The sequence below is a fragment of the Nonomuraea sp. NPDC049655 genome (genome assembly GCF_044465465.1).
GTDB lineage: Bacteria > Actinomycetota > Actinomycetes > Streptosporangiales > Streptosporangiaceae > Nonomuraea.
The window spans coordinates 57,672-99,497 of record NZ_JBITLS010000023.1 but is presented as its reverse complement, the minus strand read 5'-3'; the positions used below and the strand labels follow the sequence as shown (position 1 = coordinate 99,497).

Genomic DNA, 41,826 nt, shown 5'->3' with positions numbered 1-41,826 from the left:
GGTAACAAGCAGGGGACATCCAGCCATCCTGGCAGCCCCAGCACCCGTCGACTCGCCGCCAAACCGAGCATGAATGATCTTCTCAAACACGCTCTGAGGACCAGCGCGGCGAACGAGTCCGAACGATTCTGGAGATCGTTTGGGGACCTTGTGAACAGAAGGCGAGTGAGGGCGCGCCCTGGCTGTACAGCCACGAGTACAGCCAAGGGGGCGAACGCCAGCGGACCACGGCGGACGTTCACGGACACCACATCCCCAGGCCAGCGCCCCGCACCTTGATCAAAGCCACTTCTTTTAATCCGTAGGTTCCGGGTTCGAGCCCCGGGCGCCCTACCTCGACGACCTGGGCGGACTCCCCGATCATCATGATCTGGAAGCCCGCCCGGTTGCATTTCGAGTTGCGGATATCCCCAAAGTGCCCGGCCCATGCGGGCTGCGGCTTCGGTCGAGAGCGTCGCCGTGATGTGGGTGTAGCGCTTCGTCGTGGTCAGTTGTGAGTGGCCGAGAATTCCTGAACGGTGCTGATGTCCGCGCCTTGCTCTTTCCATTCGTCCTAGTCCTGGCTGGCGTCGATGGGGCGTCCTCGTTCGAGGTCCACGTACTTCCAGCGGTGGCCCAGGGCTGCGCATTGCCGAAGACCCAGAGCGAACGCCACGGACCAGCGGGTGTCGTTCCTCTGGCTGCCGGCCGCGTCCAGGACGTCGCGGGCCTCGTCGGCGTCAAGCGGCGGCGCGCCGCGCGATCGTGACGATCGAACGGCTGGCATCGGAGACGGCCTCATGCTCCCAGCCGCCGTACTGCGCCTCGATCTCGAAGCCCGCCTCGTGCAGAAACGCGCCAAGCTTCGATACATCCAGGAATCGCAGGCTCGCCCGATCGACGCGCAGGACGGTACCGTCCCGCGCACTGGTGGTTTCGGTGAGCGTCACCACATCGTCGACCACCGACTCGACGTGGTGTGACACGCGAAGCGTACGACCGTTTCCATCCACGACCTCGCTGGCGCTCGACGGCTTCCACTCCTCCCACTCGCGCACCTGGGGGTTACGCGTGTCGAACGCGAACCGGCCCTCTCCTGAAAGGCGAGAACGGCCGAGTTCGTGCTCGTCACGTGCCCTTCGGCAATCGATCGCCGGACAGCGGGGCGGAATGCCGAACCTGCCCGCCTGGCGGGTCAAGCCACACGCGCGAGAAGCCAAAGAGAAGACCAAGCCGAAGACCCGACAGGCACCTCGGTTCGGTCTTCACCTTCTCCTGGCCTCATGGATTGATCAAGCCGCTCAATCACGCCTCGACTCACAGATCCGAAGGAGCCGCAGGCCGCCTTATTGGGGCCCTTGGGCCGGATTGTGTGGCAATCAGCTGCGGCTCATTCGACCGGTGTCCTCGGATGCATCACCGAACTCATGTATCGCATGTCGCTGGAGACGTACCGGGATTCGAGGGCAATCCCATCGCCGCGGCGCTGGCCCTTGCGGAACAGGCCATTGGCGCCCATTCTCGTTTGTGGCAGAGGCGGGATATGTCGCTATCTCGAAATGGGGGGCCATGGTGATTTGGGCCTGTGCCGACGGGCTGCTTCTGCGGGTGTTGGGTCGTCCGTAGAAGCAGCCCGGGGTGGTCGGTGGCGGGGAGGGCGTTGAGGCGCTGGCGCTCCTTGTGGACTTCGAGCGTCTCGGCGGAGGCCTTTTCGTGGCTCCGGCCCTTCTTGATCAGACGCTGGTCGTCGGCCTTCCTGTCACTTGGTTCCCCAGCCGGGCGAGTGGCATGCCGGGCCGTTCGGGCCGGTGTTGCACGACTGTCCTTCGGTGGCCTGGGCCGGCAGGGACGCTGCCCCCATGAAGACCGTGGCCAGCAGCGCGGCGGTGAGTGCGGGACGAAGACGGGTCACATGGACTCCTGCGGTGAGGTCGCGGCGTACGCGAGGTGCGGGTCCTGCATCTGCGGCGGCCACCGGACGCTCCGATGATCTCCGGTGCCGTACTGCCGATTGTGGGACGGGGCGAGCGATCCGCACTCCTCCCGGAGAGTGATCCTCCGCGGCCACCGGGAGGACCCGTCTCCGGCCGGAGGGAGGAGGGCGGCCGCCGCGCTGCAGGCCCAGGCCCGGCGCCGGGCCATTGTCCGGGCGTCGGGCCCATTGTCCGGACGCCAGGCCATTGTCCGGACGCCGGCAAAGGAGGCGGGCCCGGGGGTGAATGCCTGCCTTTGTACGGCACGGCGGACGTTACTCAGACACCCCGTGACACTTTTGTTAACAGAAGGTAAACGATCCGGACACCCCTAATCGTGTAAAAAGGGGTGTCGTATGATGCCTTGCGGTATTAGGCGGGCGAAAGGTGCTTCTGTGGCGGACGCGTTCGAGGCGGAGGTCAGTGCGCTCGCGGGCGAGATCAACCAGCAGGTGGCCCGCGTACGCGAAGCGTTCGGCGAGCTCTCCGCCCTGGAGCACACGGCACGGTCGGCGGACGGGATGGTGACCGTGACCGTCGGCCGCCACGGTCAGTTGCGCGGCGTCGAGCTGAACCCTCGGGCCTATCGCACCCTGTCCCCCACCCAACTGGCCGACGCCATCATGCAGCAGGCCAACGCGGCCACCGCCGCGGTCTCCGAGCAGAGCAGGCAGCTGCTGGACCCCCTCATGCCGGACGGCCTGCCCTACGAGGACGTCTTCGGGGAGCGGGCCACGCTCGACGCGTTCTTCCCCGGCCCCGTGGAGCCGGCCCCGTGAGCGACTCCAGCGGCTACAGCGGCTACTACGTGCAGCGGGAGGCGCTGTACCGGGAGGCCAGGACGTACGAGCTGTTCGCGGGGAACGTCGAGCAGGTGCGCGCCGACCTCCGCGCGGCCTTCAACCGGGACCGGAACACGCTCGGCGACGACGAGTACGGCGCGGAGCTGGCCAAGAAGCTGCCCGAGATGGAACGCGGCATCTTCGACGCCCTGACGGCGTTCATCGACGAGCTTGAGAACGTCGCCTTGGGGCTCAACGCCAGCGCCCGTAACTACAAGACGGCGGAGCCCCCTCCCGCCGTCACGCGGAACTGATCGTCCATGGGGTTCGACGGGTTCCTGGTGCCCGACTTCGCCAAGCCGTACGTCGGCTGGGTGGTCGGCATGGACTGGCCGGAGGGTGACGAGACCGGCTGCTTCCGGCTGGCCGACGCGTGCGTGATCGCCGCGCACCGGATCGTCGAGGGCACCCGCGCCGACCTGCCGGGCAGCGCGCGCAGGATCGGCAAGGACTGGGACGGGGAGGCTCACCTCGCCTTCGCCGCCCACGTCGACAAGGTGGCGGGCGGTCAGGTCGCCCTCGCGGTCAAGCGGCTCGTGGACGCCGCGGTGGCGCTCAACGGCGTGGGCGTGCAGATCCAGTACGCCAAGTACATGATCGAGGTCACCGTCTGGCTGCTGATCATGCAGCTGGGGTATCTGCTGGCCGCGGCCCTGGCCACCGGCGGGGCGAGTCTGGCGCTCATTCCACCGCGGTTGCAGCTCGCCCGGCTGACGGTCGGGCAGATCGCCCGGCAGTGCCGGCGCAACATCCTGCTGTTCGCCGGGATCGTGGCCGGCATGGACCTGGGCATCCAGGGCACCCAGATGTTGCAGGGCCGCAGGGACGACATCGATGTCCGGCAACTCGTGATCTCGGCGGTGAGCGGCGGCGTCATGGGCGGGCTCATGGGGGTGGCCTCGGGCGGGCTGAGCCGTCTGGCCACGCCCACGCTGCGGGCCGGGCTGACCAGGGCCGAGATGTCCGCGGCCGAGAAGCTGCTGGCGGCGGCGCACTCGTCGTTGTACGGCCAGGCCGCGCAGTTCGCCGTGACCGGCGGCATCACGACGGCCGGCTCCATGCTGGCCCAGGGCAACTTCAGCTGGGACCTGCTGGCCAAGGGCATCACGTCCAGCGCGCTCGGCGCGGACGGCCAGCACCTGGCCTCGCCGCTGCCGCACGGCGCCGACGGCCCGTCCGCGTCCCACTCGTCCTCTTCGTCCGGGCATCCGCTGTCCGGCCCGGACGGCGGGAACGGGCACGGGCCCAAGACCGGCGCCGACACGCTTCTGGCGGCGGTGAACCACAACCAGCGGACCATCGAGTCCCCCGCCTGGCACAGCCCCGACCTGCCGTCGGAGGTGCTCCAGGGGCTGACGTCCCATCTGGCGTCCGCCGACCCGGGGCTGCCGAAGCCGGAGATCCATCCGCCTCGCGTCGTCGAGATGGGAGCCCTGGGCGAGACGGCCGTGCACGACGTCAGGGTGCCGGTGGACCCGAGGGCGGCGGCGCACGCCATGACCGCCGGGATCACGGGGATCGTCCCGCGGGAACGAGCCGTGATCCGCCTCTGGCTGGCGGAGGCGCTCGCCAGCAGCGACCGCGAGGTCTGGACCAACCACCTCCAAAGGGGCGTGGCGCTCGGCGTCGGCGACAAGGTGATCTACCTCAAGCTCCGGCCGAACGAGTTCACGCACGTGGAACAGCCGAGTCTGCCTCCGGAGAAGCCGGTCGCCTTCGGCGGGGACGGCGTGGAGGGCAAGTCCTCGCGGGGCTCCTCGCTGGATCGGACCGCGGGGCTGATGAAGGGGCTCTACCACTCGCCGGACGAGGCCGAGGCGAACGCCCTGCCCCGTTCGGGCGTCACCAGCACGGCCCGGACGACCCACACGAACGGCGTGGAGGTCATCAGCGGGCACAAGGCCATCTCCCCCGCCCATGACTACTTCGCCGCGGACATCGTCCTCGACGTCTACCGCGACGGCGAGCGGGTCACGCAGACCGCGGCGGTGCCGGACCTCTCGCTGACCATCCCCTTCCCCAAGCAGTTCACCCGGGAAGGGCCGCTGCTGAGCACCGACCACCCGTCGCCGCTCCCCCGCCACGAGGTGCCGGAGGGGGCGGGGCACAAGTTCCGTGACCACGGGATCGCGATCACCGGGCTGGACGTCACGCCTCTCGTGCTGGAGGTGCAGCGCCGGGGGCTGGCGGCGGGGCTGCCCGCGGGCGAGGTGGTCAAGATCACTGACCATCTCACCTCCACCCTGCTCAGCGAGCAGGGGATGAAGAACCGCAGCCAGTCGATGTTGTCGAGCGGGGTCTCCTCCGAGGCGATCCGGTACAAGACGTCGCTGCTGCGGTCGGAGGAGGACTCCGTCCGGATCAGCGGCGAGATCACGCGGGTCGAGCCGATCGACGGAAGCGGGCGCGCGCCGGTCGAGACGATGTTCCGGGACGACCTGGGGCGGCGCGAGAGCGAGGGCACCTCGCACCGGCAGGGCGCGAGCGTCGGCGTCCACGCGGGCGGCAAGATCGGGTTGCCGCTGGGCGAGCACGCTGAGGTCGTCGCGCGGGCCGTCGGCGGGGTGGGCTACGGGACGGACCACGTCACCTCCACCAACCGGGCGCACGGCAACCACACCGTCCTGACCAGGCTCGGCGACGTCACCATGTACGACGCCCGGATGCGGCTGCAGGTCGAGACCGAAACGCTCGGCGCCTTCGAGGTGGAGGTGAACGCCGAGCTGATCGTCCCGACGCGCGACGCGTCCCGGATGGAGCAGGACGTCTTCGGGCACGATCTCCGCCCGCTGGGCGAGTTCAACGACATCCAGCGCAAGCTCGCCGACCTCCACCGGGAGATCGACGACGTGGGGACGGAGTTCGCGCTGACCGAACCGGTCGGCGAGTACCCGGCCAGGGGCGAGCACCCCAACCGCGGCTACGACCCGCACGTCCTGGAGCCGGAGACGCTCGCCGCCGGTCGGGGCACCGGGCTCGGCAGCGGCGTCCGGGTCCACGGGGAGACGCTGCTCAGCGCGGAGCTCCGCCAGGCCGTCGACCGGGCGCTGCCCGACCTCCCGCCGGAGATCAGACGGCAGGTCGTGCGGGACCTGGAGAGCCGCTTCGGCGCCGTGGCGCTGGAAGCCGACCTGACGCACGCCCTCCACGGCATCAGGTACGACAGGACGATCGGCGGCTACACCATCGAGATCCTGGCCGAGGGCACGCTGGGCCGGCGGCACGAGGTCGGCGCGTCCGACCTGACGGTCAACGAACGCCGGATCACCTCGCGCACCGACACCAGCCAGCGGGAGAGCTCCCGCACGGGCCGTGCGGAGGTGCGTGGGGTCGCGCGCCTCGACGTGACGGAACGGCTCAAGATCGACCCGGTCAACCTGTCGCTCACCGGGAGCGGCACGAAGTCGGAGAGCACCGGCTTCTCCTCGGGTCACACCCGGTACGACCGCACGGAGACCAGCGGCGGCTTCACGATCACGCGGGATCTGTCCTTCGACGTCAGGATGAGGATCTCGCGGGACGGCACGGAGACGCTGAACACCTCGTGGGAGGTGCACGGCAGCAGGGCGGAGATCCTGGTGCCGGACGTCCACCTGCCGCAGCGGCCGGTGCTCGCGCAGGACGTCGCGCATCTGGGACGGGTCGAGTCGACCACCGAGCGGCCCGCCGACCTGTGGCGGCCCGGCGCCGACGAGTTGTCGGCCATCGTCCGGATGGGGGCCATGCCCGACCTTCCCTCGACGCTGGCCGGGGCCTACAACCGGTGGGCGGGACTGCCGGCGGCCTCGGAGCGGCTGGACGTGCCGCCGGTGTTCGAGACCGCCACCGACGTGATCAACCTGGAGACCATGATCACATCTCACCCCGACGGCCTGCACTACACCGTGTCGGACCGGGCGGGAACGCGGCACGACCTGCACGTCAAGGCCCATGTGGCCGAGGTGCGGCACGTCAAGTCGGAGACCGGGGTGGAGCACGAGAGCTACTCCAGCAGCAACTCCAGGGCGCTGGACGGCGAACGCGGCAGGCGTGCGGTCGGCGGCCACGCCAGGACCGGCCTGCGCGTCACCCTGAGCGACGGCGAGGCCGCGGGGGCCGCGCCCGGAGCCGGGGAAGCCGGCGGGACCGAGCGCAAGGTCGTGGCGCGAGCGGGGGTCCACGGCGCCGCCAAGCGCAGCGCCGTGGAGAGCTCCTACCTGGGCAGCAGCGACGTCTCGCGGGTCACCTACTCCGACGGCAGCACCTCCCACTGGTACCGCGCGGACCTGGTCCTGGAGGTCACCCCCAGCAGGACCAGCGGAGGAACGGTCGAGCAGGGCCCGACCACGTACGTCCGGGTGGCGGACATCGTGGACCTCGTGCTGCCCGACGAGGTGGCCCGCCGGCACGGGCTCGACGGCCCGCAGGCCGTGGAGCCCGTGCGGCCGGCCGGGGACACGACGCGGGCCTACGCGGCGCCCGAGGCGGCGTTGAACACCGCCTACGTCCAGCACCTCGACGCGGAGGGCGTGCTGCCGCAGATCGTGGAGCTGCTGCGCCGCGACGGCCTGCTCCTCCCCGGGCAGGAGCTCACGAACCACCCGGTGGCCGAGCACCTGCGCGGCAACTACGGCCAGGACGCGCTCGGCACCAAACTGGGCGAGCTGCGCGGGAACGGCGTGTCCTCCTGGTTGTTCGTCACGGACGAGAACGGCCGGGTCACCGAACGCGTGGGCATCCGGGTCACGGCCGAGGTCGGCGACGGCGTACATGTCGGTGAGCGTCCTGACACCGGCCTCATGCTGCGCAACGAGCGCCTGAGCGGCGACCTGAGCGTGCGCGAGGCGGGGACGGACCGTGGCGCCGAGGCGATCGCCCGTTACATGGAGTCCTCGGGCGGCGAGCTCAGAGGAGGCGAGGCGGGGTTCGCGAACTCCCGCGACTCCCACACCGTGGACGGGGAGGGGACGATCGCGAAGGCGATCAACCGCTACCAGACGCGCGAGGCCCCGCAGGAGTTCAGGCATCCGGTCCGGTACGAGATCACGCTCGAACACGTCCCGGTCCGCCCGCTCCTGGAGCCCGTGCAGAACGTGGCCCGCAACGTGCTGCTCAAGGTGGGCGAGATGACCGGGCACGACGGCGCCGGAAGGCTGCTGGACCGGCACGCCGGGGTCACCGAGACGTCTCGGGCGGTCGTGGACGGCGAGGTCGGCGTCCTGGTGCCGGGCCACCTCACCACGGAGGTGCCGCAGGGCACGCCGGTCGCGGGGCGGACGCCGGTCGCCGCGGCGGATCCGCGCTGGGCGGACGCGACGGGGCCGAACCGCATGTCCGCCACCCTGGGCGACGGCGTGCCCAGGGGGGACGTCAGCCAGGTCGCGTTCCCGGCCGCGTCGCTGGTCGAGGAATGGGCGCCGCTGAGCGCGGTGCCGCCGAGGCTGCGGGGCGAGGTCCCGTCCCTGGCCGACCGGCCCGACGGGTTCGAGCTCTCCCGCCCGGCCGGCATGTCACTCGCCGAGGCCACCAAGGAACGGACCATGCGCGCCCACCTGGATCAGTTGCTCGCGCACGAGTACGAGATCCCGGGGATCGGCAGGGTGGGCATCGACGTCACCGGAGCCCGCGAGATCACCACCGCGCTGGTCAAGCAGCGTGTCTACGCCCAGACCATGAGCACGGTGGGGCACGGTCAGGAGCAGGGCCGGGGCGTGGCGGCCCGAGCGGGCGGCTCCGCCGGGGCGCAGGACGGGGGCCTCGGCTTCGGTGGCGTCGGCGGCAGCGTGAAGACGGCGGACGAGGCCGCGTCGCGGAACGCCAACATCGTCGAACGCAACTTCCTGGAGGAGACGCACGACAACACCTACCTTGAGCTGGATGTCTCCCTGGTGTTCTACGGCAAGGACAAGCCCCTGGCGGTGGACGTCCCCGGCGGCCTTCATCTCCGGCTCACCGCCGACGGACTCGCCGCCTTCGAGGCCGCGCACCCCGGCGTGATCGTCCGCTGACCGAGTCGTCACAGGGGTGGGTGGGCCACGGATTCCAGGGTTTGGATGATTTCTTCGGCGAACAGCAGGGCGGCGGGGCCGGGGCCGTGTTTCTCGCGGCGGACGAGCGACAGGATGTTGTTGCTGAAGGCGCGGTCGCGCACCGGGCGGAAGGCGAGGGTTCCGTTGTGGTGCTCCTCGGCCATGTCGAACCTGCTGAGAAAGGCGATGGCCTCCCCCGCGGCGGCCAGGCGTTTCATCGTCTCGATCGAATTGGTGTGGAAGGCGGGCTCGACCTTCAGGCCGGCCTCGGCGAAGGTGTCGGCGATGATGCCGTGGATCACCATCGAGCGGTCGGCGAAGATGAGCGGGTAGGCCGCGCACTGGGCCAGGGGGATGGATTCCAGGCGGGCCAGCGGGTGGGCCGGGGCGATGACCGCGCCGAGCCGGGTGTCCATCTGCCAGCACAGCTGGAGCTGCGGCGAGGACGGGACGTTGAACCCGAGGCCCAGGTCGGCCTCGCTGTCGGCCACCGCGCGGAGGATCTCGTGGGTGGACAGGGCGCGGATGGAGATGCGCACCTCGGGGTGGCGGGCGTGGAAGTTCACGGTGGCGGTGGAGACGATGCTGCTGGCCAGGCCGGTCATCGTGGCGATCACCACCTCGCCGCTCGGCAGTGACTGCAGGTCGCGGATCTCGGTCACGGCCTCGCGGTACTCCTGGAGCGTCCGGCGCACGTGGGCGAGGAGGACCTCGCCCGCCGGGGTGGGCCGCATGCCGCGCGGCAGGCGTTCGAACAGGGGCTCGCCGAGCTCTTCCTCAAGGAGCAGGATCTGCCGGTTGATGGCCGACGGGGCGACGTGGAGCCTGGCGCCGGCGGCCCGGATGGAGCCGTACCGCGCCACCTCGTCGATGTAGTGCAGCACGCGTGAGTGGAGCATGGGGGCCTCCCTGGGCTGGACCGTGCGCAAAAAGAGTACAGTCCGTGCGAAAACGGCTGCTTGTCAGCAACGGTGCCGTGCCATTTCATAGCCACAGCGCGTACGAGCGACACGGCCACGGCGGCCCTGTGCTGAAACTCCGCGACCGGCTGCCGGCATCCCGGAGCCGCGTCCTCGGGTCTCGTTCCGCGAGCGGAATCCAACAGCCCAGCAATGAAGCGAGGAAATCATGCTCCAGCAGGAGAAGACGAGCCAGGCCGGTGGGGCGGACCGGGTCTCGGTCCACTACGACCACGTGCGGGCGGTCTTCGACATCCTGAGCGGGGAGAGGGAGGCAGATCTGCTGCTGCGCAACCTCAGCGTGCTGGATGTGCACAGCGAGAGCGTCTTCCAGGGTTCGATCCTCGTCTACAACGAGCGGATCATCGCGTTGAACCCGGACGAGTCGATCGTGCGGGTCCGCGAGGTGTTCGACGGCCAGGGCCTTTACGCGATCCCGGGGCTGATCGACGCGCACCTGCACTTCGACGCCCAGCTGGCCCACCCGGCGGCGTTCGGGGAGGCGATCGTCCCGAGCGGCACGACCACCATCTTCGCCGAGACCCTGGACTTCGCCAGCGCGGCCGGCGACGAGGCCGTCGAGGCCGCCGCGGCGTTGTTCAAGGACTACGAGAAGCTGCCCTACCGGATCTACGCCTTCGCGCCGGGCAAGAAGACGTCGGTCGAGGTCACCGACGCCATGCTGAAGATGGACCCGGTGATCGGGCTGGGCGAGCTCGCCCACCTGTCCTACATGACGGGCAACGAGGACGACTTCCGCAAGTCCGCCCTGGGCCGCGCCAACGGCGGCTTCGTGAACAGCCACTGGGGCGTGACGGCGCTGCCCGACATGCTGCTGAACTACATGCCGGCGATCGGCGCGCACAACAACCACGATGTCTGGAACGAGGACGACATCGAGAAGAGCATCCGGTACGGCTTCCAGACCCAGATCAAGTTCGGCGTCGGCAGCCCCGAGGTGATCAGGACCATGCTGCGCGCCATCGTCAAGCGCCGCTGGCCGGCCGAGAACTTCCAGATGTGCGCCGACAACATCTCGGTCGACCGGGTGCTGACCAAGGGGCACATCGACTGGGTGATCTCCCTGGCCGTCGAGATGGGCCTGAACCCGATCCAGGCGATCAAGATGGGCACGCTGTACTCCGCGCGCTCCTTCGGCATGGACCACGACTTCGGCTCCCTCGCTCCGGGCCGCTTCGCCGACATCGTGCTGACCGACAGCCTGTCGAAGATCAACCCGTTGTACGTGTTCAAGGGCGGCGAGCTGGTCGCCAAGGACCGCAAGCTCCTCAAGCCGGTCGATCTGGACTATTCGGTCATGGTGCAGGAGCCCCGGCCCGGCCTCGCCGGCCTGGCTCCCGAACAGCTCGACCTCACGCCCATCGAGATCTCCGACGACGGGAGCCGGGCGAAGGTCCTGCTCTTCGACGTCTACGGACGCGGCCACCTGAAGTTCTCCCAGGAGGTCTGGGTGCCGTTCGCGGACGGCGCCGTCGTACCCGAGGTGGACGGTGTCAGGCTGAACCGCATCTCCGTCGTCCAGCGGTACGCGGACGGCACCCGGCACGTCGTCAACGGGCTGTTCAAGGGGGTCTCGATCGACCGGGGCGCCGTGTCGACGTTCTGGCCCGCGCCCTTCGCCTACTTCGTGGTGGTCGGCAGCGACAGCGCCGAGATGTGCGACAACCTCAGGCAGCTCGACGCCTTCGTCGGCGGCTGCCTCGTCACCGAGGACGGGCAGGCGCGGGCCGCGCTGCCGCTCGACATCTACGGCGTGATGGCGGACATGAGCCTGGCCGAGCTGGTGGAGGCGACCCGGTCGATCGACGCCGCCCTGGAGAAGCTGGGCAACCACAACGAGGGCGAGCCGGTCGTCAACAAGCTCCTGACCCTGTTCATCTCACTCGACCGCTTCGGGTTCATGGTCTGAGCCGTGCTCTGAGAAGCGGGCACCACGTCGTCCGGCAGGCTCCGGCCGGAACAGCTAACAGCCAAGGAGGCAACTGTGCTACAGCATGAAAAAGAGGCCGGAGTCGTCGACACCGGAAGTCTGGTGCGGCGTTGGATCACCTACGGCGCCGGCATCTACCTGCTGACCCTGGGGGTCAGCCTGGCCATCAGGGCGGGGATCGGCATCTCGCCGCAGAGCAGCCTCACCCGGACGATGACCCTGGTCTTCCCCTCGATCAGCCAGGGGACCTTCAACTTCGCCCTTGAGCTGCTGATGTTGCTGCTGACCTATCTCGTCCTGCCGAAGGACTTCAAGCTCAGGAACTTCCTGTCGTTGATCCCGGCCCTGGTGCTGGCCACGTTCCTCGATCTGAACCTGATGCTGACGAGCTGGATCGCGCTGGACGCCTACGCCGCAAAGTTCGTCCTCCTGGTGGTCGCGGACGCGACGCTGGCGTTCGGCCTGTTCCTGATGATCCGGGCCAACCTGGTGCTCATGCCGGTCGACATGTTCGTCAACACGGTCTTCAAGCGCACCGGCTTCAAATGGGGCAACCTCAAGACCGGCTTCGACTGCACGCTGCTGGTGGTCTCCGCGGCGATCGGGCTGATCTTCCTGGGCGGCCCGCAGTTCATCCGCGAGGGAACCATCATCAACGGCATCCTCGTCGGGCAGTACATCAAGCTCTATTTCTTCCTGTTCAAGAAGTTCTCGCGGTCCTGAGCCCGGAGGCCCTCCAGGATCGGACGCCGCCGCGCGGCCGGGACGCCGGCGGCGTCCATCGCGCGGCGCAGCAGGCCGGGGTCGAAGCCGTGGGCGCGCAGGTGGCCGACGAGCGGGCCGTACCGGTCGGCGCGGTCGCGCAGGAGCTCGGTGGCCAGCCGGATCTCCAGCCGGACCGCCGGCACCTGGTGCGGACCGCACGCGACCAGGACGTGATGCCGCCACGGCCCTTCGCCGACGCATTCCAGGGCGTCCGAACCGGCCTGCCGCTCGACGGTGCTGAGCTCGACCTCCACCCCGTTCACCGCGAATCTGGCGAAGTACTGGTCGCTCCCCGGGATCCAGGCGGGGGCGTGGAGGCAGGGGAACGGCGCCAGGGCCGCGGCGAACGCGTGCAGCTCCGGCCGGCCGGGCATCAGGAGGTCGATGTCCCCGGCCGGCAGCGGGACGCCTTGGAGCAGCGCCGCGCCCGTGCCGCACAGGCGGTAGGGGACGGCGGCGCCCGCCGCGTCCAGGGTCATGGCCAACGCCGTGGTGACGTCCGCCCGGCTCAGTGATCTCTTTCCGTGGCCCATGCCGGGCAACGTAGCAAGACCGCGCCCCGCGTCGTCAGAGACGGCGCGGGGCGTCTGTTCTGTCGGCTCTCATAACGTTTTCTCGGCTACTGACCAAGAAGGGGTGTAATCGACGAAGGGAGCACGGCCGGTGCGTCGCAAACAGCCGGATATCGCCACAGATCCGGACGCTTTCGAAGCCTTCTACCGGCGCCACGTCGATGCGGTCACCTCGTTCCTCGCCCGCCGGGTCGATGATCCCCACACGGCCGCCGACCTGGTGGCGGAGGTGTTCATGGCGGTGCTCGACTCCGCCCACACCTACCGGCCCGGACGCGGCAGTGAGATCGCCTGGCTGTACGGCGTCGCGCGCAACACGCTTTCGGCCGAGCGGCGGCGGGCGTACAAGGAGTCGCGGCTGGTCGATCGCGTCGGCGGGCGACGGCATCTCGACTCCGACGACGTGGCCGAGCTCGTGGCGCGGATAGACGCCGAGAACCCGGCCAGGCGGGCCTTCCAGGCCATGGCCGGACTGCCCGACGGTGACCGCGCGATGCTCGAACTGGTCGTCATCGACCAGCTCACGATCAGCGAGGCCGCCACCGCCCTGGGCATCCGGCAGGGAGCCGCCCGAGCCAGGTTGCACCGCGCCCGCCACGCGCTCATGGACGTGCCGGAGATGGCTCCCTTCGTCATGGAAGGAATCCGATGAACTTCAAGGAGCACGTACTGATGGAACTGAAAGCCGAGATCGAGGCCCGCAACGGGGAACGGCGCCGGCGCACCAGGCGGCGCCTGCTCACCGGCGCGGCGGTGGCCGCCGTCGCGGCCGCCGCGGCGGTCGTGACGCCGTTCCTCAACGGCTCGGACGCCCCCGCCTACGCGCTCACCAAGAACACCGACGGCACGATCACGCTGCAGATCAACGAGTTCCGCGACCCCGGCCAGGTGGAGAAGGACCTGGCGGCGCTCGGCGTGCCCTCCGACGTCTCCTACCTCAAGCCCGGCACCCGCTGCGCCCCCGACCGCGCCCCGGCCGACGCCGGCCCGTCCTTCACCAAGGAAGAGCTCCAGAGCAAGGACCCCGCGGTCCGGAAGAGGATCAAGGAGGCGATCGAGAACAGCCCCAACGCGAAGACGTTCCGGATGGGCGGCGGCCAGGTACGGATCGACCCCAAGCGCATCAAGACGGGGCAGACCGCCGTCCTGGAGTTCACCGAGAACGGCGACCAGACCTCCGGCCCCGAGAAGCCCAGGGTGCTGTGGCAGTTCAGCGGCTTCCTGGTCGACGGGCCGGCCAAGCCCTGCAAGGTGATCGACGACCCGTCCTGGGACCAGATGCCCGACCCGAAGGAGCACCCGGAGGCGTACCCGCCGTCCGGCATGTGATCCCCCCGCAGGCGGCCCGCGCCCGGATCGGGGGCCGGGCCGCCTCAGCGGCCGGGAAGGCTGATCGTCACGGACAGGCCGCCGCCCTCGCGCGGGGTCGCGGTCACCTCGCCGCCGTGGGCCTGGACGACCGCGCGGACGATCGACAGTCCGAGCCCCGAGCCGTTCGCCGAGTCCACCCGGTCGGCGTTGAGCCGACGTCCACCAGGTTCCCCACGGCGTGTTCCAGGAGGACGGGGTCGCCCGCCATGGTCGTGCCGCCGAGGCGGGAGACGACGGTCACACCGCGCTGGTCGGCGACGGGCGTCAGCTGCTCCACCGCCGTCAGCGCCACGTCGTCGATGTCCACCGGCTTGCGGCGCGCGAGCTCCCGTTCGCTCCTGGCCAGGAGAGCTGGTGGGAGGCGTTGGCGACGAAGCGGCGCTGGGAGTTGAAGGCGCTGTTGAGCCGGGTCAGCATCGAGTCGAAGGTGTCGGCCAGTTCCTTCAGCTCGTCGTCCGGGCCCTGGAGGTCGAGGCGCTGGTGGGCCAGCGTGCTCTCGGACAGCTTGCGGGCCGTCGCGGTCATCTTGGCGACGGGCCGCAACGCCCGGTCGGCGACCAGGTAGCCGAAGACGCGCAGCAGGTAGCCGACGGTGAGCAGGAGCGTGCCGCCGACGAACAGCATGGATCCGTACGTGAGCGTCAGCCGGGCGCGGATGCCCAGCTTTCCGAACAGCGCCGCGGCCCTGCCGGGCGGAGCGTGGCCACCAGGGGTCCGGCCGGCATGGGACGGTAATCGCACGCTGTCTCCTTCCGCTGGAGACCTCATTCTGGGCGCCGCCCCGGTAAGCGCACGGTAAGGGCGTCGCGCGCCTTCGGCGGCGGTCAGGTCTCCCAGTCGAGGGTGCGGCTCACCGCGCGTTTCCAGCCCTCGTACCCCTTCTCGCGCTGCTCGTCGGTCCACTCCGGGTTCCAGCGCCGGTCCTCGGCCCAGTTGGCGCGCAGTTCGTCGGTGTCCTTCCAGTAGCCGACGGCCAGCCCGGCGGCGTACGCGGCGCCCAGCGCGGTCGTCTCGGCCACCACGGGACGGCTGACCGGCACGCCCAGGATGTCGGACTGGAGTTGCATGCACAGGTTGTTCGCGGTGACGCCGCCGTCGACCTTGAGCACGTCCAGCACCACGCCGGAGTCCTGCTGCATGGCCTCCACGACGTCCCTGCTCTGGTAGCAGATGGCCTCCAGCGTGGCGCGCGCCAGATGGGCGTCCCGGTTGTAGCGGGACAGGCCGACGATCGCGCCGCGCGCGTCGGGCCGCCAGTACGGCGCGAACAACCCCGAGAACGCCGGGACGAAGTAGATCCCGCCGTTGTCGGTCACCTGCCGGGCCAGGTCCTCGCTCTGCGCGGAGGACCGGATGATGTGCAACTGGTCGCGCAGCCACTGCACGGCCGACCCGGTCACGGCGATCGAGCCCTCCAGCGCGAACACGGCCGGCTGGCCGGCGAACTTGTAGGCGACGGTGGTGAGCAGGCCGCGCTCGGAGCGTACGAGGTCGGTGCCGGTGTTGAGGAGCATGAAGTTGCCGGTGCCGTAGGTGTTCTTGGCCTCGCCCGGCGAGAAGCACACCTGGCCGACGGTGGCCGCCTGCTGGTCGCCGAGGATGCCGGTGATCGGCACCTCGCCGCCGAACGCGCCGTACCTGCTGGTCGTGCCGTAGGAGGCGGGCTCGGAGGACGGGCGGATCTCCGGCAGCATCTCGCGCGGGATGCCGAAGAAGGACAGCAGCTCGTCGTCCCACTCCAGCGTCTCCAGGTCCATCAGCATGGTGCGGCTGGCGTTGGTCACGTCGGTGACGTGCACGCCGCCGCGGGCGCCGCCGGTGAGGTTCCACAGGGTCCAGGTGTCGGTGTTGCCGAAGACCGCCTCGCCCCGCCCGGCCGCCTGGCGCACGCCCTCGACGTTCTCCAGGATCCACTGGAGCTTGCCGCCGGAGAAGTAGGCGTCCGGCCGCAGGCCCGTCTTCCTGCGGATGACCTCGCCGCGGCCGTCCCGTTCGAGCTGAGCGGCGATCCTGGCGCTGCGGGTGTCCTGCCACACGATGGCGTTGCAGTACGGGCGGCCGGTGCGCGGGTTCCACACGACCGTGGTCTCGCGCTGGTTGGTGATGCCCACGGCGGCCAGGTCGGTGTCGTGCAGCCCGGTGCGCTGGAGCGCGGTCTCGATCACCGCGGAGGTCCTGGTCGAGATCTCGATCGGGTTGTGCTCCACCCAGCCCGCCCTGGGGAGGATCTGCTCGTGTTCGAGCTGGAACTTGCACACCTCCAGGCCGCTGTGATTGAAGATCATGAACCTGGTGCTGGTGGTGCCCTGGTCGACGGCCCCCACGAAATCGGGCATGGTCGTTCTCCTCCGTTCGGGTCAGACGCGGCCCGCGTCCTCGATGTCGGGCTCGGGCTCGGGGAGGAACCGGGCGATCATGAGCTGGTAGAGCCCGGCGCCGGCCAGGCCGCCGAGCAGGGGGCCGACGATGGGCACCCAGAAGTACAGGTCGCCGTACTGGTCGCGCCAGGCGCCGGAGTAGCCGGTGAGGTAGCTGGCCAGGCGCGGGCCGAAGTCGCGCGCCGGGTTGATCGCGTAGCCCGCGTCGGCGCCCCACGCCATGCCGATGCCGACGATGAGCAGGCCGATGACCACCGGGCCGAGATTGGCGCCGGGCGCGAGGTTGTGCGAGTCGGACAGGGCGTACAGGACGAACATCAGGATGGCGGTGCCGATGATCTGGTCGCGGAACCCGCCCCAGGCGCTGACCGGGAGCGAGCCGTTGCCGGGCAGGGTGGAGAAGACGGTCTGGGTCTTCAGCGTGTGCCCGGGGTCCACCTTGTTCAGCACCTCGGTGTAGTTCCAGCGCACCAGCAGCGCCCCGACGAACGCCCCCACGGTCTGCGCCAGCGAGTACGGCAGCACCTTGGCCCACGGGAACCCGCGGAAGGTCGCGAACGCGAGCGTGACGGCCGGGTTGAGATGGGCGCCGGTGATGCGGCCCGCGACGTAGACGCCGAGCGCGACGCCGATCCCCCACGCCCAGGCGATGCTGTCGTGATCGCCGAGGCCGGCCGCGACCACTTGGGCGACGACGCCCACCCCGAACAGGATGAGCACCATCGTGCCGGCGAACTCGGCGATGAGCTCGCCGGCCAGTTCCAGGCGTTTGACACGTTCGACCACCGCTGCCCCCGCTTTCGTGGTGTCGACGTTGTGTGCCATTCCCTGATCCGGGAAACGTATACGGATCGTGAGCGTTTGAGCACAAAGTGTGGTTCGGGGGATCCATGAACATGACCGGGGCGATGGACGCCAGGAACCGTCAGGCAGCCATCGACCGGCTGGCGGAGCAGTCCTTCGACGTGCTGGTGATCGGCGGCGGCGTGACCGGCGCGGGCGCCGCGCTGGACGCCGCCTCCCGCGGGCTGCGGGTCGCGCTGGTGGAGAGCCGCGACCTGGCCGCCGGCACGTCGAGCAGGTCGAGCAAGCTCATCCACGGCGGCCTGCGCTACCTGGAGCAGTTCGACTTCAAGCTGGTCCGCGAGGCGCTGAAGGAGCGCGACCTGCTGGTCTCGCGGCTGGCCCCGCACCTGGTCAAGCCGGTCACGTTCCTGTATCCGCTACAGCACGGGCTCATCGAGCGGCCGTACGTGGGGGCCGGGCTGACCCTGTACGACACGCTGGAGGGCATGCGCCGGCCGATGCCCCGGCACCGGTACCTGTCGGTCAAGGAGTCGCGGCGGATGGCGCCCGGCCTGCGCGCGGACGCGGTGTCGGGCAGCATGATCTACTTCGACGCCCAGGTGGACGACGCGCGCTTCACCCTCACCCTGGCCAGGACGGCCGCCGCGCACGGCGCCGTGGTCGCCACCCGGACGCGGGTCGTCGAGATGCTGCGCGACCAGGGCAGCGAGCGCGTCGTCGGCGCCCGCGTGCACGACGAGGAGACCGGCCGCGACCTCGACGTCAGGGCCGACGCCGTGGTGGTGTGCGCGGGCGTGTGGACCGACCCGATCAACGGGCTGCCCGGCTCGGCGCCGGCCGGTTTCAAGGTCAGGATGTCGAAGGGCGTGCACGTCATGGTGCCGGGCGAGGCCATCGACTCGGCCACCGGCATGATCATCCCGACCGAGAAGAGCGTGCTGTTCATCATCCCGTGGACGCGGCGGCGGTGGATCGTCGGCACCACCGACACCGAGTACGACGGCGACCGCGAGGAGCCGGCCGCCACCGGCGAGGACATCGACTACATCCTCGACCACGCCAACGCCGTGCTGGCCCGGCCGCTGACCCGTGACGACGTGGTGGGCGTCTACGTGGGCCTGCGCCCGCTGGTGGCGGCCGACGAGAGCTCGGCGACCACGAAGCTGTCCCGCGAGCACGTCGTGGACGTGCCGGCGCCGGGCCTGGCCACGATCGCCGGGGGCAAGTTCACCACGTACCGGGTCATGGCCAAGGACGTGGTCGACGCGGCGCTGGAGGGCTTCGACGTGCCGGAGTCAGTGACCGACCGGCTGCCGCTGATCGGCGCGGACGGGCTGCCGGCGGTGCGCGCGTCCGTGCGGCGGCTGGCCGAGGACCACGACGTGGACGCCGACGTGGTGGAGCATCTCGTCCAGCGCTACGGCACGCTCGCGATGGAGGTGCTCGCCCTGGTCGACGACGACCGCTCGCTCGGCGAGCCGCTGGTGGAGGGGTGCCCGTGGATCAGGGCCGAGGTCGTGTACGCCGTCACGCACGAGGGCGCGCTGCACGCCGAGGACGTCCTGTCGCGCCGGACCCGGATGCTCATCGAGGCGATCCCCGCCGCGCTCGACGCGGCCCCGGTGGTGGCGCGGCTGATGGCGGGGCTGCTCGGCTGGGACGAGGCCCGGGTGGAGGCCGAGGCGGCGCGCTGCCGCACCCTGGTCGAGGCCGAGCGCAAGGCCCTGGCCGAGGCCACGGCCCCGCGCCGCGAGCCCGCCGCCGCGTCCTAGCGGCGGCGGGTCACCGGCCGATCGAGGGTCAGTGGCCGGTCGAGGGTCAGTGGCTGGTGAGCGTCAGCGACGGTTCGGGGCCGACCGTCAGGCGGGCCCGGCCGCCGACCGGGAAGGTGGCCAGCGGGTTGGTGTGGCCGACGTCGACGTTGGCCAGGACGGGGACGTCCCGCAACCCCGGCTGCGTCTCGACGATCTGCTCAAGCAGGTCCCGGGTCATCCGGCTGGCCTGCTGGAACCGCCCGATCACCAGGCCGCGGACGGTCTCGGCGCCCGGGAGCTGGAGCAGCGAGGTGAGGTTGCGGGCGAAGATCGCCGGGTGGGACTCCAGGTCGTCCTCCACGATCAGCAGCGCGTCGTCGAGTGAGGGCATGTACGGCGTGCCCTGCAGCAGGTTCAGGGTGCAGAGGTTGCCGCCGACGACGCGCCCCTCGGCGGCGCCGGGCCGCAGCGGCCACCAGCCCTCGTTGGGCATCGGCTCGCGCCCGTCCTGGTCGAGGAACCATAGGTCGTCGGTCCAGTACTTCGACGCCCCCAGCTCGACCGGCGCGTCGCCGAACAGGACGGCGGTGAACCACTCCAGGGTCTGCTCGAAGTGGTCGCGCATCCCGAACGTCGACCAGTGGGGCCCCGAGTACGTGACCAGCCCGGCGCGGGCGAGGACGGCGTTCTGCAGGGCGGTGATGTCGGAGTAGCCGCACAGGATCTTGGGGTTGGCCCGGATCAGCTCCCAGTCGAGGTGCGGCAGGAGCTCGTTGCAGTTGTAGCCGCCGATGACCGTCAGGATCGCCGCCACCGACGGGTCGGCGAAGGCGTCGTGCAGGTCGGCGACGCGGGAGGCGACGCTGCTGGAGTGGAAGGCGTCCCGCTCGTCGACGTGACGGCCGTAGGTGAGCGTCAGGCCGAGCTCGGCGAAGCGGGCGTCGATGATCGCGGTGTGGTCGTGCTCCATGACCATCGCGCGCGAGCAGGCCGGCGCGACGACGCGGACGACGTCGCCCGCTTTGAGTTTGGGGGGATGGATGACGTCCATCTAGCGAAGCATAGGCGAGCCGCTCTCCGCCTCGCCGGTGACCAGCGCTCCAGCCGAGCCATCCACGGCAAAAATGCGGACGTTGCTCAATAATTCAGGCAACAGTGTGTGGTTTTGTTATGGACGGCCGATAAACGTGCGGCCACAATGCCGTCGGCACGGCGATTGATGGAGTTGCAAACCAATGTCAATCGAGCCGTCGAGCTGGCGAATGTAGCCGGAATGTAGCCATGCGAGCGCCGGTAGCACAGGAGCCTGAGCCGTACAAGAGGTTGCTCGCCGTTCAATGGCGTGAATAACTGTCGCTCAATACCCGGCACAGAGCCGGGGAGGCAACTCACAAGCTGCACGGACGGGTGCCGCGACCAACGATCCCCGCCCGTGGAGCACCATTCGATGCAGAGGGAGCCTACCTACAATGTCGTTGAAACGCACGCTTTCGACAGCCGCGCTGATCGCACCGCTCGCGACGCTGGGCACGGCGCTGGCCTTCGCCGACGACCCCCGGCCCGTTCCCGGCAACCCGGACGTGGTCGTCGGCTACGACAACGACACGGAGATCTTCCGTGCCAGGGCCGCCACTTCGTCGCCGGCGATGGCCTGCCGTCCCGGTGACGTCAGCTATCGGGTCTCCACGTACAGCAACAGTCACAAGGCGGTCGGCCCGACGCAGTCGAACCACAACGGCACCTCCCGCACCGCGACGTCGACCTTCACCGCCACCGTTTCCGGTACGGTCTCGGTCGCCTGGAACGTGTCCGGCAGCCTGAAGGTCGACCGGCTCATCGCGGGCGCCGAAGTGGCCACAGGGGTGAATCTGTCCGCCAGTCTCACGGCTTCATTAGGCAACAGCATCTCGATCCCCACTCCCGCCCGCAAAACCACCACCGCCACGTACGGCGTCTGGCGCAAGAAGACCAACGGCGTCTATCACGTGTGCCCCCAAAAGCCGAAAAACGTGACCGCCTGGACTCCATGGCGCGTCGGCTGGTACGTCAAACAAAGGTGAATTCGACATGACGATCCGACAGGTAGCGTCCTTTCTCGGCTTTTGCTGCTTCCTTTCTCTGGCGGCGGCCTGCACGGCCGCGCCTCCGACCGGTCCGGCGGCTGAGCGGCGGGACGCCACCCCGTCGGCCTCCCCCGCCGAGAGCCCGGCGAGCACGCCGCCAGCCCGGCCCGCGGCCCTGCGGCTGCCGGGCGTGGAGGCCGGCACCACCACCGTGCTCAAGGCGGGGCCGAGGAAGGGCAGCATGGTCGTGGGCGACGTGCCGCCCGGCAAGGACGAGCTGTGGGTGCTGTTCCGGTGCCGGGGCGAGGGCAAGGCGGAGATCATCCTGGAGCCGGGCGTCAACATGCCCTTCACCTGCCTCGACGATCTGATCAGCCCCGTCATGAACCGTCTCGACCTGGGCCGCAGGAAGACCCTGACGGTACGGGTCCAGGCCCCGGACTCGGTCGAGTGGGCCCTGCGCGTCACTCGCTGAGCACGTGCGGCGGCGCGCCGGGCGAGGCTCCGGGGCCGGGTCCGTCCCGGCGCCTAGGGTGTTTGCCATGGTCAAGTGGCTTGTACTCCTGCTGGCTTGCTCGCTGACCGGATGCGCCGGTCCCGTCGGGACGGCCGGGCGCACGTCGCCGTCCGCGCCCGCGCCGCCCGAATCCGCCGCGTCCGAATCCGCGCCGGACGGGTCCGCGCCGGACGGGTCGTCTTCCGGCGACGCCGCGGGCGAGGGCGGGCGGGAGGTCGGCGGGTGCGCGGACGCCCGGTGCGAGGTCACCCTCCGGGCGGGCGACGTCCTGAAGTTCGGGCAGCGTCACGGGGTCTCCCGGTTCGCCGTCGCGAGCGTCCAGGGCGACAAGGTCACGTGGGAGGCGGACTTCACCGGGGGCGGGGACATGAGCTCCCAGGGCGAGCAGGGCGGCGCGTCCACCTGCAAGTTCGACGAGGGCGGGGGCTGCTCGGGCTACATCCGGGGCGTCACCACGCTCACCCTGAACGACGTCGTCCTGCGCTTCCTCTCCTTCGACCGCGGCCGCGCCGTCGTACGGGTGACACCGAAGCGATGACCGCCGGCCGGGAGGTCGTGCCGTCATGAGCGCGCGGCCCAGCAGCCGGACCAGCGTGATCGTCACGATGGCGGTCGTGGGGGCGCAGGCCGTCGTCCTCGGGGTCCTGGCGGCGGTCACCGGCTCGGCCATCCTGTACGCCGAGGCCATGTTCAGCGTGGCCGACTTCGGGGTGGAGGTGTTCCTGCTCATCGGGCTGGCGCGGGTGGCGCGCCCGGCCGACGAGCGGCACCCGCTCGGCTACGGGCAGGAGATCTTCTTCTGGTCGCTGTTCGCCGCCGTGGGGCTGTTCGTGGGCGGGGGCGTCGCCTCGATCGTGGAGGGTCTGGGCGAGCCGTCGGCCTCGGGCGGTTCGTACGCGCTGGGCTACCTGGTGATCGTGCTGATCACGGTCAGCGACGGGTGGGCCCTGGTCGTCTCGGTACGGGCGCTCGGCGCGCGGGCCACGGTCACCGGCCGGTCGTGGTGGGCGGAGCTGCTGGCCGGCAGCGACCCGGCGGCCAAGACCGTGACCCTGGCCAACGCGGCGGCCGTGGTCAGCGGCCCGATCGCGGTGGCCGGCCTCGCGCTGCACCAGGCGACCGGGAACGAGGTCTTCGACTCGCTGGGCAGCGTGCTGATCGGGGTCCTGCTGGTCGCCGTCTCGGGCCTGCTGCTGCGGCTCAACCAGAACCTCATCGCCGCGCCCAGCGTGGACGCCGCCGACCTGGCCCGCATCCGCCGCGCGATCGTCGAGGTGCCGGACGTCACGGGGGTGCGCGGGGTGATCGCGGTGATCGTCGGGCCCCACCAGGTCATGGTGGCCGCCCGGGTGACCCTCGCCTCGGCCACCGACCTTCCCCGGGCCGAGCGCGCCATGGCCGCGGTCGAGGAACGGCTGCGGCGGCGTCCGGAGATCCGCGAGGTCTACGTCACGCCGGTCGCCCCCGAATGAGCCCGCACCCGATCGAGCCGCGGCGACGGCACACGGGGACGCGGGCCGGGGAGTGGTGACGGGGCCGGTCGCGGGTCGCCCTGGAGCGGTGGCCGGGCAGGGTGGGGGCGCGGGTCCTGGAGGAGGGTTCTGATCTCCTGGCTGATCGTGTTCATGGCGGCGCTCAGGTCGTGCAGGAGCCGGTCGGCCGCGGCCGGGTCGGTGCGGTGGCCGGTGGCGGCGGCGTCGACCGTCCCGGCCAGGTCGCGCAGGGCCCGGCCGAGCCCTTCGCGCAGGTCGTGGTGGAGGCGGCGACGTTCCTCCTCGCGGATGGCGAGCACGCGTTCCCGGGCCCGGCGCAGGTCCGCGGTGACGGCCAGGCTGTGGGCGGCGCCGGCGACGTACGGGGTGATCGCGGCGACCGTCCGCGGGTCGGCGGACGGGGTGATCAGCAGGCGGCCCACCGCCCGTCCGTGCCACACCAGCGGCACGTCGGAGGCCACCGGCCCGGGCTCGCCCGCCGCGATCCGCACGCCGGCCAGCTCCACGGCGACCCCGGCGGCCGGCAGCCCGTCCCGTACCAGCTCGACCACGGCGGCCAGCGCGGCCTGCGGCCCGGTGGAGGCGACGGCCCGCCGCAGCCGCCGGACCAGCAACGCCCCCACCCACCCCCGCACACCGGGCACCCGGACCAGCAACGCACGCGCCCGGCCACGCACACCGGACGCGCGCACGAGCAGCACACGCGCCCGGCCCCCCCACACCGGGCTCCCGCAGGAGCGGGTGCCGCGAGGCGGGCGGGGTCACGGGAGTTGCCGGGTGGCGGCCACGGCCGCGATCGCGACCAGGGCGGCGCCGACGCCGAGCCAGAGCCCGCGCCGAGCCGCGTCACGGATCATCGCCAGCGCCCCGGCCCCCAGGCTCAGCGCCAGCAGGTAGAGGGCGTGCCAGTCGGGCGAGCCGGCCACGAACCCCACGGCCTCCAGGTACGGCGGCGGCCCCCACCGCGCGAACTCGACGTAGAAGCCCAGCATGGTCAGCGTCGAGTGCAGCGGCTCCACGACCCCGTTGACGGCGATCAGCACCAGCATCACCAGGACGGACGCCCCCGGCCACGGCAGCCACCGGGCCACCGCGACGCCCAGCGTGCCGGCCCCGAGCACGCACAACGGCCCGGCCCCGATCTCGTACAGGCTCGGGAACCGCTCCAGCTCTACGCCGGCGACCGCGTAGACCGCCGCCAGGACGGCCTGCATCGCGCAGGCCAGCAGGAACGGCCCCAGCGCGGCCAGACAGGAGGCCGCGGTGCGCAGGTCGCGCCCGGCGGGGGCCGCGGCCAGCAGCTCGTCGGTGCCCGCGCGTCTGGTCGCCGAGGCCGTGAGCACCGCGGCGAAGAACACCGGCACGCCGAACGGGAGGACGAGTTCGCTGGTGAGCGCGCTGTAGGCGGGCCGGGGCGCCCAGTCCGTGGCGGCCAGGCCGATCAGGCGCAGGACCAGGCCGGTGATCGCGAGCGGGTGCAGCATCAGCCGCCGGGTCTCGGCCAGCGCGAGCGAGGGCAGCAGGTGGGCGGGCAGCAGGTGGGCGGGGCCCGCGCCGTTCTCCAGTTCGTCGGAATCGCCCGGCGCGACGGGGCTCACGTGGCGCGTCATGCCGTCGTCTCCGTGGTCGTGCCGGTGAGGAGCAGCAGGTAGCCGTCCTCCAGGGTGGGGTCGGCGGGGCGGGCGTCCCCGGGGGCGGTGCCGAGGCCGCGGTACAGGCCGTCGCCGGTCCGCCGCGAGCGGCCGCCCGTCTTCTCCGCCGACACCCAGACCTGCCCCTCGGCCAGCGCACGGAGCTCGGCGGGGGTGCCGGTGAACGCGCACCGGCCGTCCTTGAGCACGACCACCCGGTCGCAGAGGGCGGCGACGTCCTCCGTCTGGTGGGTGGACAGCACGACCGCGCGGTCCTGGCCGAGGCGGGCGACCAGTTCGCCGAACAGCAGCCGCTGCTCGGGGTCGAGACCGGCGGCGGGCTCGTCCAGGAGGATCAGCTCGGGCTCGCCGAGCAGGGCCTGGGCGATGCCGAGGCGCCGCCGCATGCCGCCCGACAGCGTACGGACGCGCCTGCCGCTCACGGACGTGAGCCCGACCTCCTCGATCACCCGGCGCACCTCGTCGTGCCTGGACCGGCGGTGTGTCATCTCCTTCAGGACCGCCACGTAGTCGACGAACTCGAACGCGGTGAGTCCGCGCTGGAAGCCCAGCTCCTGCGGCAGGTAGCCGAGCCGCCGCCGGATCTCCAGCCGGCCCGCGCCCGGGTCGCGGCCGAGCAGCCGCAGCTCGCCCCCGTCCGGCGCGAGGACGGTCGCGAGGACCCGGACGAGGGTGCTCTTGCCCGCGCCGTTCGGCCCGAGCAGGCCGGTGACGCCCTTGCCCGCGCTGAGGGTGAGCCCGTCCAGGGCCCGGCGGCGGCCGTAGGTCTTCACCAGGCCGACTGCCTCGATCATGAGAACTCCCTGCGGCGGACGACGAGCAGCACGACGGACACCACGATGACGGCCAGGTAGCCGGCCTGCCCGGCGGCCCCGAACATGGCCAGGTCCGGCTCGCGCACGTTCGTGGCGACGACCGCGGCCACCCAGGGCACGGTCACCGCGACGGCGCAGCGGCGCGGGTCGTACCGGCTGGACAGCGCCAGGGTCAGCGAGGTCAGGGCGAGCGAGGGCAGCAGCCACGCGGCCGTCGCCCAGCCGCCGCCCGGCAGGGTCAGCCCGGCCGCCAGCGCCAGCGCCGACGACGTCGCCACCACGGCGGCGGCCCGCATCAGCATCAGCCGGAACGTCGAGTACGGCGCGGCCAGCCCGATCTCGTAGGCCGGATCGCCGTCCCGCCCGAAGGCCACGGCGACCCCGGCCACCGGCACGACCGGCGCCAGCGTGAGGAACGTCAGCAGCCCCCACCGGGTCGTCTCCCCCGAGGCCAGCGCGGCGAAGAACAGCGCCACGGCGCTCGCGGCCAGCCACGGCAGCCGCAGCGAGGTCGTGGCGCCCAGCAGGCGGGCGGTGTGCTCGCGCACCCCGGCGGCCCGCAGCAGCCGTTCGACCGGGCGGGGCGCGGGCGCGTCCACGGCGTCGGCGATGTCGTCCCAGACCCGGTCCAGGCGGGCCCGCGGCACCCGCGCGGCCAGCAGGAGCCGGCACTGCTCGCAGGCCAGCAGGTGGGCCTCGACGGAGGCGGCGGGCGTCGCGGCCAGCTCACCCGCCGCGTACGCCGCGGCCATGCCGTCGTCCATGTGCCAGGCGCTCACGCCAGTTCCTCCCTCAGCAGCGCGCGGGCGCGCATCATCCGGGTCTTGACCGTGCCGGCCGGGATGCCGAGCAGGCGTCCGGCCTCGCGGGTGGTCAGGCCGTCCAGCACGGTCGCCTGGACCACGGCGCGCAGTTCCGGGGAGAGCTGGTTGAGCGCCCGGCCGAGCTCGCCGTACTCGATGCCGAGCAGCACCTGCTCCTCGGCCGAGACCATGACCTGCTCGTGGGCGGGCTGCGCCGCCGCGGGGCGGCGGCGCAGCTGGTCGAGCAGGCGGCGCACGCCGATCCCCCACATCCAGGCCGCGACCTCGCCTCGCCCGTCCCATTTGCGCGCGGTACGCCAGACCGCGACGAAGGTGTCCTGGACCGCCTCGTCCACCACGGCCGGGTCGGCGCAGCGGCGGGTGAGCCGGAGGAGCAGCCAGGGCGCGTGCCGGGCATAGAGGACTTCCAGCGCACGCCGGTCGCCGTCGGCCACGGCCTCCAGCAGCCGGGCGTCCCGCCACGTCTCGTGCTCGCTCACGGGAGCCCGTACATCGGTGTCATGCCTCTCTGTCGCGTCCCTCCGCTCCGGCGGTTCACGATGAGAGGAAAAGTACTGGCGGCGACGACCGCTCTGGCCGTCGCCGCCTTCCGGGATCTCTACGCGAGCCCGCTCACTCCTCCGGGAAGTGGCAGCTCACCTGCCGTCCCCTGACCGTCGTGAGCGCGGGCGGCTCGGTCCGGCACAACGGCTGCGCCTTCGGGCAGCGGGGATGGAAGGTGCAGCCGGGCGGCGGCGCGAGCGGGCTGGGCGGGTCGCCGTGCAGGACGATGCGCTCCCGCGTGGCCTCCACCTCCGGATCGGGCACCGGCACGGCCGACAGGAGCGTGCGCGTGTAGGGGTGGGCGGGATCGGAGTAGACGGTGTCCGACGAGCCGGTCTCCACGATCCGGCCCAGGTACATGACGGCGACCGTCTCGCACATGTGCCGCACCACCGACAGGTCGTGCGCGATGAACAGATAGCCGAGCCCGAGGTCGGCCCGCAGGTCGGCGAGCAGGTTGACGATCTGGGCCTGGATGGACACGTCCAGCGCCGAGACCGGCTCGTCGCAGACCACCAGACGGGGCCGGGAGGCGAGCGCGCGGGCGATGCCGATCCGCTGCGCCTGGCCGCCGGAGAACTCGTGGGGGTAGCGGTCGGCGTGCTCGGCGTCCAGGCCGACGAGCCGGAGCAGCTCGACGACGCCGTCCCGGTCGACCGTCCGGCGCGGCCCGGCGACGATCTGCCGGACGGTGTGACGCGGGTTGAGCGACGCGTACGGGTCCTGGAAGATCATCTGGAGCCGGCCGCGCATCGGCAGCAGGGCCCGGGGGCCCAGATGGGTGATGTCGTGGCCGTCGAAGGTGACGGTCCCGCCGGTGGGCTCCAGCAGCCGCACGATCATGCGCCCGGTGGTGGACTTGCCGCAGCCCGACTCCCCGACCAGGCCGAGCGCCTGGCCTTCCGGCACGTCGAAGCTCACGCCGTCCACCGCCCGGACCCGTTGCCCGCGGCGTCCGGAGAAGGTCATCCGCAGGTCGCGCACGGAGAGCATCAGTGGTCGGCTCCTTCCAGGTGGCACGCGACCCGGTGGGGGTCGCCGGTGAGCGGCGGCCGCGTGGTCGCGCAGACGTCCAGGGCGGCCGGGCAGCGCGGGTGGAACCGGCAGCCCGGCGGCGGCGCGAGCAGCGAGGGCGGCGCCCCCGCGATCGCCCTCAGCCGCGCCCGGCCGGGGGCCGCCGCCGTGCCGGTCAGCGCGTCCGGCAGCGCGGCGCCCGGCACCGAGTCCAGCAGGGCCCGCGTGTACGGGTGCAGCGGCCGTTTGAAGATCTCCCTGGCGGGGGCGTGCTCCACGGTCCGGCCGCCGTACATGACCAGGACGTCGTCGGCCATGCGCGCCACCACGCCCAGGTCGTGGGTGATCAGGACGACCGCGAGCCCCCGCTCCCGCTGGATGCGCGCGATCAGGTCGAGGATCTGCGCCTGGACGGTCACGTCGAGCGCCGTCGTCGGCTCGTCGGCGATCAGCACGCCCGGCTCGCAGGCCAGCGCCATCGCGATCATCGCCCGCTGCCGCATGCCGCCCGAGAAGCGGTGCGGATGCTCCCCGGCGCGCCGCCGCGGCTCCGGGATGCCCACCTCGGCCAGCATCTCGACCGCCCGCTCGCGGGCCGCCCGCCGACCGGCCCCGCGGTGCAGCCGGTACGCCTCGGCGATCTGCTCCCCCACGGTGAAGAAGGGATGCAGCGACGACAGCGGATCCTGGAAGATCATCGACACCGCGCTGCCGCGCAGCCGGCGCAGCCGTTCGGCCGGGGCCCCGACGAGCTCCTCCCCGTCGAGCTCGATCGACCCGGCGACGGTCGCCCGGCGGTGCAGCCCCAGCAGCGACAGCGCGGTCACGGACTTGCCGGACCCGGACTCGCCGACGACCCCCAGGGTCCGCCCCCGCTCGACGCCGAACGACACGCCGTCCACGATCCGGACGTCGCCGAAGCTCACCGACAGGTCGCGCACGGAAAGGATCACGAGTACCTCACCCTGGGGTCGATGACCGCGTAGACCAGGTCCACCAGCAAGTTGGCCAGCACGATGAAGAAGGCCGCGAGCAGCGTCGTGCCGAGGATCACGGGCTGGTCGGACTTGACGATGCCGTCGTAGGCGAGCCGGCCGACGCCGGGCAGGCCGTACACGGTCTCGGTGATCATCGCGCCGGCCAGCAGGCCGCCCAGGTCCATGCCGAAGACGGTGACGACCGGCGTCATGGCCGCGCGCATGCCGTGCTTGGCGACGACCGTCCGCTCGTGCAGGCCCTTGGCGCGGGCCGTCCTGATGTACGGCTCGGCCATCGTCTCGATCATCTGCGCCCGGGTGAGCCGGGCGTACATGGCGGCGTAGAGCGCGGCCAGCGTGACCCAGGGCAGGATCAGGTTGCCGGCCCAGGCGGCGGGGTCGTCGGTGAGCGGCACGTACGCCGGGTACGGCAGCAGCCCGGTCACCCGTACCGCCAGCAGGAGCAGCACCATCGCCACGAAGTAGACCGGCAGGGACGCGCTGGTCAGCGTGGCGATCATCAGCGTCCGGTCCAGGGCGCTCCCCCGGCGCAGCGCCGAGACCACCCCGACCGTGACGCCCACGGCCAGCCACAGCAGGGCCGCGCCGACCGCCAGGGACGCGCTGGCGCCGAGCCGGTCGATCAGCAGGTCCCAGACCGGCAGCGCGTTCTGGTAGGAGAAGCCGAGGCAGGGCACGTGGCAGCCGGGGCGCCCGGCGACGATGCCCGCGACGTAGCCGCCGAACTGCTCCCACAGCGGCCGGTCCAGCCCCATCTGCGCGCGCACCTCGGCGACCCGCTCGGGCGTGCAGGTCTTGCCGCACGCCTGGACCGCCGGGTCGGACGGCAGCACGTAGAAGATCACGAAGGTCACCGCGCAGATCACCAGCAGCACGCCGGCGACCGCGAGGGCCCGTCTGGCCAGGTACGACGTCATTGAGCCGCCCCCTTGGGGTCGATGGCGTCGCGCAGGGCGTCACCGAGGAGGGTGAAGGCGAGCACGGTCAGGAACAGGCAGGTGCCGGGGACGAGCAGGTACATCGGGTCGACCTCGTACCAGAGCATCGCCTCCTGGATCATCTGCCCCCAAGAGGCGGTCGGCGGGCGCACGCCGACGCCGAGGAACGACAGCGCCGCCTCGGTGCCGATGTTGGCGGGCACCGCGAGCGTGGCGTACACGAGGATCGGCGCGGTGATGTTGGGCATGATCTCGCGGAAGACGATGACGCCGTTCAGCGCGCCGCCGACCCGGGCGGCGTCCACGTACTCGCGGTGCTTGACGGAGATCGCCTGCCCCCGGACGATCCGCCCGATGTACGGCCAGCCGAACCCGCCCATCACACACACCAGCAGGACCATCCGGTCGCCGTCCGGCATGACCGAGATGAGGGCGATCATGAAGATCAGGCTCGGGAACGACATCAGCAGGTCCATGGTCCGGCTGATCACCGCGTCCGCCCAGCCGCCGAGGTAGCCGGCCAGCAGCCCGAGCACGGTGCCGAGCAGCACCGACACCAGCGTGGCCAGGGTGGAGACCATCAGCGAGACGCGGGCGCCGTAGACGACGCGGCTGAACACGTCGCGGCCGTTGACGGGCTCGACGCCGAGCCAGTGCTCGCCGCTGACGCCGCCCAGCGCCCCCTTGGGCACGCCCGCCAGCTCCTGGTCGATCGCGGAGGGGTCGAAGGCGTCCGGCGGCCAGCCGTTCAGCTTGGTGAGCAGCGGCGCGGCGAGCGCGACCAGCACCAGGACCGTCACCACGGCCAGCGCGAACCGGGCGGCGGCGCCGCCCAGCAGGCGCTTCCTGACCAGCCGGGCGGGCGGGCCCGCCGTGACGACCGTCGCCGTCATGTCCGGCTCCGCCGGTATCCGGGGTAGCCGTTCCTCACTTCTGCCTCACCCCCAGGACGGCGAAGTCGAGCTGCCCGGACCAGACGGGATGGCCCACCGCGCCGGAGACGTCCTTGCCGACCAGGATCGGCTTGCGGTCCCACGCGTACGGCACCGCCGGCGAGGACTGCATGACCTGCCGGTCGAGGTCGACCCAGGCGGCTTCGGCGGCCTTCGGATCGCTCATGGCCTGGATCTCGTCGATGCGCTTCTGCACCGCCTCGTCGCGGAACTGCCAGACGTTGCCGGAGTTGCCCTTCTCGACGATCGTGCGCCCGTCGAACAGCAGCGGCAGGAACGTCGCCCCGGACGGGTAGTCGGGGCACCAGCCGTAGGTGAACAGGTCGGGCGTCTTGGCGGTGTCGCCGACGGTGTCGTAGTAGACCGAGGGATCGACCGGCGTGAGCACGACCTCGACGCCCGCCCGCTTCAGCGACGCCTGCACGGCCTCGCCGAGCGCCTTGTCGCCGGTCGAGATCGTCATCCGCACGTTCAGCGTCCTGCCGCCCAGCAGGGCCTTGGCCTTCTCGACGTCCCCGGTCGGCGGGAGGTGGAACACGTCCTGCGGCGTGCCCCCCGACAGGGCCGGCGGCAGGTAGGAGGTGGCGATCGAGGTCATGGCCGGGCCGCCGGCGGCGGTCTGGAGCGCCTGCTTGTCCAGGGCGAAGTGCACCGCCTGCCGGGCCTTCGGGTCGTCGAAGGGCGGCTTGGAGGTGTTGAAGCCGATCATGTCGGTGCATCCCGACATGGCGTTGACCAGCCGGGACTTCACGTCCGGCCGGGGCAGGATCTTGGCCAGGCTGGCGGCGCTGACGTCGGTGTAGGCGATGGAGGTGGCGTCCTCGCCCCTGCTCTCGATGAGCCGGTCGTCGATCACGCCCTGCCGCAGTCCTTGCTTGACCACGATGCGGTCGGGCGCGGCCTTGCGCACCGGGTCGGTGGCCGCCGACCAGTGCGGGTTGCGCACCAGGACCATCTCCTTGCCCCGGTCGTAGCGCTCGATCTTGTACGGCCCGGAGGAGAAGGGCCGGTTGTCGTACTGCGCGCCGGTCTCCTTCGCGGCCGGCACCGGCGCGAACGTCGGCAGCGTCACCGTGGAGGAGAACTCGGCGACCGGCCGCTTGAGCCGGAAGACGATGGTCCGGTCGTCCGGGGTCTCGATCGAGTCCAGGTGTTTGCCCTTCAGCGGGCCCTTGTAGCCGTCGGCGCCGGCCAGGTAGAGCTGGGCGTAGTTGGGGCCGCCGGGCAGTTCGGGGGCGAAGGAACGCTCCACGTTGTACTTGATGTCCTTCGCGGTGACGGGGGTGCCGTCCTCGTAGTTGACGCCGTCCTTGAGGGTGAAGGTCCACACCTTGCCGCCCTCGGAGGCGGTGCCCAGGTCGGTGGCCAGATCCGGGACGATCTCGTGGCTGCCCGCCTTGAAGGTGGTGAGGGTGCGGTAGAGCAGCCGGATGCCGAAGTCCATCTGGGGCATCGTCCAGTTGCGGGCCGGGTCCAGGTGGGAGAAGTCCTGGTTGGACAGGATCGTCAGGGTCCCGCCCCCGGCCGCCGTCGCCGGGGTGGCGGCCTTGCCGCCGCCGCAGGCCGCCACGCCGAGCAGGAGCCCCGCGGTCAGCACGTTACGGAGAGTCACGGATCACTCCAGTGAGGTGAGAGGGCCCGGGCCGGGACCGGCGGGAGAGGGTTCGCCGGCCCCGGCGCCCGGGCGGTCTAGTACTCGGTCTTGACGCTCGCGCCCGAGAAGGTCTGCGCGGCGTGGAGGCTGATGTAGTTGTAGCCGGCGGGCGGGTTGTTGATCACCAGGGTCTCGGCGTTGCCCGACGCGGTGGAGCGCTGGGTGTAGGCCGAGGTGGTGGCCCAGGTGGCGGCGTTGTAGTAGAGGTCGGCGTTCCCGGTGCCGCCGGAGGCGGTGATGGTCAGCCGGGCCGTCCCGGCGGGCAGGTAGATGTAGAGGTAGGCGTAGTTGCCCTGGGTGGCCGACAGGTTGCTGCGCTTGCAGTTCTTGTCGAGCTTGCGGGTGTCGGAGGCGGTGCACTCCGGCGTCGAGCCGCCGCCGGTCGTCACCGTGACCTGCTTCGACGTCGTCGCGGTGGCGCCGCCGTCGTCGGTGACGGTCAGCGTGACGGTGTACGTGCCCTGCGCCGCGTAGGCGTGCGACGGGTTGGCCGCGGTGGAGGTGGCGCCGTCGCCGAAGTCCCAGCGGCGGGCGGCGATGGTGCCGTCGGAGTCGGTGGAGGTGTCGGTGAAGGCGGCCGTCAGCCCGCTGGCCGTGGAGGTGAAGTTCGCGGTGGGCGCCTGGTTGCCGGTGCCGCCACCGGAGCACGCCCCGGCCGCGCAGGCGGCGAGCCAGGTGTACCAGTCGGAGTCGTAGCGGCTGCCGAGCGTGCCGGTCAGGAACGACCTGGCGGTGCTCCACGCGCCGGTCCGGTACGAGCCGAGCAGCGTCGCGACGTCGGCCGGGTGCTTGTCGAACATGTAGCGGACGGCCAGGTACCCCCACCGGTAGATGCGGGTGGTGTCATGGTCGTAGGTGGTGTTCCACAGCGTGCTCAGCGCGTACGTGCGCTTGCCCGCCTCGGTGATCGCCGCGTCGTAGACGACCTTGCGGTAGGAGTAGGAGACGTACTCGGCGAAGCCCTCGATCCACCAGATGGTCGGCGTGCTCACCCCGGCGTTGAAGTCGCCGTACATGTCGAACCGGCCGTCGAGGTAGTGGGTGTACTCGTGGTTGAGGTTCCAGATCTGGAAGTCGGGGCGCAGCCACTCGGCCTCGTAGGCGATGAACCTGGGCTGGTTGCCCGCGGCGGCGGGGTCGCCCTCCAGGTACATGCCGCCGTTGTTGGTGTCGATGCCGAACATCGCGCCGGCGTAGGTCTGGTAGTCGGTGCTGGAGTCGAAGACCACCACTTCCAGCGTGGTGTTGTTGTCGCTCGCGACCGGGCCGTTGTCCTTGACCAGGTTGTGGAAGAAGGCGTCCTGGTTGGCCAGGCTGGCGCAGGTGGCGGCGAGCTGGCTTGAGGTGACCTCCTGGGCCCGGATCCTGATGCTGGCGCTGCAGGTGTGGGTGATCGGCAGCACGGCGGCCGTCAGGCGGGCGGCCAGGTCGCAGGTGCCGTAGTAGGAGCAGTTGGCCTTGTCGTAGGAGTCGGTCATCTCGGCCACGCCCACCCACAGCGGCGCGGTGGCGCCGGTCATGGCGCTGCGGCCGAGCAGGTTCTTGGCCAGCGGCCGGACGACGGCCTGCAACGTCGTGTGCTGCAGGAAGCGGCCCAGCTCGCGCCCGGCGTTGGAGACGAGGTAGGAGCGGTCGGTGCCGAGCATGCTGAGGTGGTTCGCGGCGAAGGCGTTCAGGGAGTCCAGGACGCTGCGGTCCGCCTGCACGGCGCTGACGAACGCGGGCACCTGGTGGCCGCGGAACAGCACGGTGTAGACGTTGTTGACCGCGTTGAGCATCCACCACGACGCGTCGTAGGAGCTGTTGTAGCCGTCGAGCAGGCGCTTGACCACGTACAGGTAGCGGTCGTTCTGCTCGGCGCTGTCGATCAGGGTGACGGCCTCGGCCAGCACCTCGCCGTTGGCGTCGCTGACGGTCGAGGACCGGGAGCTGCCGAAGAAGGCGTCCAGGCCGGACCGGATCGCGGTGGTGAGTGCCTGGCCGTACGAGCCGACGTCGCCGGAGTTGTACCAGTGGACGTAGTAGCCGGCCCGCAGGTAGAGGACGAGCTGGGCGGTGCCGGTGGTGTTGTCGCCCGGGTAGTTCGCCGAGTTGTCGCGCAGGGCGTAGGCGACGGTCGTCATCTGCGCCTCGCGGAAGGCGTTGTAGGCGTCCGTGCCGGTCAGGTTGAACAGGGTGTTGACGCAGTCGGTGGCGCTGGCCTTGATCTGCTGGACCAGGGCGCTGCCGGTGCGGCTGGTGAAGTCGGAGACGTTGCAGGCGGCGGCCGCGGCGACGCTCTTGCGCGCCGACGGTCTGGCGTGCTCCGGCCGGGTGGCGGGTTCGTCGTAGTCGCGGCGGAGGGCGTCCTTGGCCGCGGGCTGGGGCGCCCGGTCACGGGTGTCGAGCCGGGACTTGGCGACGTGCGGGGCGTCGTCGGCGGGGACCGCGAGGCGGGCGGCCGGGGGCGGTTCGGCCGCCGCGCTCGCCGGTGTCGCGGCGAACGGCGGGAGTAGGGCTAATGCGGCCAGGGGGACGATCATCCGCCAGCCGTGCAGGACCTTGCGCACAAGAACCTCCGGGGGGTATCCGCATGGATGCGAGGTCGGGTACGAGTGTGCGGTCCGTCCGGAGGGAGTGGTCATACGACGCCGCATAAGTGTTGCCTATGGGCGTTCCGAAGGCGTCGCCAAGAGCCATCACATGTCACATAATCCTGAGCTATGGACCTGGATCTCCGGCATCTCCGAATGGTCTGTACGATCGCCGAGGCCGGCAGCGTGACCAAAGCGGCCGCACGCCTCGGGCTGTCCCAACCGGCGATCACCACCCAGCTCCGCAGGATCGAGGAGATGGTGGGCGGTGAGCTGTTCACCCGCAGTCGGAACGGCGTCGAACCCACCCAGCTCGGACGTCAGGTCATCGCCCGCGCCCGGATCGTCCTGTCGGAGATCGACTCGCTCTTCGGCGACCTGCACGACGCGAACCCGGCCGTCACCGGGCTGCGGCTCGGGTGCAGCCACCTGGCGTGCGTGGCCAGCGTGGTGGACCGGGTCGGCGAGGCGTTACCCGGCCGGTCGATCTCCCTGCGCATCGAGCCGTCCAGCGTGCAGCTCGCCGACGCGCTCACCCACGGCCAGCTCGACGCCGCGCTCATGGGCATGATCGAGGGGTTCGACGTCCCCCTCACGCCGCCGGTCGTCACCCGCACGCTGGTGCCCAGGTATCCCATCTTCGTGGCCATGGCCGCCGGGCATCCGCTGGCCGAGCAGCCCGAGGTGCACCTGTCCGATCTCAGGAACGAGCGCTGGATCAGCCCGCCCGGCGCCGACGACGGCTCGCTCGCCGCCCTGCGCGCCTCCTGCCGGGCCGCCGGCTTCGAGCCGGACGTGCGCTACGACGCCCCCAGCGGCGCCGGCCGCCCGCTGGTCGCCGCCGGGCTGGGCGTGCGTCTGGTGGACCCGACCTGGCCGGTGCCCGAGGGCACCGCCGTACGGCCGCTGGCAGGCGAGCCGCAGGTCGGGCACCTGGTCATGGCCTGGCGCAGGGACCTGATCGGCGCGGACGCGGCGGCGGCCATCTACCGCGGGCTCGCCGCCGCCTTCGAGGACCACATCGACGACAACCCCCTCTTCCGCCGGTGGTGGGACGAGCACCCGGGCGCCCATCCCCTCCGCTGACGGCCCCGATCGGCGCGCTTGGGCCTCACTCCGCCGTGCGCAGCGGGAAGTGGCAGGCCACCTGGTGCTCGCCGCCCGCCAGCGGCGGCTCGGTCTCGCAGATCTCCTGGGCGAGCGGGCAGCGCGTCCTGAACCGGCATCCCGAGGGCGGGTTCTGCGCGCTGGGCAGCTCGCCCTTGATGGCGACGCTCGTGCGCGGCGCCACGCCCGGCTCGGCCGAGGGCACGGCCTCGATCAGCGCCTGCGTGTACGGGTGCCGGGCCGCCCTGACGACGTCGCGGGCCGGCCCGACCTCGACGAGCTTGCCCAGGTACATGACGCCGATCCGGTCCGACATGTAGTCCACGACGGACAGGTCGTGGCTGATGAACACGTACGACAGGCCCAGCTCGCGCTGCAGGTCGCGCATGAGGTTGAGCACCTGGGCCTGGATGGACACGTCGAGCGCGCTCACCGGCTCGTCGCACACGATCAGCCGCGGCTCCAGGGCCAGCGACCTGGCCAGCCCGATGCGCTGGAGCTGACCGCCGGAGAACTCGTGCGGGTAGCGGTCGAGCACCCGTCGCGGCAGGCCCACCTGGTCCAGCAGGGTGCCGATGCGGGAGCGGCGGCCGGCCCGGTCGCCGGCCTGCTGGATCTCCAGGGGCTCGGCCAGGATGGAGTCGATGCGCATGCGCGGGTTCATCGCCGCGTAGCTGTCCTGGAACATGAGCTGGACCCGCCGGTGCATGGCGCGGCGGGCGCGCCGGTCGAGCGTGGCGATGTCGGCGCCGTCCACCACGATCTGGCCGGAGGTGGGCTCCTCCAGGCCGACGATCAGCCGGCCCACGGTCGACTTGCCGCAGCCCGACTCGCCCACGAGCCCGAACGTCTCGCCGGGGCGCACGTCGAAGCCGACCCCCGCGACGGCGCTGACCTGCGGCGCCTTGCGGCCCAGCGAGCCCGTGCCGTCGTAGTTCTTGACCAGGTCGCGGACGGACAGGATCGGCGCGGCCCCGGCCTGCGGCCCGGCCCGGTCGGGCCGCGGCCCGGCGGCCTCGGCGCGCGCCCGCGGCTGGAGCACCGGGTGCAGGCAGGCGTGCTGGTGCTCGCCGCCGGACAGGGTCACGTCGGTGGTGCGGCACTCCTCGGTCGCGAAGCGGCAGCGGGGGGCGAACCGGCAGCCGGTCATCGGCCGGGACAGGTCCGGCGGCAGGCCGGGGATGCTGTAGAGCGCGCCGTCGTCGTGCTCGGCCGCGCCGGGCAGCGACTCCATGAGGGCCTCGGTGTAGCGGTGGCGCGGCTGCCGGAACAGCTCGGCGGTGGTCGCGGCCTCCACCACGCGGCCGGCGTACATGACGGCGACCCGGTCGGCGCGGCTGGCGATCACGCCCAGGTCGTGGGTGACCAGGATGACCGCCATCTGGAACTCCTCGCGCAGGTCGTCGATGAGTTCCAGGATCTGGCGCTGGGTGGTGACGTCGAGGGCGGTGGTCGGCTCGTCGGCGATGAGCAGCCGGGGCGAGCAGACCAGGGCCATGGCGATGACCACGCGCTGGCGCATGCCGCCGGAGAGCTGGTGGGGGTAGGCGTCGGCGATCTTGTCGGGACGCGGCATGCCGACCCGGCGCAGGATCTCCACGGCCCGCTCGCGCGCCTCGGCCTTGCCGACGCCCTGGTGGACCCGGAGCGGCTCGGCGACCTGCGCGCCGATGCGCATGGTGGGGTTGAGCGAGGTGAGCGGGTCCTGGAACACCATGCCCATCTCGACGCCGCGGATCCTGCGCATCTCGGCGGGCGGCAGGGACAGCAGGTCGCGGCCCTCGAACAGGATCTCGCCGCCGACGACGCGGCCGCCGGACGGCAGCAGGCCCATGATCGACAGGGCGGTCATGGTCTTGCCGCTGCCCGACTCGCCGACGATGCCGAGCGTCTCGCCCTGCCGCACCTCCAGGTTGACGTGGTCGAGGGCGTGCACGACGCCCTGACGCAGCGGGATGTCGGTGCTGACGTCGCGCAGGCGCAGCAAAGGGCTCATGTTCCGTTCCTCCTAGCGCCGCCGGAGGCGGACCTCGAAGACGTCCCTCAGCCCGTCGCCGATGAAGTTGAAGGCGAGGACGATGAGGATGATGGCGATCCCGGGCGGGTACAGCAGCCACCAGTAGCCGCTGTAGGTGTTGGCGAGGCCGTCGGAGAGCATCCCGCCCCAGTTCGCCGCGGGTGGCGGCACGCCGAGGCCGAGGAAGGACAGGTAGGCGACGTACAGGATGGCGTCGGCGACCTGGAAGGTGGCGTTGACGATCACGGTGCCGATGGCGTTGGGGATGATGTGCCGCCGTACGGCCCGGCCGCCGGTGCCGCCCATCGACCGCATGGCCTGGACGTACTCGCGCGAGCGCAGGGTCAGCGCCTCGCCGCGGACCAGCCGGGCCGGACCCAGCCAGGCGAAGGCGCCGATGATGAGGATGAGCATCGGCACGGTCGGCGTGACGATGGTCGCCATCAGCATGAACAGGAACAGCGAGGGGATCGACATCATCGCGTCGACCACCCGCATCATGGCCGCGTCCACCCAGCCGCTGGTGAAGCCGGCGATGGCGCCCCAGATCGTGCCCACGACCGTGGCCAGCACGCCGGCGGCCAGCCCGACGACGATGGACGTCTGCCCGCCGAGCAGCAGGCGGCCGAGCTGGTCGTAGCCGACGCCGTCGGTGCCCAGCGGGTGGCCCGGGGTGCCGGGGGCCAGGTAGACCGAGGCGAGGTCGGTGTGCACCTGGTCGGTCCGGTAGAACAGCGGGCCGAGGAAGCACAGGCCGCCCAGCACGATGAAGATGATCAGCCCCAGCAGGGCGAGGCGGTTCTCGGCGAAGACGGTCAGCGCCTGCCGCCACTGGCCGCGTACGGGCGCCTCTTCGGCGGGGACCGGCGTGCCGGTCGCCTCGGCGGGCGCGGTCATGAGCGGGCCGCCGTCCTGAGCCGGACGCGCGGATCGACGGCGGCGTACAGCAGGTCGGCGAGCAGGGCGCCGAGCACGGTCGCGATCGCGATGATCAGCGTGACGCCGAACAGGATCGGGAAGTCCCGCTTCAGCGCCGCCTGCCAGAACAGCTGGCCCATGCCGGGGTAGTTGAACAGGGCCTCGACGACCAGGGCGCCGCTGAACAGCGCGGGCAGGTACATCCCGAGCAGGGTGATGACCGGGAACAGGCCGTTGCGCAGCGTGTGCCGGGCGACGACGCGCGCCTCCGACAGGCCCTTGCTGCGGGCGGTGCGCACGTAGTTCTCGTTGAGGTTGTCGACCATCGAGGAGCGCACGTACCGCGAGTAGACGGCGACGGTCACGATGGCGAGCGTGACGGTGGGCAGGACGAGCCCGGCCGGATCGGCCAGCACCTCACCGAGGGTGAACCCCTGCGAGGCCTCCGGCGGCAGGATCGGCCAGACCTGCGAGAAGAGAATGATCATCATGAGACCCATGAAGAAGATCGGCGTGGCGTAGGCCAGCAGCGACAGGGTGGTGATCGTGTAGTCGGGCCACCGGTTGCGCCGCATCGCCTGGACGACGCCGAGCGGGATGGCGACGACGACGGCCAGCATCGTCGAGAACAACGACAACACCATGGTCTTGGGCAGCCGCTGGCCGATGGCCTCGGCCACCGACTGGTTGAGCTGGAAGGAGTAGCCGAGGTCGCCGCGCAGGAGGCGGCCGATGAACATGACGTACTGCTGGATCCAGGGGCGGTCGTAGCCCATTTCGTGGTCGAACGCCGCCAGCTGGGCCAGCGTCGCGTCCTTGCCCAGGGTGGCCCGCGCCGCGCCGCCCGGCAGGAGATGCAGGATGACGAACGTGATCATCGTGACCAGCACGACGATGATCAGGGCTTGGCCCAAGCGGGTGATCAGATACCGGGCCACGCGGGGCCCCTCCTTGTTCCAGGGACCCCGGCGACCCCCGCACGGGCCGCCGGAGTCGGGGACGGTCTCAGCTCTTCCAGGACCAGTCTTGGAAGAACATGTTGTTCATCGGGTCCTGCGTGACGCCCTGGAGCCCGGAGCGGTACGCCGAGATCTGGTAGACGGGGTTCGGCATCCACAACACCGGCAGGTCCTGGGCCAGCCGGTCGTTGTACGCCTTGAGCGTCGCCTCGTCGTCGGCGAACTGGGTGGCCTCGATGAGCTTGTCGGCCTCGGGGTCGCTGTAGCTGCCCAGGTTGACCGGGGCGTCGGTGGCGAACAGCCGCTCGCCGCTGGGGAAGGCCGGGTAGTACCAGCTGCCCTGCGAGCCGAAGAACGACATGTCCCACGAGCAGTTGGAGTCCGACGGCTTGCACGCCGGGGTGACCGCGACCGAGTCCGGCACTTCCTTGATGGTGAGCTGGATGCCCAGTTTGGACATCTGCGACTTGATCTCAGCGAACATCTTGGTCGTCGCGGCGAAGCCGGTCTGGCTGGTGACGGTGAAGGCCAGCTTCGCGCCGGACTTGACGCCCTCGCCGCACTGGTCGGCGCCGCTACCCGGCTTCTGGCAGGTCGTCTGCCCGTCGGGGGTCACCTGCCAGCCGTGGCTCTCCAGGAGCTGCTTGGCCTTGGCCGGGTCGAAGGGGTAGGCGCAGCCTTCGCTGGAGCCGTTCGTGCCGGGCTTGGCCGGGACGGGCCCACAGGTCGGGGCCGCCATGCCGGACCAGATGGCCTTGCTGATGGTCGGCTGGTCGATGAGCGACTGCAGGGCCTGGCGCAGGTAGAGCTGCTTGAACAGGGGGCCCGAGTCGGGGTTGTTGAAGTTGAGCTGAAGGTAGGTGATGGACCAGCCGTACCAGGGGGCGATCTGGTAGCCCTTCGACTCCAGGTACTTCTGCTGCGACAGGTTGGCCGGCGGCACGTAGCCGTAGTCGATCTGGCCGGCGCGCAGCACGTTGAACTCGGCGTCGTCGCTGGTGAAGGGGCGCAGCGTGACCGACTTGAGCTTCGGCTTGTCGCTGCCGGAGTAGTTCGCGCGGGCGGTGAGGACGACCTCGCCGTTCGGCACGTACTTCTCCAGCTTCCACGGGCCGCTGTTGACCTGCCACAGCTCGTTGGTCGCGTACGTCTTGGGGTCCTTCGACGCGGCGGTGAGGAAGTCGAAGACCTTCTTGGCGCCCTCGGGGGTGGTGTCGAGGTCGCTCACCTTGCCGGTGGCCGAGTCCTTGTCCCAGACGTGCTGGGGCAGCGGCACGATGCGGTTGAGCTGGTTGCCGACGAACCACCCGGTGTTGTACGTCTTCGTGGTCGTCAGGGAGAAGGTCTTGTCGTCCTTCACCTTGAACTCGGCGATGTTGTCCGGGAAGCCGCCCTCCCGGTAGGACGCCCACTTGTCCTTGTTCGCGGT

At 71.1% G+C, this 41,826-nt stretch carries 37 protein-coding genes (1 of these 37 cut by a window edge); 13 read left to right on the top strand and 24 right to left on the bottom strand.

The window, feature by feature from the left end; genetic code table 11:
* Window positions 1-719: 719 nt before the first annotated feature.
* A complete protein-coding gene (locus ACIBQ6_RS48195; protein ID WP_397219278.1) occupies window positions 720-1,178 on the bottom strand; it encodes a hypothetical protein in 459 nt (152 codons plus the stop codon).
* Window positions 1,179-1,738: 560 nt separating this feature from the next.
* A complete protein-coding gene (locus tag ACIBQ6_RS48190) occupies window positions 1,739-1,891 on the bottom strand; it encodes a hypothetical protein (protein WP_397219277.1) in 153 nt (50 codons plus the stop codon).
* Between the two features lie 456 nt (window positions 1,892-2,347).
* On the opposite strand from ACIBQ6_RS48190, the gene ACIBQ6_RS48185 reads away from it, so the two are divergent.
* From ACIBQ6_RS48185 to ACIBQ6_RS48175, 3 genes are read left to right on the top strand one after another with little or no spacing between them, the layout of a single operon-like run.
* On the top strand, window positions 2,348-2,731 hold the full coding sequence (locus ACIBQ6_RS48185; RefSeq protein ID WP_358296495.1) for a YbaB/EbfC family nucleoid-associated protein: 384 nt from the start codon (window positions 2,348-2,350) through the stop codon (window positions 2,729-2,731).
* Window positions 2,728-3,048 carry a hypothetical protein gene (locus tag ACIBQ6_RS48180; protein WP_358296493.1) on the top strand — a complete coding sequence of 107 codons (321 nt, stop codon included), beginning with the start codon at window positions 2,728-2,730 and terminating at the stop codon, window positions 3,046-3,048. Before ACIBQ6_RS48185 ends, ACIBQ6_RS48180 begins: the two co-directional genes overlap by 4 nt.
* A 6-nt stretch (window positions 3,049-3,054) precedes the next feature.
* Entirely contained in the window at window positions 3,055-8,781 is a 5,727-nt protein-coding gene (locus ACIBQ6_RS48175; RefSeq protein WP_397219276.1) for a hypothetical protein, read from the top strand.
* Between the two features lie 8 nt (window positions 8,782-8,789).
* Here ACIBQ6_RS48175 and ACIBQ6_RS48170 read toward each other — a convergent pair whose 3' ends face one another.
* Entirely contained in the window at window positions 8,790-9,701 is a 912-nt protein-coding gene (locus ACIBQ6_RS48170; protein WP_358296488.1) for a LysR substrate-binding domain-containing protein, read from the bottom strand.
* Window positions 9,702-9,930: 229 nt separating this feature from the next.
* Here ACIBQ6_RS48170 and ACIBQ6_RS48165 point away from each other — a divergent pair, with 229 nt between their 5' ends.
* Window positions 9,931-11,691: an adenine deaminase C-terminal domain-containing protein gene (locus ACIBQ6_RS48165; RefSeq protein WP_358296486.1), complete on the top strand. Its 1,761-nt coding sequence runs from the start codon at window positions 9,931-9,933 to the stop codon at window positions 11,689-11,691.
* Between the two features lie 75 nt (window positions 11,692-11,766).
* The gene (locus ACIBQ6_RS48160) at window positions 11,767-12,435 is read left to right on the top strand and encodes a DUF6198 family protein (protein ID WP_358296484.1); all 669 of its coding nucleotides are present in this window, start codon (window positions 11,767-11,769) and stop codon (window positions 12,433-12,435) included.
* On the opposite strand, the gene ACIBQ6_RS48155 is transcribed toward ACIBQ6_RS48160, so the two are convergent.
* Window positions 12,399-13,010, bottom strand: coding sequence for a hypothetical protein (locus ACIBQ6_RS48155; RefSeq protein WP_397219275.1), 612 nt, complete (start codon window positions 13,008-13,010; stop codon window positions 12,399-12,401). The two genes, ACIBQ6_RS48160 and ACIBQ6_RS48155, sit on opposite strands and share 37 nt — an antisense overlap.
* A 130-nt stretch (window positions 13,011-13,140) precedes the next feature.
* Between ACIBQ6_RS48155 and ACIBQ6_RS48150 the strand changes: the two genes are divergently transcribed.
* The gene (locus tag ACIBQ6_RS48150; RefSeq protein WP_358296479.1) at window positions 13,141-13,701 is read left to right on the top strand and encodes an RNA polymerase sigma factor; all 561 of its coding nucleotides are present in this window, start codon (window positions 13,141-13,143) and stop codon (window positions 13,699-13,701) included.
* Window positions 13,702-13,721: 20 nt separating this feature from the next.
* A complete protein-coding gene (locus tag ACIBQ6_RS48145) occupies window positions 13,722-14,378 on the top strand; it encodes a hypothetical protein (RefSeq protein ID WP_358296477.1) in 657 nt (218 codons plus the stop codon).
* 44 nt (window positions 14,379-14,422) lie between these two features.
* On the opposite strand, the gene ACIBQ6_RS48140 is transcribed toward ACIBQ6_RS48145, so the two are convergent.
* The 4 genes from ACIBQ6_RS48140 to ACIBQ6_RS48125 all read right to left on the bottom strand — a co-directional run bounded on the left by ACIBQ6_RS48140 (window position 14,423) and on the right by ACIBQ6_RS48125 (window position 17,623).
* A complete protein-coding gene (locus ACIBQ6_RS48140) occupies window positions 14,423-14,557 on the bottom strand; it encodes an ATP-binding protein (RefSeq protein WP_358296475.1) in 135 nt (44 codons plus the stop codon).
* A gap of 145 nt (window positions 14,558-14,702) precedes the next feature.
* Complete coding sequence (locus tag ACIBQ6_RS48135) at window positions 14,703-15,161, bottom strand: HAMP domain-containing protein (RefSeq protein ID WP_397219273.1); 459 nt, start codon at window positions 15,159-15,161, stop codon at window positions 14,703-14,705.
* An 83-nt stretch (window positions 15,162-15,244) separates the two neighbouring features.
* Window positions 15,245-16,756: a glycerol kinase GlpK gene (glpK, locus tag ACIBQ6_RS48130; protein ID WP_397219272.1), complete on the bottom strand. Its 1,512-nt coding sequence runs from the start codon at window positions 16,754-16,756 to the stop codon at window positions 15,245-15,247.
* A gap of 21 nt (window positions 16,757-16,777) precedes the next feature.
* The gene (locus ACIBQ6_RS48125) at window positions 16,778-17,623 is read right to left on the bottom strand and encodes an MIP/aquaporin family protein (RefSeq protein WP_358296465.1); all 846 of its coding nucleotides are present in this window, start codon (window positions 17,621-17,623) and stop codon (window positions 16,778-16,780) included.
* A 71-nt stretch (window positions 17,624-17,694) separates the two neighbouring features.
* Here ACIBQ6_RS48125 and glpD point away from each other — a divergent pair, with 71 nt between their 5' ends.
* The gene (gene glpD / locus ACIBQ6_RS48120) at window positions 17,695-19,377 is read left to right on the top strand and encodes a glycerol-3-phosphate dehydrogenase (RefSeq protein ID WP_358296462.1); all 1,683 of its coding nucleotides are present in this window, start codon (window positions 17,695-17,697) and stop codon (window positions 19,375-19,377) included.
* Between the two features lie 46 nt (window positions 19,378-19,423).
* On the opposite strand, the gene ACIBQ6_RS48115 is transcribed toward glpD, so the two are convergent.
* Window positions 19,424-20,410 carry a S66 peptidase family protein gene (locus tag ACIBQ6_RS48115; protein ID WP_397219271.1) on the bottom strand — a complete coding sequence of 329 codons (987 nt, stop codon included), beginning with the start codon at window positions 20,408-20,410 and terminating at the stop codon, window positions 19,424-19,426.
* Between the two features lie 418 nt (window positions 20,411-20,828).
* Here ACIBQ6_RS48115 and ACIBQ6_RS48110 point away from each other — a divergent pair, with 418 nt between their 5' ends.
* The 4 genes from ACIBQ6_RS48110 to ACIBQ6_RS48095 all read left to right on the top strand — a co-directional run bounded on the left by ACIBQ6_RS48110 (window position 20,829) and on the right by ACIBQ6_RS48095 (window position 23,411).
* Window positions 20,829-21,419, top strand: coding sequence for a hypothetical protein (locus ACIBQ6_RS48110; protein WP_397219270.1), 591 nt, complete (start codon window positions 20,829-20,831; stop codon window positions 21,417-21,419).
* A 7-nt stretch (window positions 21,420-21,426) separates the two neighbouring features.
* Window positions 21,427-21,897: a hypothetical protein gene (locus ACIBQ6_RS48105; protein WP_358296454.1), complete on the top strand. Its 471-nt coding sequence runs from the start codon at window positions 21,427-21,429 to the stop codon at window positions 21,895-21,897.
* A gap of 67 nt (window positions 21,898-21,964) precedes the next feature.
* Complete coding sequence (locus tag ACIBQ6_RS48100) at window positions 21,965-22,477, top strand: hypothetical protein (protein ID WP_397219269.1); 513 nt, start codon at window positions 21,965-21,967, stop codon at window positions 22,475-22,477.
* A gap of 25 nt (window positions 22,478-22,502) precedes the next feature.
* Entirely contained in the window at window positions 22,503-23,411 is a 909-nt protein-coding gene (locus tag ACIBQ6_RS48095; protein ID WP_397219268.1) for a cation diffusion facilitator family transporter, read from the top strand.
* Here the strand turns inward: ACIBQ6_RS48095 and ACIBQ6_RS48090 are convergent.
* From ACIBQ6_RS48090 to ACIBQ6_RS48040, 11 genes are all read right to left on the bottom strand, one after another.
* Window positions 23,384-24,133 carry a hypothetical protein gene (locus tag ACIBQ6_RS48090; RefSeq protein ID WP_397219267.1) on the bottom strand — a complete coding sequence of 250 codons (750 nt, stop codon included), beginning with the start codon at window positions 24,131-24,133 and terminating at the stop codon, window positions 23,384-23,386. The genes ACIBQ6_RS48095 and ACIBQ6_RS48090 overlap by 28 nt on opposite strands.
* Window positions 24,134-24,193: 60 nt before the next feature.
* Window positions 24,194-25,042, bottom strand: a complete 849-nt coding sequence (locus tag ACIBQ6_RS48085; RefSeq protein ID WP_397219266.1) for a hypothetical protein — start codon at window positions 25,040-25,042, stop codon at window positions 24,194-24,196.
* Window positions 25,039-25,878: an ATP-binding cassette domain-containing protein gene (locus ACIBQ6_RS48080; RefSeq protein ID WP_397219265.1), complete on the bottom strand. Its 840-nt coding sequence runs from the start codon at window positions 25,876-25,878 to the stop codon at window positions 25,039-25,041. Before ACIBQ6_RS48080 ends, ACIBQ6_RS48085 begins: the two co-directional genes overlap by 4 nt.
* Window positions 25,875-26,678 (bottom strand): zf-HC2 domain-containing protein, encoded by an 804-nt coding sequence (locus tag ACIBQ6_RS48075; RefSeq protein ID WP_358296438.1) that lies wholly within the window; start codon window positions 26,676-26,678, stop codon window positions 25,875-25,877. Before ACIBQ6_RS48075 ends, ACIBQ6_RS48080 begins: the two co-directional genes overlap by 4 nt.
* Window positions 26,675-27,202 carry an RNA polymerase sigma factor gene (locus ACIBQ6_RS48070; RefSeq protein WP_397219264.1) on the bottom strand — a complete coding sequence of 176 codons (528 nt, stop codon included), beginning with the start codon at window positions 27,200-27,202 and terminating at the stop codon, window positions 26,675-26,677. Before ACIBQ6_RS48070 ends, ACIBQ6_RS48075 begins: the two co-directional genes overlap by 4 nt.
* Window positions 27,203-27,335: 133 nt before the next feature.
* The gene (locus ACIBQ6_RS48065; protein WP_352360871.1) at window positions 27,336-28,259 is read right to left on the bottom strand and encodes an ABC transporter ATP-binding protein; all 924 of its coding nucleotides are present in this window, start codon (window positions 28,257-28,259) and stop codon (window positions 27,336-27,338) included.
* Window positions 28,259-29,233: an ABC transporter ATP-binding protein gene (locus tag ACIBQ6_RS48060; RefSeq protein ID WP_358296432.1), complete on the bottom strand. Its 975-nt coding sequence runs from the start codon at window positions 29,231-29,233 to the stop codon at window positions 28,259-28,261. The genes ACIBQ6_RS48065 and ACIBQ6_RS48060 overlap by 1 nt, the downstream gene beginning before the upstream one ends.
* Window positions 29,230-30,195, bottom strand: coding sequence for an ABC transporter permease (locus tag ACIBQ6_RS48055; protein WP_358296429.1), 966 nt, complete (start codon window positions 30,193-30,195; stop codon window positions 29,230-29,232). The genes ACIBQ6_RS48060 and ACIBQ6_RS48055 overlap by 4 nt, the downstream gene beginning before the upstream one ends.
* Window positions 30,192-31,109, bottom strand: coding sequence for an ABC transporter permease (locus ACIBQ6_RS48050; protein ID WP_397219263.1), 918 nt, complete (start codon window positions 31,107-31,109; stop codon window positions 30,192-30,194). The genes ACIBQ6_RS48055 and ACIBQ6_RS48050 overlap by 4 nt, the downstream gene beginning before the upstream one ends.
* Before the next feature lie 34 nt (window positions 31,110-31,143).
* Window positions 31,144-32,781, bottom strand: a complete 1,638-nt coding sequence (locus ACIBQ6_RS48045) for an ABC transporter substrate-binding protein (protein WP_397219262.1) — start codon at window positions 32,779-32,781, stop codon at window positions 31,144-31,146.
* A 77-nt stretch (window positions 32,782-32,858) separates the two neighbouring features.
* Entirely contained in the window at window positions 32,859-35,372 is a 2,514-nt protein-coding gene (locus ACIBQ6_RS48040; protein WP_397219261.1) for a collagenase, read from the bottom strand.
* 153 nt (window positions 35,373-35,525) lie between these two features.
* Here ACIBQ6_RS48040 and ACIBQ6_RS48035 point away from each other — a divergent pair, with 153 nt between their 5' ends.
* Window positions 35,526-36,482, top strand: coding sequence for a LysR family transcriptional regulator (locus tag ACIBQ6_RS48035; protein ID WP_358296418.1), 957 nt, complete (start codon window positions 35,526-35,528; stop codon window positions 36,480-36,482).
* Between the two features lie 25 nt (window positions 36,483-36,507).
* On the opposite strand, the gene ACIBQ6_RS48030 is transcribed toward ACIBQ6_RS48035, so the two are convergent.
* From ACIBQ6_RS48030 to ACIBQ6_RS48015, 4 genes are all read right to left on the bottom strand, one after another.
* Window positions 36,508-38,499: an ABC transporter ATP-binding protein gene (locus ACIBQ6_RS48030; protein ID WP_358296416.1), complete on the bottom strand. Its 1,992-nt coding sequence runs from the start codon at window positions 38,497-38,499 to the stop codon at window positions 36,508-36,510.
* A gap of 12 nt (window positions 38,500-38,511) precedes the next feature.
* On the bottom strand, window positions 38,512-39,417 hold the full coding sequence (locus ACIBQ6_RS48025) for an ABC transporter permease (protein ID WP_397219260.1): 906 nt from the start codon (window positions 39,415-39,417) through the stop codon (window positions 38,512-38,514).
* On the bottom strand, window positions 39,414-40,376 hold the full coding sequence (locus ACIBQ6_RS48020) for an ABC transporter permease (protein ID WP_357983673.1): 963 nt from the start codon (window positions 40,374-40,376) through the stop codon (window positions 39,414-39,416). Before ACIBQ6_RS48020 ends, ACIBQ6_RS48025 begins: the two co-directional genes overlap by 4 nt.
* Before the next feature lie 67 nt (window positions 40,377-40,443).
* Window positions 40,444-41,826, bottom strand: partial view of a peptide ABC transporter substrate-binding protein gene (locus ACIBQ6_RS48015; protein ID WP_358296410.1) — the 3' portion only. It continues 429 nt past the right edge of the window; the window shows 1,383 of its 1,812 coding nt (coding positions 430-1,812); its start codon lies beyond the right edge, outside the window; it ends in the stop codon at window positions 40,444-40,446.

What these genes read in the sequence shown, in the direction of transcription:
- ACIBQ6_RS48105 (WP_358296454.1), top strand. Translation starts at nt 21,427, where the DNA reads ATGACGATCCGACAGGTAGCGTCCTTTCTCGGCTTTTGCTGCTTCCTT.
- ACIBQ6_RS48175 (WP_397219276.1), top strand. Translation starts at nt 3,055, where the DNA reads ATGGGGTTCGACGGGTTCCTGGTGCCCGACTTCGCCAAGCCGTACGTC.
- ACIBQ6_RS48025 (WP_397219260.1), bottom strand. Translation starts at nt 39,417, where the DNA reads ATGACCGCGCCCGCCGAGGCGACCGGCACGCCGGTCCCCGCCGAAGAG.
- ACIBQ6_RS48055 (WP_358296429.1), bottom strand. Translation starts at nt 30,195, where the DNA reads ATGACGTCGTACCTGGCCAGACGGGCCCTCGCGGTCGCCGGCGTGCTG.
- ACIBQ6_RS48155 (WP_397219275.1), bottom strand. Translation starts at nt 13,010, where the DNA reads ATGGGCCACGGAAAGAGATCACTGAGCCGGGCGGACGTCACCACGGCG.
- ACIBQ6_RS48110 (WP_397219270.1), top strand. Translation starts at nt 20,829, where the DNA reads ATGTCGTTGAAACGCACGCTTTCGACAGCCGCGCTGATCGCACCGCTC.
- ACIBQ6_RS48035 (WP_358296418.1), top strand. Translation starts at nt 35,526, where the DNA reads ATGGACCTGGATCTCCGGCATCTCCGAATGGTCTGTACGATCGCCGAG.
- ACIBQ6_RS48165 (WP_358296486.1), top strand. Translation starts at nt 9,931, where the DNA reads ATGCTCCAGCAGGAGAAGACGAGCCAGGCCGGTGGGGCGGACCGGGTC.
- ACIBQ6_RS48050 (WP_397219263.1), bottom strand. Translation starts at nt 31,109, where the DNA reads ATGACGGCGACGGTCGTCACGGCGGGCCCGCCCGCCCGGCTGGTCAGG.
- ACIBQ6_RS48125 (WP_358296465.1), bottom strand. Translation starts at nt 17,623, where the DNA reads ATGGCACACAACGTCGACACCACGAAAGCGGGGGCAGCGGTGGTCGAA.
- glpK (WP_397219272.1), bottom strand. Translation starts at nt 16,756, where the DNA reads ATGCCCGATTTCGTGGGGGCCGTCGACCAGGGCACCACCAGCACCAGG.
- ACIBQ6_RS48145 (WP_358296477.1), top strand. Translation starts at nt 13,722, where the DNA reads ATGGAACTGAAAGCCGAGATCGAGGCCCGCAACGGGGAACGGCGCCGG.
- glpD (WP_358296462.1), top strand. Translation starts at nt 17,695, where the DNA reads ATGACCGGGGCGATGGACGCCAGGAACCGTCAGGCAGCCATCGACCGG.
- ACIBQ6_RS48100 (WP_397219269.1), top strand. Translation starts at nt 21,965, where the DNA reads ATGGTCAAGTGGCTTGTACTCCTGCTGGCTTGCTCGCTGACCGGATGC.
- ACIBQ6_RS48065 (WP_352360871.1), bottom strand. Translation starts at nt 28,259, where the DNA reads ATGCTCTCCGTGCGCGACCTGCGGATGACCTTCTCCGGACGCCGCGGG.
- ACIBQ6_RS48095 (WP_397219268.1), top strand. Translation starts at nt 22,503, where the DNA reads ATGAGCGCGCGGCCCAGCAGCCGGACCAGCGTGATCGTCACGATGGCG.
- ACIBQ6_RS48115 (WP_397219271.1), bottom strand. Translation starts at nt 20,410, where the DNA reads ATGGACGTCATCCATCCCCCCAAACTCAAAGCGGGCGACGTCGTCCGC.
- ACIBQ6_RS48030 (WP_358296416.1), bottom strand. Translation starts at nt 38,499, where the DNA reads ATGAGCCCTTTGCTGCGCCTGCGCGACGTCAGCACCGACATCCCGCTG.
- ACIBQ6_RS48080 (WP_397219265.1), bottom strand. Translation starts at nt 25,878, where the DNA reads ATGATCGAGGCAGTCGGCCTGGTGAAGACCTACGGCCGCCGCCGGGCC.
- ACIBQ6_RS48170 (WP_358296488.1), bottom strand. Translation starts at nt 9,701, where the DNA reads ATGCTCCACTCACGCGTGCTGCACTACATCGACGAGGTGGCGCGGTAC.
- ACIBQ6_RS48085 (WP_397219266.1), bottom strand. Translation starts at nt 25,042, where the DNA reads ATGACGCGCCACGTGAGCCCCGTCGCGCCGGGCGATTCCGACGAACTG.